This is a genomic window from bacterium (assembly GCA_035549195.1).
GTDB lineage: Bacteria > Oederibacteriota > Muellerivitia > Muellerivitales > Muellerivitaceae > DASZRK01.
In genome coordinates, this window is the sequence record DASZRK010000023.1 from 1 (window position 1) to 57,671 (window position 57,671).

The 57,671-nt window shown below is 61.2% G+C and carries 56 protein-coding genes (1 of these 56 running past the window's edge); 52 read left to right on the top strand and 4 right to left on the bottom strand.

Annotation, left to right across the window (positions count from 1 at the left end; all coding sequences use genetic code 11):
• From VHE12_06460 to VHE12_06515, 12 genes are all read left to right on the top strand, one after another.
• The coding region (locus VHE12_06460) for a hypothetical protein (protein HVZ80432.1) at positions 1-2,282 on the top strand (2,282 nt) is incomplete at its 5' end.
• 77 nt (positions 2,283-2,359) lie between these two features.
• Entirely contained in the window at positions 2,360-2,932 is a 573-nt protein-coding gene (locus VHE12_06465; protein HVZ80433.1) for a TMEM175 family protein, read from the top strand.
• A 32-nt stretch (positions 2,933-2,964) separates the two neighbouring features.
• Complete coding sequence (locus tag VHE12_06470) at positions 2,965-3,738, top strand: hypothetical protein (GenBank protein HVZ80434.1); 774 nt, start codon at positions 2,965-2,967, stop codon at positions 3,736-3,738.
• Between the two features lie 46 nt (positions 3,739-3,784).
• Positions 3,785-4,495 carry a hypothetical protein gene (locus tag VHE12_06475; GenBank protein ID HVZ80435.1) on the top strand — a complete coding sequence of 237 codons (711 nt, stop codon included), beginning with the start codon at positions 3,785-3,787 and terminating at the stop codon, positions 4,493-4,495.
• Positions 4,496-4,598: 103 nt separating this feature from the next.
• Positions 4,599-7,331: a hypothetical protein gene (locus VHE12_06480; GenBank protein ID HVZ80436.1), complete on the top strand. Its 2,733-nt coding sequence runs from the start codon at positions 4,599-4,601 to the stop codon at positions 7,329-7,331.
• 61 nt (positions 7,332-7,392) lie between these two features.
• Positions 7,393-7,860, top strand: coding sequence for a peptide-methionine (S)-S-oxide reductase MsrA (msrA, locus tag VHE12_06485; GenBank protein ID HVZ80437.1), 468 nt, complete (start codon positions 7,393-7,395; stop codon positions 7,858-7,860).
• Positions 7,861-8,002: 142 nt separating this feature from the next.
• On the top strand, positions 8,003-8,488 hold the full coding sequence (locus VHE12_06490; GenBank protein HVZ80438.1) for an SET domain-containing protein: 486 nt from the start codon (positions 8,003-8,005) through the stop codon (positions 8,486-8,488).
• A gap of 163 nt (positions 8,489-8,651) precedes the next feature.
• Entirely contained in the window at positions 8,652-10,562 is a 1,911-nt protein-coding gene (locus VHE12_06495) for a flagellar hook-basal body complex protein (protein ID HVZ80439.1), read from the top strand.
• A 99-nt stretch (positions 10,563-10,661) separates the two neighbouring features.
• Complete coding sequence (locus VHE12_06500) at positions 10,662-11,222, top strand: RNA polymerase sigma factor (GenBank protein HVZ80440.1); 561 nt, start codon at positions 10,662-10,664, stop codon at positions 11,220-11,222.
• Positions 11,219-12,082, top strand: coding sequence for a FlgD immunoglobulin-like domain containing protein (locus VHE12_06505; protein HVZ80441.1), 864 nt, complete (start codon positions 11,219-11,221; stop codon positions 12,080-12,082). The genes VHE12_06500 and VHE12_06505 overlap by 4 nt, the downstream gene beginning before the upstream one ends.
• Positions 12,083-12,117: 35 nt before the next feature.
• Positions 12,118-12,861 (top strand): T9SS type A sorting domain-containing protein, encoded by a 744-nt coding sequence (locus tag VHE12_06510; GenBank protein HVZ80442.1) that lies wholly within the window; start codon positions 12,118-12,120, stop codon positions 12,859-12,861.
• Positions 12,862-12,898: 37 nt separating this feature from the next.
• Positions 12,899-14,293 carry a PorV/PorQ family protein gene (locus VHE12_06515; protein ID HVZ80443.1) on the top strand — a complete coding sequence of 465 codons (1,395 nt, stop codon included), beginning with the start codon at positions 12,899-12,901 and terminating at the stop codon, positions 14,291-14,293.
• A 197-nt stretch (positions 14,294-14,490) separates the two neighbouring features.
• Here VHE12_06515 and VHE12_06520 read toward each other — a convergent pair whose 3' ends face one another.
• From VHE12_06520 to VHE12_06530, 3 genes are read right to left on the bottom strand one after another with little or no spacing between them, the layout of a single operon-like run.
• The gene (locus VHE12_06520) at positions 14,491-15,276 is read right to left on the bottom strand and encodes an ABC-2 family transporter protein (protein HVZ80444.1); all 786 of its coding nucleotides are present in this window, start codon (positions 15,274-15,276) and stop codon (positions 14,491-14,493) included.
• A gap of 3 nt (positions 15,277-15,279) precedes the next feature.
• Positions 15,280-16,113: an ABC-2 family transporter protein gene (locus VHE12_06525; protein HVZ80445.1), complete on the bottom strand. Its 834-nt coding sequence runs from the start codon at positions 16,111-16,113 to the stop codon at positions 15,280-15,282.
• A 1-nt stretch (position 16,114) separates the two neighbouring features.
• Positions 16,115-17,122, bottom strand: coding sequence for an ATP-binding cassette domain-containing protein (locus VHE12_06530; protein ID HVZ80446.1), 1,008 nt, complete (start codon positions 17,120-17,122; stop codon positions 16,115-16,117).
• Between the two features lie 155 nt (positions 17,123-17,277).
• Here VHE12_06530 and VHE12_06535 point away from each other — a divergent pair, with 155 nt between their 5' ends.
• The 10 genes from VHE12_06535 (at position 17,278) to VHE12_06580 (ending at position 24,224) form a co-directional block, all read left to right on the top strand.
• On the top strand, positions 17,278-17,511 hold the full coding sequence (locus VHE12_06535; protein HVZ80447.1) for a BON domain-containing protein: 234 nt from the start codon (positions 17,278-17,280) through the stop codon (positions 17,509-17,511).
• Between the two features lie 82 nt (positions 17,512-17,593).
• Entirely contained in the window at positions 17,594-18,061 is a 468-nt protein-coding gene (locus VHE12_06540; protein ID HVZ80448.1) for an FKBP-type peptidyl-prolyl cis-trans isomerase, read from the top strand.
• A gap of 111 nt (positions 18,062-18,172) precedes the next feature.
• Complete coding sequence (locus tag VHE12_06545) at positions 18,173-18,535, top strand: FKBP-type peptidyl-prolyl cis-trans isomerase (GenBank protein ID HVZ80449.1); 363 nt, start codon at positions 18,173-18,175, stop codon at positions 18,533-18,535.
• 16 nt (positions 18,536-18,551) lie between these two features.
• Complete coding sequence (locus VHE12_06550) at positions 18,552-19,646, top strand: ATP-dependent 6-phosphofructokinase (protein HVZ80450.1); 1,095 nt, start codon at positions 18,552-18,554, stop codon at positions 19,644-19,646.
• A gap of 11 nt (positions 19,647-19,657) precedes the next feature.
• Entirely contained in the window at positions 19,658-20,134 is a 477-nt protein-coding gene (locus tag VHE12_06555) for a cupin domain-containing protein (GenBank protein HVZ80451.1), read from the top strand.
• A gap of 60 nt (positions 20,135-20,194) precedes the next feature.
• Complete coding sequence (locus VHE12_06560) at positions 20,195-20,605, top strand: hypothetical protein (GenBank protein HVZ80452.1); 411 nt, start codon at positions 20,195-20,197, stop codon at positions 20,603-20,605.
• 228 nt (positions 20,606-20,833) lie between these two features.
• Positions 20,834-21,616, top strand: a complete 783-nt coding sequence (locus tag VHE12_06565) for an inositol monophosphatase family protein (protein ID HVZ80453.1) — start codon at positions 20,834-20,836, stop codon at positions 21,614-21,616.
• 19 nt (positions 21,617-21,635) lie between these two features.
• Positions 21,636-22,379 carry a glycosyltransferase family 2 protein gene (locus VHE12_06570; GenBank protein HVZ80454.1) on the top strand — a complete coding sequence of 248 codons (744 nt, stop codon included), beginning with the start codon at positions 21,636-21,638 and terminating at the stop codon, positions 22,377-22,379.
• An 84-nt stretch (positions 22,380-22,463) separates the two neighbouring features.
• Positions 22,464-23,954, top strand: a complete 1,491-nt coding sequence (gene glpK, locus VHE12_06575; protein HVZ80455.1) for a glycerol kinase GlpK — start codon at positions 22,464-22,466, stop codon at positions 23,952-23,954.
• Between the two features lie 12 nt (positions 23,955-23,966).
• Entirely contained in the window at positions 23,967-24,224 is a 258-nt protein-coding gene (locus VHE12_06580) for a hypothetical protein (GenBank protein HVZ80456.1), read from the top strand.
• A gap of 3 nt (positions 24,225-24,227) precedes the next feature.
• Here VHE12_06580 and VHE12_06585 read toward each other — a convergent pair whose 3' ends face one another.
• The gene (locus tag VHE12_06585; protein ID HVZ80457.1) at positions 24,228-24,731 is read right to left on the bottom strand and encodes a hypothetical protein; all 504 of its coding nucleotides are present in this window, start codon (positions 24,729-24,731) and stop codon (positions 24,228-24,230) included.
• Positions 24,732-25,071: 340 nt separating this feature from the next.
• Here VHE12_06585 and mraZ point away from each other — a divergent pair, with 340 nt between their 5' ends.
• The 30 genes from mraZ to VHE12_06735 form a co-directional block, all read left to right on the top strand.
• Positions 25,072-25,530 (top strand): division/cell wall cluster transcriptional repressor MraZ, encoded by a 459-nt coding sequence (gene mraZ, locus VHE12_06590; GenBank protein ID HVZ80458.1) that lies wholly within the window; start codon positions 25,072-25,074, stop codon positions 25,528-25,530.
• A 13-nt stretch (positions 25,531-25,543) separates the two neighbouring features.
• On the top strand, positions 25,544-25,897 hold the full coding sequence (locus VHE12_06595) for an STAS domain-containing protein (protein ID HVZ80459.1): 354 nt from the start codon (positions 25,544-25,546) through the stop codon (positions 25,895-25,897).
• Positions 25,898-25,913: 16 nt separating this feature from the next.
• Positions 25,914-26,249: an STAS domain-containing protein gene (locus tag VHE12_06600; protein ID HVZ80460.1), complete on the top strand. Its 336-nt coding sequence runs from the start codon at positions 25,914-25,916 to the stop codon at positions 26,247-26,249.
• Positions 26,239-27,201 (top strand): 16S rRNA (cytosine(1402)-N(4))-methyltransferase RsmH, encoded by a 963-nt coding sequence (gene rsmH, locus VHE12_06605; protein HVZ80461.1) that lies wholly within the window; start codon positions 26,239-26,241, stop codon positions 27,199-27,201. The genes VHE12_06600 and rsmH overlap by 11 nt, the downstream gene beginning before the upstream one ends.
• A gap of 6 nt (positions 27,202-27,207) precedes the next feature.
• Positions 27,208-27,639 (top strand): cell division protein FtsL, encoded by a 432-nt coding sequence (locus VHE12_06610; protein ID HVZ80462.1) that lies wholly within the window; start codon positions 27,208-27,210, stop codon positions 27,637-27,639.
• A 4-nt stretch (positions 27,640-27,643) separates the two neighbouring features.
• On the top strand, positions 27,644-29,785 hold the full coding sequence (locus VHE12_06615; GenBank protein ID HVZ80463.1) for a penicillin-binding transpeptidase domain-containing protein: 2,142 nt from the start codon (positions 27,644-27,646) through the stop codon (positions 29,783-29,785).
• Positions 29,782-31,293, top strand: a complete 1,512-nt coding sequence (locus VHE12_06620; GenBank protein ID HVZ80464.1) for a UDP-N-acetylmuramoyl-L-alanyl-D-glutamate--2,6-diaminopimelate ligase — start codon at positions 29,782-29,784, stop codon at positions 31,291-31,293. Before VHE12_06615 ends, VHE12_06620 begins: the two co-directional genes overlap by 4 nt.
• A gap of 79 nt (positions 31,294-31,372) precedes the next feature.
• Positions 31,373-32,710, top strand: a complete 1,338-nt coding sequence (murF, locus tag VHE12_06625; GenBank protein ID HVZ80465.1) for a UDP-N-acetylmuramoyl-tripeptide--D-alanyl-D-alanine ligase — start codon at positions 31,373-31,375, stop codon at positions 32,708-32,710.
• Positions 32,711-33,799: a phospho-N-acetylmuramoyl-pentapeptide-transferase gene (gene mraY, locus VHE12_06630; protein HVZ80466.1), complete on the top strand. Its 1,089-nt coding sequence runs from the start codon at positions 32,711-32,713 to the stop codon at positions 33,797-33,799.
• 112 nt (positions 33,800-33,911) lie between these two features.
• Positions 33,912-35,297, top strand: a complete 1,386-nt coding sequence (gene murD / locus VHE12_06635; protein HVZ80467.1) for a UDP-N-acetylmuramoyl-L-alanine--D-glutamate ligase — start codon at positions 33,912-33,914, stop codon at positions 35,295-35,297.
• Positions 35,298-35,559: 262 nt separating this feature from the next.
• Positions 35,560-36,714 carry a putative lipid II flippase FtsW gene (gene ftsW / locus VHE12_06640; protein ID HVZ80468.1) on the top strand — a complete coding sequence of 385 codons (1,155 nt, stop codon included), beginning with the start codon at positions 35,560-35,562 and terminating at the stop codon, positions 36,712-36,714.
• Positions 36,711-37,805, top strand: a complete 1,095-nt coding sequence (murG, locus tag VHE12_06645; protein HVZ80469.1) for an undecaprenyldiphospho-muramoylpentapeptide beta-N-acetylglucosaminyltransferase — start codon at positions 36,711-36,713, stop codon at positions 37,803-37,805. The genes ftsW and murG overlap by 4 nt, the downstream gene beginning before the upstream one ends.
• A 127-nt stretch (positions 37,806-37,932) precedes the next feature.
• Positions 37,933-39,327, top strand: a complete 1,395-nt coding sequence (gene murC / locus VHE12_06650) for a UDP-N-acetylmuramate--L-alanine ligase (GenBank protein HVZ80470.1) — start codon at positions 37,933-37,935, stop codon at positions 39,325-39,327.
• A gap of 135 nt (positions 39,328-39,462) precedes the next feature.
• A complete protein-coding gene (gene murB / locus VHE12_06655) occupies positions 39,463-40,443 on the top strand; it encodes a UDP-N-acetylmuramate dehydrogenase (GenBank protein HVZ80471.1) in 981 nt (326 codons plus the stop codon).
• An 18-nt stretch (positions 40,444-40,461) separates the two neighbouring features.
• Positions 40,462-41,394 carry a D-alanine--D-alanine ligase gene (locus tag VHE12_06660; GenBank protein ID HVZ80472.1) on the top strand — a complete coding sequence of 311 codons (933 nt, stop codon included), beginning with the start codon at positions 40,462-40,464 and terminating at the stop codon, positions 41,392-41,394.
• 4 nt (positions 41,395-41,398) lie between these two features.
• Complete coding sequence (locus tag VHE12_06665; protein ID HVZ80473.1) at positions 41,399-42,412, top strand: FtsQ-type POTRA domain-containing protein; 1,014 nt, start codon at positions 41,399-41,401, stop codon at positions 42,410-42,412.
• Positions 42,413-42,422: 10 nt separating this feature from the next.
• Complete coding sequence (locus VHE12_06670; GenBank protein ID HVZ80474.1) at positions 42,423-42,572, top strand: hypothetical protein; 150 nt, start codon at positions 42,423-42,425, stop codon at positions 42,570-42,572.
• 105 nt (positions 42,573-42,677) lie between these two features.
• On the top strand, positions 42,678-43,928 hold the full coding sequence (gene ftsA, locus VHE12_06675) for a cell division protein FtsA (GenBank protein ID HVZ80475.1): 1,251 nt from the start codon (positions 42,678-42,680) through the stop codon (positions 43,926-43,928).
• Between the two features lie 192 nt (positions 43,929-44,120).
• Positions 44,121-45,281: a cell division protein FtsZ gene (gene ftsZ / locus VHE12_06680; protein ID HVZ80476.1), complete on the top strand. Its 1,161-nt coding sequence runs from the start codon at positions 44,121-44,123 to the stop codon at positions 45,279-45,281.
• Between the two features lie 152 nt (positions 45,282-45,433).
• A complete protein-coding gene (locus VHE12_06685; GenBank protein ID HVZ80477.1) occupies positions 45,434-46,747 on the top strand; it encodes a polysaccharide deacetylase family protein in 1,314 nt (437 codons plus the stop codon).
• The gene (locus VHE12_06690) at positions 46,737-48,077 is read left to right on the top strand and encodes an N-acetylmuramoyl-L-alanine amidase (protein ID HVZ80478.1); all 1,341 of its coding nucleotides are present in this window, start codon (positions 46,737-46,739) and stop codon (positions 48,075-48,077) included. The genes VHE12_06685 and VHE12_06690 overlap by 11 nt, the downstream gene beginning before the upstream one ends.
• A complete protein-coding gene (gene pgeF, locus VHE12_06695; GenBank protein HVZ80479.1) occupies positions 48,061-48,894 on the top strand; it encodes a peptidoglycan editing factor PgeF in 834 nt (277 codons plus the stop codon). Before VHE12_06690 ends, pgeF begins: the two co-directional genes overlap by 17 nt.
• A gap of 30 nt (positions 48,895-48,924) precedes the next feature.
• Positions 48,925-49,656: a hypothetical protein gene (locus tag VHE12_06700; protein HVZ80480.1), complete on the top strand. Its 732-nt coding sequence runs from the start codon at positions 48,925-48,927 to the stop codon at positions 49,654-49,656.
• Positions 49,653-49,847 (top strand): hypothetical protein, encoded by a 195-nt coding sequence (locus tag VHE12_06705; protein ID HVZ80481.1) that lies wholly within the window; start codon positions 49,653-49,655, stop codon positions 49,845-49,847. Before VHE12_06700 ends, VHE12_06705 begins: the two co-directional genes overlap by 4 nt.
• Positions 49,848-49,854: 7 nt before the next feature.
• Positions 49,855-50,205, top strand: coding sequence for a hypothetical protein (locus tag VHE12_06710; protein HVZ80482.1), 351 nt, complete (start codon positions 49,855-49,857; stop codon positions 50,203-50,205).
• Between the two features lie 26 nt (positions 50,206-50,231).
• Complete coding sequence (locus tag VHE12_06715; GenBank protein HVZ80483.1) at positions 50,232-51,203, top strand: DNA glycosylase; 972 nt, start codon at positions 50,232-50,234, stop codon at positions 51,201-51,203.
• A gap of 48 nt (positions 51,204-51,251) precedes the next feature.
• Positions 51,252-51,545, top strand: coding sequence for an HU family DNA-binding protein (locus VHE12_06720; GenBank protein ID HVZ80484.1), 294 nt, complete (start codon positions 51,252-51,254; stop codon positions 51,543-51,545).
• A gap of 91 nt (positions 51,546-51,636) precedes the next feature.
• Positions 51,637-53,778: a hypothetical protein gene (locus tag VHE12_06725; protein ID HVZ80485.1), complete on the top strand. Its 2,142-nt coding sequence runs from the start codon at positions 51,637-51,639 to the stop codon at positions 53,776-53,778.
• Positions 53,775-56,030, top strand: coding sequence for a glycosyltransferase family 39 protein (locus VHE12_06730; GenBank protein ID HVZ80486.1), 2,256 nt, complete (start codon positions 53,775-53,777; stop codon positions 56,028-56,030). Before VHE12_06725 ends, VHE12_06730 begins: the two co-directional genes overlap by 4 nt.
• Positions 56,027-57,671: the 5' portion of a tetratricopeptide repeat protein gene (locus VHE12_06735; protein ID HVZ80487.1), read on the top strand. Its footprint extends 284 nt past the window's final position; 1,645 of the gene's 1,929 nt are visible here — the first part of the coding sequence; its start codon is at positions 56,027-56,029; the stop codon falls past the right edge of the window. The genes VHE12_06730 and VHE12_06735 overlap by 4 nt, the downstream gene beginning before the upstream one ends.

Genomic DNA, 57,671 nt, shown 5'->3' on the forward strand with positions numbered 1-57,671 from the left:
CCTTTACACCGACCCCGACCAACACTCCCACGGTGACACCGACGCCCACCAATACCGCCGTGATCACGCCTACCCCGACCCATACACCGACCGCCACCCCTACGAAAACCAACACCCCCACCTCGACGCCCACCAACACCAATACCGCCACACCAACCCTTACCCGGACGAATACCCCGACCGATACCTTCACTGCCACACCCACCTATACCTCCACCGCCACGCCCACCCGGACCTTTACACCGACCCCGACCAACACTCCCACGGTGACACCGACGCCCACCAATACCGCCGTGATCACGCCTACCCCGACCCATACACCTACCCGGACCCCCACGCCGACCGTGACCCATACCCCGACCAATACGCCCAGCCACACGGCCACCCCGACCCCGACCAATACCTGGACCCCGACGGCCACTCCGACCCGGACACCCACGAATACGCCGACCAATACTCCCACACCCACCTTTACCGTCACCTTGACCCCAACCCCGACGAATACGCCCACGGTGACACCGACCCCCACCAACACCGCCGTGATCACTCCTACGCCGACCCATACACCTACCCGGACCCCTACGCCGACCGTGACCCATACCCCTACCGCGACCTATACCTCGACCCCCACTCCCACGAACACAGCCACCCCAACCCCGACCCATACCTGGACGCCTACCGCCACCCCAACGGCCACGCCAACGGATACCCCGACCGTGACGACTACCCCGACCCATACCGCGATCATCACGCCCACTCCGACCAGCACGCCGACCCTGACCCCCACCGCGACATGGACCTATACCCCCACACCGACCAATAGCCCGACGAACAGCGCCACCCATACGCCAACGCCCACTTGGACCGATACTTTCACAATGACCTTTACCTGGTCCCCGACCTCGACCCCGACCTCCACAGATACGCCCACCCCCACTTTCACGGACACTCCCATGATCACCCCCACTTTCACAAGTACCCCGACCAACACACCCACCCCGACGGACACCCGCACCTGGACACCGACCTCCACGCCGACGGATACGGTGACGGTCACCCCGACATGGACCCCCAGCCCGACCCCGACCGATACCCATAGCCCGACGCCGACCTTCACTTTCACGCCCACCTTCACACCGACCGAAACATCCACTTGGACGGATACCCCGACCTGGACCCTGACCTTTACGCCGACCCCGTCCCCGACCGATAGTTTTACCCCGACCCCCACCTCTACACCGACCCATAGCGCCACTTCGACCGCCACCGCGACCGTCTCCAATACCCCGACGCCGACCCGGACTCCCACCTGGACCCCCACCTTCACCGTCACCTCTACGTCGACCGAAACGGCGACCTCCACGCCCATTGGGATCTACACGGTCCGGATCGGGGTCTACAACGCGGCTGGGGAATTGGTGAAGTTGATATTGGCCAAGAGCTTGCCGGACCCCATGGAGAACGTCACCTTAGGGGCCAACCACTCCATCGATAGCCTCGATGGCGCCAATCGATCGGTGACGGTCTTTTACGGGGGAGTGCCGGTGGCGGTCTGGGATGGAACGACGGCGGACGGGGGCCTGGCCTCGAACGGGGCCTATTACATCAAGGTGGACAACATCGACCCGTCGGGGGTGGACAAGAGCGTTTCCCAACTGGTGACGGTGAGCCGGTCGCTCCTCAAAACGAACATTCTTATCTATAACGAAGCGGGGGAAGTGGTACGGCACCTTTATGCCATGATCGACGACCCGGGGGATTCATCCCCAATGGGAGCCAGGCTCTCCAGCGACTTGATCCGGCCCGGAGGAGGGGGAGGGGCCCCTGCCCAGCTTTCCATCGTGTTGAGCAATGGGGTGACAGTGACCTGGGACGGACGGGGGGACGCTTCCAACTATGTGATGAACGGTCAATACATGATCGAAGTGCATTCCTTCGACGGCCAGGGCGCGGATGTGACCGTCAACCTTCAGGTCACGGTCCAGAACGGCCCGCGGGACCTGTCCGGACCCTTACAGGCTTTCCCGAACCTTCTGAACAGCTCCCAAGGTTTCATCGTTATCTTCCAGGATAGTTCCGGTCCGGGACTGACCCTTCGGGTCCGGGTCTATAGCCTGGCGGGCGAGTTGGTGAAGGCCTGGGATGGGGCGTCGGGGACTTCCCAGGCCACTTGGGATGCCCAAGGCCTGGCCAGCGGTGTTTACCTGACGTTGGTCGAATCCAAGGATGCCCAAGGCCGGTTCCTGCACCAAAGGCTCCTCAAGATCGCCGTGGTCCACTAAAGGCCAGGATGGGTCTTGGTCGAAAAGGGCGGGTCCTGGTATAAAGTTCCCGCGTTGGATCGATACCAGGAGAGAAAATGACCAAGGGGCGTTTGGAAGCCTTCAGCGACGGGGTCTTCGCCATCCTCATCACCATCATGGTGTTGGAGCTCAAGACACCCCAAGGCGCTTCCTGGGAGGCGCTCTCCAACCTTTGGCCCCTTCTTTTGACCTACCTCCTGAGCTTCGTCTTCCTGGGTGTTTATTGGAGCAATCACCACCATCTTTTCCACGCCGTCCAGAAGGTGAACGGGGCGGTCCTTTGGGCCAATCTGCACCTGCTCTTCTGGCTTTCCCTGGTCCCTTTCGTGATGGCCTGGGTGGGGAACCACGGATTGGAGACCTGGCCGGTGGCCTTCTATGGATTCGTCCAGTTCATGGCCGGGTTGGGTTATTTCATCCTGGTCCAGGCCCTCCTGCGGCATCACGGCCGGAATTCGGCCTTGTCCCGGGCCTTAGGGTCCGATCTCAAGGGGAAGTTCTCGGTGGTCGTTTATTTTGCCGCCATACCCCTGGCCTTTTATTTTCCCGTGGCCTCCTATGTCCTCTTCTTCCTCGTGCTCGCGGTCTGGCTGGTGCCGGACCGTCGTTTCGAGCGTTTGACCGCATGACCGAAACCCGGTTCTTTAGGTAAGATAGCGTCATGCCCAACACCCGCACCCACCTGGTCATCGGCACCCCTTGCTATGGGGGCCTGGTCTCCAGCGGTTTCACCACATCCCTCATGCGCCTCCAAGCGGCCTGTGCCCATCGGGGGGACATCGACCTGAGCGTGAACCTTCTCTCGGGGGATGCCCTCATTCCCCGGGCCCGGCAGAACATCGTGGCCCATTTCCTGAACAACCCGTCGGCGACCCATCTGCTTTTCGTGGACGCGGACATCACCTTCGGGCCCGAGCAGGCCCTGCGGTTATTGGACTTCGACGCGCCCTTGGCCGCCGGGGTCTATCCCACCAAACGGGTGGATTGGCCCAAGGTCATTTCCTTGGCCAAGGCGGGCATGACCCATTTGGAATCCACGGCCCTTTCCTATGTATTGGAATTGGAGGACCCATCCAAGATCGTCCCCAAGAACGGTTTCGCGAAGGTCCGCTATGCCGGGACAGGGTTCATGATGATCCAGCGGGAGACGCTCCTCAAAATGATAGAGGCCTATCCGGCCCTTCGCTATAAGCGTGAGAACCAGGCCGAGGACCCCTTGAGGGACAGCCCCTATCGGTCGGCCCTTTTCAATGGCATGATCGACGAGGCGACCGGCGTTTACCTGAGCGAGGACTATAGTTTCTGCCGCCGTTGGACGGACTTGGGCGGGGAGATCTGGGCGGACCTCCAGAGCCGTTTGGACCACGTGGGCACCATGATCTTCCGGGGGGACATGGCGAGCCAATTCATGGTCCGCTCCGAGGCCAAATCCTGACCCATTCCGGGTGTATGATGGGGCATCACCTTTTCGGGAGGCGCCCATGGGCCTGATGGACCTTTTCGGCAAGAAGAGCACCCTGCTGGACACGAACCAGAACCTGGTGAATGCACCGGGCAAATTGTCGGGGGCTCCCAGCGCGACCGCCGAGGGCGACTTCCACGCCCGCTTCGTCCCCGACGACAAGAAATATCTCCTGAACATCAACCAGACCGCCAACCCCAGCGGCCTGCTCGACCTCAAGGTCAAGCTTTTGCCCCAGGGGGTCCAACCCTTCCTGCAGGCCGTCCAGTCGATGCAGAACAAACCCATTTTCGTGAGCGGTGTCTTGGCCAACGACCAGGCCTTCGCCCACCGGGTCGTGGTGCAACCGTTGGATATGATCTATTCCCCGGAGGATCCGGAACAATATCCCGGCTGGTTCAAGGCCATCCAGGGGAACTTGAAGGATCCCAACGCGGTGGCGGTCTATAAGGTGGTGGCCGCCAGTGATGCCTCCAAATCGGCCAAGCCGCCCCGGGCGGACGAGAGCCGGACCCTGAAGGCGGTCTTCCCCTATCCACCCAAGCCGAACTTCCCGAAGATCAAACTGGATTTCGAGGTGCGGGCCAGCCTGAACGTCCAGGCCGATTTCCGCCCGGCCAATATGCCCATGAAGGAAAGGGTCGAGCTGGAAGTGACCTTGGAAACCGCCAAGGAGAACGGGCCCGGCGTTTTCGTGGGCGACCTGGTCATCTATTGGGGCAACGAATAGGCCCGACAACGGGGCGGGTGGGAAAGTGCCTGGATCCCCTTTAATCCTTTAAGTTTTCCCTTTTGAGGCCGTTAGAATAGGCAACTTTCAAAAGGGAAGACCCATGTTTCCGTTCCGACGCCCATCCACGCCCCTTCTATTGCTTCTATTCGTCTTTCCGACCCTGGCCTTGGCCCAGACCGCCACTCCGACCCGGACCCCCACCAATACCCGCACCGACACCGCCACCCGCACCCCCACCAATACCGCGACGGACACCCGCACTTCGACCGTTAGCTCTACTCCGACCAATACGCTTACCCCGAACCTGACCCTGACACCTCCTTGCGGAGGTTCCGCGGGTTCCTTCGGGGTGACGACCGCGGCCTTCCTTGGATCGGGTTCTTTTTCCATGCGTGCCAGCCTGATCTCGGTCAATAAGGCCGTCACGGTCTATAGTCTTTGGCTTTATAACGGGAACGTAAATCCCCAGGTGGTCACCGGGATCTATAACGGGACCGCGGGGAACATCGGTAGTTTGATCGTCCAGTCCGCCGCGCAAACCTTGGGCTTCGGGTGGAACGGATTCCCGATCAATCCTCCCCAGTATTTGACCCCAGGGACCTATTGGCTGGCGGACGCCTATCTTGGCGGTGCTCCGGTCGTTTATGACACGTCCACGGTCGGGGTGAGCGTAGTGGCCTATACTTCCGCAGCGATAACATTCCCGACCCTTCCGTCGGCGATGCCCCTTCCCGGTTATGACGCCAACGCCGACTCCATTTACGCCGTATACTGCCTTGCCCCCACCTCGACCCCGACGATCACGAATACGCCGACCTCCACCTTCACCCCAACGTCCTCTCCAACCCCCACCTCGACCCTGACCGCGACCAATACCGGGACCATCTTCACTTCCACCCCGACGGATACGATCACTTTTACTCCCACTCGAACATCTACCGTGACCAACAGCCCGAGCCCCACCTCGTCGCCGACCATTTCTCCGACACCAGACCTAAGCCTTACCCCTGATTGCGGTGGGGCAGCCCTGTCCTTCGGCGATTCCAATACTGTCGGAGGCCCTGTGACCGCCCTTTCGGCGGCGGCCATCCGGGCATGCCGTTACACCCTGCCTCAGGATGGCATGGTGGAGACCATGTCGGTTTATCTGCCGTCTTCCGACTCCGGAAAGTACTATTTGGAAACGGCGATCTATTCGAACACCGGGGGCAATACCATCGGGAACCTCCTATCTCAATCCACCACCTATGTTTCGGCGGCGGGATGGAACCTCTTGAAGGTCCCCGATGCCCCGGTGACCGCCGGGGACTATTGGTTGGCCTATCTCTATTCGGGTCCTGTCAGCAGTTTTGCCCTTGTCTACCAACCCACACCCACTAGCGCCAACTCATTCGTTTTCATACCGGCCGGATCTTTCCTTTTCCCGGCGACAGGATCCAGTTATCCAGCGAGCCAATACGCTACCAGTTGGCACGAACCCATCGTGGCCAATTACTGCCCCGGGACCTTTGCCACCTTCACGCCGACCGGGACCCCCACGCAAACGGGGACCCAGTCCCCGACCCTCAGTCCGACCGCCACCCACACCTACACGGAGACCGGTACCCCGACCTTGACGGCGACCCAGACCCCTTCCGGGACCCCCACCGGGACGGGTACCCCGACCCCGACTTGGACCATCACCCAAACCCCCACGGCCACGAACAGCCCCACGGATTCGCCGACGGGGACCTTTTCCTTCACTCCGTCCATGACGGGCACCGCCACCGGGACCCCGACGGCATCCCCCACCGCGACGTCCTCGACCACCCCCACCCCCAGCCAGACGCCAACGGCGTCCCCCACCCCGACTGTAACGGGAACATCCACCCCGACCCCGACCGTGACCGATACGCCCAACCTGACCTGGTCGCCCACCTCGACCCCGACGGTCACCCCGACCTGGACACCCACTGCCACGGGCACATCCACTTTGACGCCGACACCCAGCCCAACCCCGACGGATAGTCCGACCTTGACCTTGAGTTCCACAAGGACCCACACCCCGACCACTTCGATGACACCTACGGCGTCCTTCACCGGGACGTCTTCGGATACGCCGTCCTTCACGGGAACCCCCAGTTGGAGCCCGACACCCACGTGGTCCAGTACCCCCAACCCTACGGATACTTGGACACCCACCCCCGGGGCCGGGCTGGTCAAAAGCGTTTCCGAGGTGATCGCCCAGCCCAACGATACCCTTACCTATACATTGTCCGTGAACGTCGTTGGGGGTCCCGCCTTCAACCTTTCCATCACCGATGTCCTGCCGGCGGGGCTGGAACTGGCGGGGTTCGGGATCGCGCCGCCGGGCGGGGTCACATCCTGGAATCCGTCCACCCGGACGATCGGCTGGACATTCCCGGTCCTGAATCCAGGCTCCTATTTGATCACCTATCAGGCCACGGTCGACGCCGGGGACCTCCCCGGTCAGGTCCTGACCAACAACGCCCAAATGGACTACGCCGGCGCGCCGGCGCTTGTGACCAGTTCGGTCAATGTCGTTTTGGCGGCCACCCGCCCTGTTTTTTATCCCAACCCCGTCCGGGACCAGGGTCCGACCACACTTCAGGTCATCCTGGCCCAACCCCAATCGTCCCTGGAGGTGAAGGTCTTCACGACCTCTTTTAGGAAGGTCTATGGGGACAAGGTGCAGAACCTGCCGGCCGGGGTCTTCCAATACGCCTTGGATCCCACGCGGTTCGAGGGTGGGACCGCCGCCAACGGTCTTTATTATGTTCTCGTGACAACCCCTTCCAATCGATGGATGCTCAAGCTATTAATAACCCGGTAATGTCACCTTCGGCCGGCTTCCGGCGTATCCCAGGGGGAAGGACGTTCTAAAGGAGAGGATCATGGAAAAAGCCACTTTCGGAGCGGGCTGTTTTTGGGGCGTGGAGGAGACCTTCCGGCGCACGAAGGGTGTGGTGAACACCGCGGTGGGCTACGAGGGCGGCCTCACCAACAATCCCACCTATAAGGATGTCTGCACGGACCGCACGGGTCATGCCGAAGTGGTTCAGGTGGAGTTCGATCCCAAGCAGGTCTCCTATGACCAGCTCTTGGACATCTTCTGGCACAGCCACAACCCCACCACGCTGAACCGCCAGGGGCCCGACGTCGGCACCCAGTACCGGTCGGTCATTTTCTTCCACTCGCCCGAGCAGGAGAAGAAGGCCTTGGCCTCCAAGGAAAAAGCCCAGAAGAAGGATTACAAGAGCCCGATCGTTACCCAGATCGTCCCCGCGACCATCTTTTGGAAGGCCGAGGATTACCACCAGCAGTACCTGGCCAAGCGGGGCCTAGACAACTGCCACCTTTGAGGGCTGTTCCAAAAAGGGCGTAAATCCACCCAAAAAGTCCCCAAAGAACCCATGTGCCCCGAAAGGCCTTCGAGTAGAATCAGCCCATCCCGGGGACTGCATCCTGGGCAAACTGCTAAAAGGATGGTTGATTACAAAAAATATGAGGATCAAGCCTTGGGTCAGTGAGGCTGTGGAAGTCAGGAAGAGCGGGATGGAAGGCCAGGGTGTTTACGCCGTCCAAAACATCAAGGAGAACGACGTGATCGGTGTCTTTGGGGGCATCGTGATCCCTGAAGGAGAGATCGAAGTCCTGTCCAAGACTGTGCCCGCCGATAAACTCAATCTCGATCATGCCATGTACATTTACCCGGGGTTCATCATGCTGCATGATTACGAGAACGGATGCGACCCCCTTTGTTTCGTCAATCATGCCTGCGATCCTTCATCCAAGGTGGTCAACGGCATCGTCTTGGTGGCCAACCGGGACATCCCCAAGGGGGAAGAGATCAGCTGGGATTACCGGCAGACCGACAATGTTGGCAATTGGACCTACGAGTTCAAATGCCAATGCGGGAGCGCCAACTGCACCGGTGCCGTCCAAGTGGGTCCCAAATACCGAACAAAGGTCACGGCCGCTTCAAACTGATCGGTCCGTCCTGAATCCGTGATTTTCTTTGGAAAATCACGGATTTTTTTATTTCTTGATGACCCGATTTTCCAACAAAAATCCGTGATTTGTCGGAAAATTGACCCTACCTCAGAACTTTTCAACGCCCTTTCACACTTCCAATCCTCCTTTAGGGATCGCCATGGGCCTTCGGGCTATGTTCAGTTCCATCTCTGGCCTCCAATCGGACAGCATCTGGTTGGACGTCATCGGGAACAATATCGCCAACAGCAACACGGTCGGCTATAAGTCGAGCCGGTTGGAGTTTGCTGACCAATTATCCCAGAACATCCTGGGCGGCCAGGCGGGGAACCAGGGACAAGGGACGGGTGGCGTGGATCCCCAGCAGATCGGTTTGGGGACCCGCGTGGGCTCCATCCAGACCCTTTTTGCCCAAGGGTCCACCCAGATGACCGGGATCTCGACGGACATCTCCATCCAAGGGGATGGGTTCCTTTCCGCCCGGCGGGGAAATGATGTTCTTTTGACGCGGGCCGGGAACCTGACCTTCGACGGGAACGGTTACCTGGTCAATCCCAATGGGGACCGGATCCAGGGTTTCAATGCCTTGACGGTCTACAACAAGAACACCATCAATTCGGCTTTCAACGGCGGCTTTCTCCAGGTGACCAGTGCGGTCCCGACCCTCAACACGGCAGGCCTTTCACAGACCCAGGATATCCAGATCCCCCGGGATATGACGATCCCGCCGAAAGCCACCACCGAGGTGACCTTCAAAGGGAACTTGGATTCACTCCAGCAGCCCAATCTTCTCGACCTTTTCCCGGGTCTCTTCACGGGGGCTTCCCCCGGGGCGACACTTCCCGTCGGGCTGACCATCGCCTTCATCGGACCGGCCAATGCCCTCGATACCACACGAATGACGGTCCAGATCAATGCTTCGGGAGGTTTTACACTCCAACAGGCCGCCAACCTTTCGACCTTCATTCCGGGGAATTTCCCGCCTCCTGCCCCTTTGGAGAACGGCTATCTGAGCCTCACGACGGTCCAGGGTTTTGGAGGGAATTATGCCTGGGAGCAATCACCCCCGGTCCCGCCGGCCCACCAGATGTCAGAAACCGTTTATGATTCCGAGGGTAATTTGCGCCAGATCACCGTTCAGTTCTACCAAGTGAACGACCTGGGGACCAATGGCATCAATAATCCGGCCGGTCCGAATCAGGTTTGCTATGCCTGGTACGCCTTTGACACCACCGGCGGCAAGCCAGTCTCTACCGCCGGGCTTCTGGGCGGAACGGGGATCGGCGAGGGGGACCTGCAAGGGGCGGGGCCCTTCTTTTCCTATGACCGGGGCTTGGTCAACCAGGGATTTTTCGGGGACTTCCTTTGGTTCAATACGGAGGGATCGCTCGCCTCAAGCGGGGGAGTGGGTGGGTTTCCCGGTCCTCCGGGCTTAGGGGTCAATTATATGTCCATCCCCCGGGTCTATCTTCCTCCGGTCAATTTCAATCCTCCGGTTTCCCCCATCCCCACCCAGGGCGCGGAGATCACTCCTGTTTCGCTGGACTTCGGGTCTTTCGGCCTCCTGGGGGGCACCCAACAGATCCCCGTCGGGAAAAGGGATGGTATCTACAGTGATGCGGAAGGGGGTTACCAGGTCGTCAACGGCGTTAACACTTATGTCCCCAAAAATACGGTCTATGCCGCCGACCAGAACGGTTATCCTTCCGGTGTCCTTCAAGGGATCAATATCGACCAGACAGGGACCATCCAAGGTTCGTTTTCGAACGGTCGGATCCTGCCACTGGCCCAATTGGCGTTGACCCAGGTCGCCAATCCGGAAGGATTGGCCAAGGTGGGGGATAATGAATTCTCCCTTTCCCAGAATTCGGGTGCGGCCCATGTCGGATTCGGGGGACAATCGGGATTCGGAAAGGTACTTTCCGGTTCCTTGGAGGGTTCCAATGTGGACCTTTCCGTCGAGCTTTCCAACATGATCATCGCCCAACGGGGTTTTGAGACCAACGCCCGCATGATCTCGGTGGTCAACCATACTTTGGATACCCTTTCCCATTTGGGTCAGGGCGGCTAAAAGGTCCCGTCCGGGCGTTCAAAAAGCCCATTTCACCGGTATAATTCCATCTATATCGTTTGTCGTCCCTTTGAAATCCTTATCTTATTTGAGGCTTTCGTGACTTCCATTGACCGGGAACTGGTCCAACGCATCTTGAAAGGCGAACAAACCGCTTTCCAAGAACTCTATAAAACCCATCAAAAGGCCTTGATCCGGGCTTGTTGGTACTTCCTTGGCAACGACGTCGAGGTCGAGGATATGGTGCAGGAAACCTTCATCAAGGCCCTCAAAAACCTCGATAAATTCCGGTTCGAATGCTCCCTGGGGACCTGGTTGAACCATATCGCCGTCAACCTTTGCCGGGATCATCTGGAAAAGAAGAAGAAAACTATGCCGTTCTCGGTGGATTTTTTCGCTTCCCACCCGTCCAGAGAGCAGAACAAAGCCTACCCGGAGGAAGCCCTCAAGCTCTTGCGGGAGGAGATCCAACACCTGGAGGGGCGGGACAAGGAACTGATCACGTTGCGCGAGATCAAGGGGCTCTCCTACGAAGCCATCGCGAACCGGTTGAAGATGCCGGTGGGTAGCGTGACATCAGGCCTTTTCCGGGCCCGTCAAAAACTGATTGAAAAAGTGCGGGAAAAATTGCCAGCGGGCTGGGAAGAAGGGTTTTCGTGAAATTTTCACCCGAAACATTATTGAGGATCTACCTGGACGGTTCCTTTACCGAGGAGGCCCAGGCGGAGTTCGACGCCCTGATGCGCCGGGACCCGGCTTTTGCCGAACAGGTCACCCAAGCGGTCGCCGAGCGTTTGGGACCCGTTCCCGAAGCCTCCGTGGAGGCCATCGCTTCACGTTTGGACGCCCAGGTGATGGATCTTTGGGCCCGGCATAAACCTTCCCCTTGGCTCAAGAATCTTCAACTCGGCGGGAAGGCCCTGGTCGCCCTCGGTGTGGTGGCACTCGGCTATTGGGGTTTCCGCCATTGGACCTCCATGACGACGATCCAGGCCGGAACGGCCGCCGCACCCGTTCCCGGAACCTTCTTGTCCGGCCAAGCGGAGGGGGCGAAGAAAAACCCGGCCAAGGAGCTTCCGGACCATTCCACGGTCCGGCAGGTGCGGTCCGTCGCGCGCCCCCCCGAACCGGATAACGCGGCCCGAGAAGAAGGCGGGACCGCGGGGATCCAAGATCGAAGGACCCTGTCCGCAAAGGCCCCGGCAAATACCCAAGAGAGGAGTCCGATGCCGGTCGTTCCAGCGGTCTCGACCCAGTCCAAGTCCGCCAGTGCCTTGGGGGACGCCCTCCGGGTGGACATCCATTCGGATAGGCCCGGCCCGGCGACCATCACGATCTTCGACGCCCATGGGAATTTGGTCCGGCATCTTTTTGCGGGACCTGTGGAAGCGGGCGATCGTTATGTGGATTGGGACGGGAAGGACGACTTGGGTGTCCCGGTGCTTCCAGGTTCCTATCATGTGGTCCTGGGCCTGAACGGGAAGAAAATGTCAGGGGTCTTGAAGATCCTGCCCAAGTAACCGTTCGTGTCAAGAACGGGTCCGCGAAGGTCCCCATGAACCCGGGCGCTCCAAATCTCCACCGGTCCTTCGGGAGGGCCTTGTTCGTCCTTTCGGTCCTTTGTTTTTTTTACTGTGCCGGAAAGACCCAAGCCCAGGTCGCCACGAATACCCCCACCAACACCCCTTGCGGTCCCTGCACTTTTACCTCCACTCCCACGAATACCCCGACCGCCACAACGACTGTCACGCCGACCCACACGCCCACCCTTACTTTCTCCGCTACTCCGACCTTGACCGCGACCCAGACCGCCACGCCTACCTTGACGCCGACCGTGACGGAATCGATGACGTCTACCGCATCCCCCACCCCTACTTTCTCGGCTACGCCGTCCTTCACGGCCACCCCGACCTTGACTCCGACCTTGAGCCCTACGCTGACACCGACCTTCACGCCCACGATCACGGCCACTCCCACGGTCACCTTTTCTCCCAGCCCCACGGCCCCGCCCGGATGCCAAGATCTGGTCAATTACGCCTATCCCAACCCGGACCCAGGGGACAGCCTCCAATTCCTTTATGTGCTTTGCGAGACCAGCCAGGTCCAGATCCAGATCCTCAACGGAGCGGGTAACCCCGTGGCGAAATGGGAGACCCTGGGGAACCCGGGGAACAACCTCTATACGGCGGATGTGTCCTCCTTCTCCCACGGCGTTTATTATTTTTATCTGACGGCCCAGGGAGCTTCCGGATCCAAAAGGTCCTCCTTAGGCAAGTTCGGGCTGACCCGGTCTCCTTAGCCGGTGACCTGTAAGCCGGGCCTATAATGGCCTTTTGGTGAAAGTTCTACGGGGAGTGAATACCCTGATCGAAAATAGATCCTCCAAAAAGCGACCGGTCCTGTGGTGTTGGCTCGCCTGGATGCTCCTGGGCGTGCTAACGCAACGGGTTTGGGGTCTTTCCACGGACCCGGCCACAGCTTTCCCGATCCTCTCCTCGGGGATGGGCGCCCGGGCCACGGGAATGGGAGAGAACTTTACCGCCGTCGCCGACGATTTTTCCGCCCTGCAATACAACCCCGCCGGACTTGCCCGGATCGACCAAAATCAGTTGAGTGCCGTGCACAATGGTTATTTTGTGGACGGATTTTATGAGGATCTGGGCGGGACCCTCTCCCTGGAGGGGACCGGAACGATGGCTTTCGACCTGAGTTATCTGAATTACGGACCGATCCCGAAACGGGACCCTTCGGGGGCCCTGTTGGGGACCTACAACCCCTTCGACCTGGGGCTGGGAGCCGCCTTCGGATTCCCCCTCCAAAAGGACCTTTCCCTCGGTTTCGGGAGCCGTTGGATCCGCCAGGATATCGATGGGAGTGTCCACATGGGATTGATGTGGGAGGCGGGGCTCCTGGAAAGGCCTGATGACCACCTGAGCCTTGGGTTCAACCTCCGTAACGCGGGGGTGGAAACGGGGGGGTATCATTTGCCCACTGAAATGCTGCTGGGCGTGGCCTTGAAGATTCCCTTAGCTTCCCAAGGGAGCCAGGAGATCCTCATCGCCACGGATGGGGACCTGGGCTTCTTCGGCGGGAACCGCCTGGGGGCAGGGTTCGAGTACGGCATCGAGAAGCGTTATTTTCTTCGGTGCGGTTACCATGCGGATCTTTTCCAGGAATCCTCCACATCCTTGAATGGATTGAGCTTCGGGGGAGGGGTGAGGATCAGCCAGTTCCAACTGGATTATTCCTTTTCCTTCCTGGGCGATTTGGGGAACCTGCAGCGTTTTTCGGTGGGTTATTCCTTCCCGGAAAAGCCCAGGCCGAGTTCCACGCCGATGCCGACCCCTGTGCCTGCGGCGCCCCCGGCCCCGAGCACCTTTTTTGACCTGGGCGCGCCGGTCCCGGGAGCCGCTCCCCAGACCCAGGCCGCGCCCGGCGCATCGGGAGGCACCGGGGCTGCGGTCACCCTGCAGTTCGAGGTGACGACCGGGGGGGACCTTACGGCCCAACAATGTTTCGATCAGGCCGAAGTGAAGCTCCGGATGGGTCTCAAGCAGGAGGCCTTGGACCTTTACCTCAAGGCCGTGGAGAAGGACCCCCATTTCCAGAGGGCTTGGGACCGCCTGGGACGCCTTTATTTCGACAAATCCCTGGAATCCTACCGGAAACTGCTCGAATTGGACCCCCAGAACGAGCGCTTGCGGGAGTGGTTGAAGCAATATCCCCAATAAAAAATCGCAAGATCCATGGAATAAAACAGGGGGATGTCCGTCTAGTAGGCGTAAGGGTTCCAGGACCGACCGAGATGGAAGGCCTCCCCTCACGGTATCGGTGTGTCCTATTCGCAGACCTATCGATAGTCGTATCCATTGGGCAGCCCCGGGTTCCTGTTGTTAAGGACCCGGGGTTTTTTCATTTCGGGGAAAGGTCAGGAGCCGGTGCTTTCGTACTGGTTGATGCCCCATTTCCAGCAGGCCCGTGCCTCCAGGACGAACAGGACCGCCGCCAGGGGGGCGGCCAGGAAAAGCCAGGGAGCCAGTCCCTTGTCGAGCAGCAGGCCCGCGGGAAGATAATTGAATGCCCCGTAGGGTAGGAGGAACATCAGGGCATATTGCAGCCAGCCCGGGAAGATGCTCAAAGGGTAACGAGTGGCCTGGAGCAGGACATGGGGGATCATGAAGTGCATCGAGGTGGGGCCGATGAAACGGAAAGAGAGGCTCCCGAAGATGACCAGGGCCGAGGTGTACATGACCGAGCCGCAGAGGACGCAGAGGGGCAGGAGGAGCCAAGCTTCCAGGGGGGCGTGGAGGCGGACCAGGGCCAGGCCGGCCAAGCCATAGCCCATGAAAAGGTTCCCGAAGGAATGGAGTTCGGGCCGGGTGATCAACAGGAAATAAAGTGAATCGACCGGGTAGGTCATGAGACGGTCCAACTCGCCCATGACCACGTAGTAAGGAAGCATCCAAATATGGTTGAAAAGCAGCTCCGAGGTGCCCAGAGAAGCCGCCATCACCCCGAAGAGAAGGACAACCTGTTCCGGCGTCCAATCGTTCAGCCGTGGGGTCTGGCTGAAGACGATCCATAGCAGGCCCAACGCGGACAACTGCAACATGCAGGAAGTCAGTACCCCCAGCACCATGTCCACCCGGTATTCGAACTTGGCCTGCAGGGCGGTGTTGAAGGCCATCCAGTAGAGCGCCAGTTTTTCCTTCATGGACTATCCTCCTTGGACTTCCAACTGTTTGAGGGAACGGCCCATCAGGAAGCGCCCCAGAAGGAAAAGACCGGCGGTCCAGGCGACCTGTTCCCCCAGAAGAGCCCAGGCCTCCGCGCCCCGGGTGGTCCCCAGGTAAAGGGAGACGGGGGTATAGAGGGTATGGCGGAAGGGGAGCCATTGGCCGATGTTGTAAAGGAAGGCGGGGTAGAGGGTGAGGGGCGCCGAGATGCCGGAGAAGGTCTGGTGCAGGGCCCCTCGGGCTGCGAAGATCCCGTATCCGCTGTAGGTATAGAAGGCCCCCTGAACGAAGACGAAGCAGATGAGGTATTGGATCAGGAAGGCCATCAGGAAACTGGGGATGAAGAAGGCCAAGGCCTCCCCACCGGCCGGGAGGATCTCGTCCCCCAGGAAGATCCAACCACATCCGAAGACGACCATCCCCAGGACCCCGTTGAAAAGACCGTCGCTGATGGCCTGGACCCCTTGGGCCATCTGGAAGTCCACGGGCTTCAAAAGGTCGGTGGCGATCAAGCCCTGGCGGATCCGTTGTCCGATACGGAACTCCACGCTCATGCTCAGGCCATAATTGACGCAACCGGCCATCAAAAGGTAGGGGAACATCCGGGTGTGGCTGGCCGCCAAGGCCGGGTTCTGGGCGAAGACCTGCTTCCAGACCAGCATGGGAATGGCGTACATCAGCATGGCCGTCAGCAATGAGGTCACGGTGGAGGCCCGGTAGGCGAAGCTCGCCTTGAGCGACCGGACGAAGAGGGATCCGTAGCTTTCCAACATCTGCCCGGCGGTCAATGGGGGTTGGAGGGACCGGAAGTTCATTTCAGTCCTTCTGCCGGTAGATGCGGGTCACGATGGTCTCGATGTCGGTCTTTTCCAGGGTCAGGTCGGCGACCTTGGGGCCCCTCAGGAGGGCCTGGGTCAGGGCGGGGGCGGCCCCGGCCTTGCGGTATTCCACCACCAGGCGGTGGCCTTCCGCCTCCAGCACTTTCCCACCATGGCGTTTCATCTCGGCGGTGAGCTTCTTCAGGGCCGCCGGGGCGATGGGCCGGTGCAGTTCGGCCACGATACGGGATTCCCGGGCGAAACGGGTCTCGAAGGCCTTGAGGGAGCCGTCGAAGAGCAAGGTCCCCTTGTCCAGGAGCAGGAGGCGGTCGCAGGTCTCGGTGATGTCCTTCAGGTCGTGGGTGGTGATAAGAAGGGTGGTCCCGAAACGTTCCTGCATGTCCGCAATGAACTCCCGGACCTGTTCCTTGACCGACAGGTCCAGGCCGATGGTGGGTTCGTCCAGGAAGGCGACGGCGGGTGCGTGCAGGAGCGCGGCCGCCAGGTCGCAACGCATCCGCTGGCCCAGGGACAATTGGCGCACGGGCGTGCCCAGCAGGGGCTCCAGGCCCAGACGTTTGACCGCCTGGGAGTAGGTGACCTGATAGACCTCCTCGGGGATGCGATACATGGTCTTCAGGAGCCGGAAGGTCTCGCGCACCGGGATGTCCCAGAGCAGTTGGGGCCTTTGGCCGAAGACCACCCCGATATTGAGGGCCAGTTCCCGGCGCTGCTTCCAGGGCAAAAGACCCAGCACCTCCAGGGTGCCCCCGGTGGGCACGATGATGCCGGTGAGCATCTTCAAGGTGGTGGATTTGCCCGCCCCGTTCTCGCCGATCAATCCCACCCTTTCCCCGCGGCCGATGGTGAAGGAGACCCCCCGCACGGCGGGGACGTCCTCGGTCCGGCCCGAAAAGAGGGACTGGATCGAGCCCAAGAGGCCGGGCTTGTGGATGCGGCGGGTATAGCTTTTGGCGAGTTTTTCGACCTTCAGCGCGAGTTCCATGATTTGACCTTGAGTAGGGAGTCCGTTCGAAGTCGAGCATCTTAACAAGGGTCCCGGAGGGTCGAAAGGGCCCATTTTAGGGCCGGATGGCCGGTGGAAATCCTGTCCCAAGAGGCGTAACCTTTTTAAGCGGGGTCTTTTGAAAGGAGAACGTCATGGACAACCACAATCTTTCGGATCCTAAGGACGTCGAATTGGAAGCGGATATCAGCCGCGTCATCCGCAACCGGGGCATGGGCATCCATGTCACGGTCCGCAGCAGGGTCGTTTCCCTCTCGGGAGTGGTGGATGATTTCGCGACCAAGCGGGATATCGAGTCCGCGGTCCATGGGGTGGCGGGAGGCTGCACCATCCATAACAATATCCGGGTGGCCCGCATCGCCGACTGAAGGGGCTGGTCCGGCACCGGGATGAAACTCCAACTTCCATGGGTTATACTCTCGCCTTTCGCACCATCCAAGGGAGGGACCCATGCTGAAGACCTTGTTGCTTGCCGCCAGCCTTGCCATTCCTGCTGCCGCCGTCCTGGCCGATGACGCGCCCGCGTCGACCCCGGCCCCCACGACCGTCGCCAAGACGAAAACCGTCAAGTCCGCCAAGGTCGTCACCACCGCCGATGGCTTGAAATACCAGATCCTCAAGACGGGCAAGGGGAAGGCCGCCAAGGCCGGCCACCGGGTCTCCGTCCACTATACGGGTTGGCTCACGGACGGCACCAAGTTCGATAGTTCGGTGGACCGGGGCCAGCCTTTCCAGTTCAACCTCGGCGCCGGCCAGGTCATCCGGGGCTGGGATGAGGGTGTGGAGGGCATGAAGATCGGCGAGAAGCGTAAGCTGACCATCCCTTCCTCCTTGGGCTATGGAGAACGGGGAGCGGGCGGCGTCATCCCACCCAACGCGACCCTGATCTTCGATGTGGAACTCCTGGGCGTCGAGTAGGGCGGCCCCATGGAAACGCGTTTCGTTATCGGCGTCCTTGTCATCATGCTGGCCGCCGGAGCCCTTTATTGGGTTCGTTCGAAGCGGGGGGGCTTTCCTCCGTCCGGCCCCTTGGAGGTCCCGGCTTCTGCTTCCACCATCACCACCGCTTCCGGGCTCCGCTATCTGGTCCTCCAGGAAGGAACGGGAGAAGGGGTCCCGGCGGGCAAGAAGGTCACCGTCCATTACACCGGTTGGCTGACCAACGGCACCAAGTTCGACAGTTCCCTGGACCGGGGACGTCCCTTCGAATTCACCTTGGGGGTCGGCCAGGTCATCAAGGGATGGGACGAGGGCGTCCAGGGCATGAAAGTGGGCGAAAAGCGGAAGCTCCTCATCCCCTCGGCGCTGGGTTATGGTCCCCGGGGCGCGGGGGGCGTGATCCCTCCCAACGCCGACCTGGTCTTCGAGGTCACCTTGCTGGGTTATCAATAAGGAAGAACGGCATTCCATGGCCCGATCCAAGATCCGATGCATCGGCATCCTGACCGCCGGGGGCGATTGCCCGGGGTTGAACGCGGTCATCCGCGCAGTGGTCAAGAGCGCCAACTTTTCGGGCATGGACGTCGTGGGGATCCAGGATGGCTTCCGGGGCCTGGTCGAGAAGAACATGAAGGTCCTGGCCCCGGAGGACGTCTCGAACATCCTTACCTTGGGGGGGACCATCCTGGGTTCCTCCAACAAGGACAACCCCTTCCATATGCCGGTCACCGTCCGGGGCAAGGCACGCTTCCGGGATTGCGCCTCCGAGATCCCGCAGAGCCTGCGGCGCCTGGGCATCCAGGCCTTGGTGATCCTGGGCGGCAACGGTAGCATGACGGTGGCCCACCGACTGGCCCGCATGGGGGTCAAGATCGTCGGGGTTCCCAAGACCATCGACAACGACCTGGAGGGGACCGACCAGACCTTCGGCTATGACACGGCGGTATCGGTGGCGTCGGAAGCCATCGACCGCCTGCACACCGTGGCGGCTTCCCATCACCGCGTCATGGTGGTGGAGGTCATGGGCCGCAATGCCGGGTGGTTGGCCCTGGGGGCGGGAATGGCCTCGGGAGGGGATATCATCCTCCTCCCCGAATTACCCTATGACGAGTGGAAGGTCGCGGAGACCATCCATGACCGCCGTAAGCGCGGCAAAAAAAGCAGTATCGTGGTCATCGCGGAAGGGGCCCATCCCAAGGGTGGAGGAGTGGTATTGGACCGCCCGAATCCCAGGTCCAAGGGAAGGATCCGCTTGGGGGGCGTCGGCCGGGAGCTGGCGCATCACTTGGAGACCAAATCGGGCATCGAGACCCGATCGGTCGTGCTGGGCCACATTGTCCGGGGCGGCACCCCCACCGCCTTCGACCGGAAATTGGCGACCCTTTTCGGGGTCCATGCTTTGGAACTGGTGAAGGACGGCCGGTTCGGCCGGATGGTCTCCCTGAAGAACCAAGCCATGGATTCGGTGCCCTTGGAGACCGCCGCCGGCAAGACCCGGATCGTGCCCAAGGACCATGAGTGGGTCCTGGCCGCCAAGCGCATCGGTGTGGATTTCGGCGTTTGAACATCCCTTCCTTGACCGCGGAACAACTGATCCATCTGCTCGACCTAAAGCCCCATCCGGAAGGAGGCTATTTCTGCGAGACCTACCGGGGGCCGTCCCTCATCCCGGGCCATCAGCCTAGCCGCCATTATTCGACCGCCATTTATTACATGCTGGTCCCGGGGGCGGTTTCCAAAATGCATCGGTTGGGTTCGGACGAGATCTTCCACTTTTACCTGGGGGACCCGGTGACCTGGGTCCTTTTGGAGAATGGGGGGAATTGGCGGAAGGTCGTCTTAGGGTCCGACCTTGGGATGGGGCAGACGGTCCAATGGGTGGTCCCCGCAGGTACTTGGTTCGGGGGCTATTTGAAGGAAGGCGGGAGGTTCGCCTTGATGGGGACGACGGTGGCGCCAGGCTTCGATTTCGAGGACTTCCAGTTGGGGTCCCGGGACCTCTTGTTGAAGGAATTTCCGGGAGCGGAAGCGGAGATCATGCGTCTAACTTGAAACTTCCCCGTGGGTGGTGGCGTAATAAAGGGGGCTGGAATTTCATTTCGGAGGGATTCTGTGAGAAAAGCATGGGTGATGGCCTTGGGCCTGACAATTTTGGCCGCCGGGACGATGGTCCGGGCGCATGACATGGATAAGGATGGGGGGGCCAAGAAAGCCACCTTGACCGGTACTTTGGTGGATGTGGCCTGCTATCTCGGGGATAACGAGACCGGCAATGACCATATGGGAATGAAAAAGTGCGGCACTGAATGCCTCAAGAGCGGGAGCCCGGCGGGATTGCTGGTCGATAAGAAACTTTATGTCCTGGCCTTCCCAGCCTCGGCTTTCGCCGAGTACGTGGGCAAACAACTGGAGTTGACCGGCGAGGTCTATCCCGGTGACGTCCTGATCCCCAAGAAAGCCGCCGAAGTGGATAAGGATGGCAAAAAGAAGAACATTAATATCCGCGGCAAGGCGATGATGTAAAACGACCGCCCTTTGGAAGCGAAGGTGCGTGGATTCAGGGGTTGTCTCGACCCCAAGCCGAGGTCCGAGGGTGATACGGGCTACCGCTGGTTTTTGAAGGTTTTCAAATGGAACGGTTTGTCCACCCTGGAATGAAGGTTCAGGGTCGGACAATGAAAGGCCATGAGCCCCTGGGGTTCCCGGGGGCTTTTTGTTTTTAGGCCTTCTTCTTCCTTGTAGAATGGCCCCATGAAAACCACCTTTTCCGCCCAAGAACTCCGATATTTCCTGTCCGTCGCCCGGAAGGCCGCCCAAGCGGGGGGCGCGCGGGCCCTGCGTTATTTCCAAAAGAACGTTCCGGTCATCAAGAAGGTGGACCGCTCGCCCGTGACCCGGGCCGACCGGGAAGCCGAAAAGGTCATTCGGGGCATGCTGGCCAAGGCTTTCCCGGATCACCAGCTTTGCGGGGAAGAATTCGGCTGGGATAAAAGCTCCAAAAACGATTTCAAATGGTGGATCGATCCCGTGGACGGCACCCGGCAGTTCATCCGGGGCATTCCCTTTTGGAGCACCCTGTTGGGGCTCGAATATAGAGGGGAGGTGGTGGCCGGGGTCATCCACTTTCCGGCCCTGAAGAGTACCCTTTGGGCGGCGAAGGGCCAAGGTTGTTTTGCGGACGGGAAAAGGGCCCATGTGTCCAGGATCCAGGACCTAAAGAATGGCACCCTGACCTATGGGGGGCTACGGCTCACCTCCCGTTCTTACCGAAAACGTCTGACGGACCTTATCGGAAAATGCTACGACGACCGGGGTTTCGGGGATGCCTTCGGCCATGCTTTGGTCATCCAGGGGAAGGTCGAAGCTATGTTGGACCCGGTGGTGAAAGCCTACGACGTGGCTCCCATCAAGATCTGCGTGGAGGAAGCGGGCGGCCAATTCACCGACCTTAAAGGGGCCAGGACCATCCATGGGGGCAATGCCCTTTCCAGCAATGGACTGACCCATGGACAGGTACTAAAAACTATCCGTTAATTTCATTTCTAGGGGATCTATGATCTACAAAAAGAAGATCGTGGTGGTCATGCCAGCCTATAACGCCGCCAAGACCCTGAAAAAGACATATGACGAGATCGATCGGACCATTGTGGACGATATCATCCTGGTGGATGACGCGAGCCGGGACGAAACCGCCCAATTGGCCAGGAAGTTGCGGATCAGGACCATCATCCATCCCAAAAACCTTGGTTATGGAGGAAATCAAAAGACCTGTTATGCCGCCGCCCTCAAGTTGAAGGCCGATATTGTCATCATGTTGCATCCGGACTATCAATACGACCCCAAGCTCATCCCGGCCATGGCCTATATGCTGGGGTCAGGGCTTTATGACACCGTCCTGGCTTCCCGTATCCTTGGCGGACAAGCCCTTCAAGGGGGGATGCCCCTTTATAAATACATCAGCAACCGGTTCCTGACCCTCACCCAGAACCTCCTGATGGGCGCCAAGCTCTCCGAATACCACACGGGCTACCGGGCTTTCACGCGCAGGGTGCTGGAGTCCATCCCTATGGAAAGGAACTCGGATGATTTCATCTTCGACAATCAAATGCTCTCCCAGATCCATTACCAGGGTTTCCGCATCGCCGAGGTGACTTGCCCGGCCAAGTATTTCGCCGAGGCTTCTTCCATCAATTTCGTTCGCAGCTCAAAATATGGGTTGGGTTGCCTTTGGACGGCTTTGCAATTCCGCTTCAATAAAATGGGTTTGAAAACGGCCCTTTTCGATTTAAAAAAATGATGGTTTTGGGATAGGGGTCCATGGGGACGGATCCCCGCTTTACTCTTTGGCCTCTATTGTGAAAATGTTTTGGGTGGAGATTTTATGTCCAAATTGATCCTAGCCATCGATCAGGGGACCACAGGGACCCGGACCTACCTTTTCGATCCGACGGGCAAGGTCGTGGGAAGCGCCTACCAGGAGTTCACCCAGTATTTTCCAAAGCCGGGTTGGGTCGAGCATGACGCCCTGGAAATATGGGATTCGGTCGAAACCACAGGCCGGAAAGCCCTTAAAAGCGCCGGGGTGAAGCCGTCCCGGATCGCCGGGATCGGTATCACGAACCAACGGGAGACCGTGGTCCTCTGGGACCGGAAAACCGGCAAACCGATCCACAAGGCCATCGTCTGGCAATGCCGTCGTACCGCCCACCGTTGCGACCAATTGAAGGCCCAAGGGAGAGCGGGCCTTTTCCAGAAAAAGACCGGGCTGGTGTTGGACGCCTATTTCTCCGGGACCAAGGTGGAATGGCTCCTTCAGAACGTCCCGGGCGCTGCGAAACGTGCGGCCAAGGGGGAACTGGCCTTCGGGACCATCGATAGCTGGCTTTTATGGAAGCTCACGGGAGGCCATTCCCACGCGACGGACTTCACCAATGCTTCCCGCACCCTTTTATTCAACATCCGTACCAAGCAATGGGACGACCAGCTTTTAAAGCTGCTCCATGTCCCGCGGGCGATCCTCCCGAAGGTCCATCCTTCCGCCGGAAGGTTCGGCGAGACCTCCAAGAAGAGCTATCTGGGTGGAGGCATCGAGATCAGCGGGATCGCCGGTGACCAGCAAGCCGCCCTTTTTGGACAGGGCTGCCATACGCCCGGGACCCTGAAGAACACCTATGGCACCGGTTGTTTCCTCGTGCTCAACCTGGGGAAGCAATTCCTGCTCTCCAAGAACAAGCTCCTGACCACCCTCGCCTGTGACCCTCATGGACAGCCTTGTTATGCCCTGGAAGGTGCGGTCTTCATCGGAGGGGCCGCCATTCAGTGGCTGCGTGACGGGCTCCAGGTCATCAAAACCTCGCCTGAATCGGAAGTCTTGGCCCGAAAGGTCCCGGATACGGGTGGGGTCTACCTGGTCCCGGCTTTCGTCGGATTGGGCGCACCCTATTGGGATCCCCATGCCCGGGGTGCTTTGATCGGGATCACCCGGGGCACGAAGCGGGAACATGTGGTGCGGGCCGGGCTGGAATCGCTCGCCTACCAGACGAAGGACCTGGTGGACGCCATGGTGAGGGATTCGAAGATGCGCTTAAGGGAGTTGCGCGTGGATGGGGGGGCCTGCAAGAACGACCTGCTCATGCAATTCCAGGCGGACATTTTGAACGTGCGCATCGACCGTCCTAAAATGGTGGAGACCACCGCGCTGGGCGCCGCGGCCCTGGCTGGCCTGGGTGTGGACCTTTGGGGTCCGGGCGCCCGGGTCCCCCATATCCGAAAGACGGATAAACGATTCACACCGAAAATGAAGGGCTCGAAAAGGGAAAGACTTTGGGCCGGTTGGAAGGACGCGGTCGGCCGCGTCCTGACCCGAGGATGAAAAGGAAGACCTATGATCGTTTGTCCGAAATGCAATCAAACCAGCGCCAATGATAAGTTCTGCACCAACTGTTGGACCGACTTGGCGGCCAAGCCCAGGAAACGGAAGCCGGAAGGGGACCGGTTGGGTGAGAAACAGAAGAGCGTCCTTATCTTGGGCGGTCTTGCGATCTTGGCATTTTTGATGTTGAGCATGCTCCTCGAACTGATGAAGAACAACGCCAGGGAACGGTCGGAGCCTGTTCCCGTTGCGACCGTCACCGTTCCTTAAGGGTCACCCTTTGCCGGTCATTTCCTGGATCCGTTCCAGGACCTGGTTCTCCTCTTGTGTGGTCGCCTCCACCGGGATGGTCCAGGACCTTCCCTTTCTCCCGCCCCACCAATAGCGATCCTCGAGCAGGACCCGGGTCCCGATGCCGATAACCTTCACCAGGGTTTCATCCGACCCTTGGGGAATGAGATGGACCTGGATGTCCTCCGTGAGGTCCAGCGGATGCCCATAGCGGTCGGTGTAGACCTGGGTCCGGCAAATGGCTTTTCCCCCACAGCTCACATAGACATCGTTCTCGTTGATCACTTCCTTGAAGATCGTGATGGCGGACGGATGCCTCTTTCCCCTCCAATAAAGTTCATAGGGAGGAGGTGGGATGAGACCTTCAGTGAAGATACCCTCCGGGTGTTCTTCCCAAAGGGCTTCGATCGCTTTTTGGACCTCGAAAACCGATCCTTTCACGATGGCCTGAGTGGGAAGCGGGTGGTCCAAGGGATGGGTCACCAACTGAGGCTCCCGACATCCGGCCAGAAGCCCAAAACTCCCAAAAAACATTAAAAATAAGCCATTTTTAGCCTTTTTAAGTCTTGGGTGTTGATTCACTTGGATCCCCTTAAAAACCATGAAAATCGTTCCAGTTTAGCTGGCTCCCACCCCTCTAAACCAATGTAAATTCCCTAATTTTTAAGCGAAAAGTAATTGACGGTGGGGAAAACAAGTAGATAATGGGTCAAAGTGGTAAACAGTGGGATAAAGTGGTTTTTAACAGAAACCCTTATATTCCCGCATAAAAATGACATTTTGGACCCGCCCTTCAAGGCGGTTGGTTCTTTGGAAAGTGGGAAGCATGTTCCGCGGGATCTTTCACAACACCCTCGACGACAAAGGCCGCCTGAGCATCCCGGCCCGCTTCCGGGAGCAGCTTAAGAACGACCACGAATCGCCCCTGGTGCTGACCTTGGGGTTCGACCAATGCCTGTTCCTTTATCCGATGGATGTATGGAAGAAGATCGAGGAGAAGCTCTCTTCGCTGGACACCTTGAACGCGGACGTGAGGCAGTTCCAACGCACGGTGCTCAAGGCCACCGATGAGGTGGAGGTGGACCCGCAGGGGCGCATCACCATCTCGCCGGTCCTCCGCAAGGAGGCGGGGCTCGCGAAGGCCGTGGTCATCGCGGGGATGCTGAACCGCATCGAGATCTGGGACAAGGCGCGGCATGAAGGGTATCACGCCCAGACCTCCCAGTCGCTGGAGATGCTGGGGCAGAAGCTTTCGGACAAGGGAATTCAATCCTTGAACCTTTGACCGGGGTGGGGAAATGAACATCGGGATCGAGGTCCGTGAGCATTTTTCGCTGGTCCATGTCGATGGGGACCTGACGAGCGAGGATTTTGAAAGGCTGGGGACGGCCATCGATCGTTTGATCAACAAGGGTTACCGGCATGTGGTCCTGGAGATGACCGGCGTCGCCGAAATGGACGCCAAGGGGGTGGGGACCCTCGTCAATCACTGGAACCATGTGCGCTTCAAGAGGGGGGATCTCCGCATCGTCGGCCTGAACGGCCGGTTGGCGCACCTGTTCCGCGCCATGGGTGTGGATGGGTTGTTCGGCAAGGCGAGGACCTTGGCCGAACTCCTGGAACAAAAAGCTTCGACCGCCGTTTCGGCGTAGGGAAAGGGAGGGGACCGTGGCCGTTTCAACGCAGACCGACACCGTGACCGTGCTGCGCCTTTCGGGCGACCTGGGCCTTTCCGACATGGAGGACCTGGTCCGCGTCCTCAACAGCCTGGTCCTGGAGAACAAGTGCCGGGTGGTCCTCAATTTCCGGCGCGTGCGCCACGTTTCCCTGAGCGCCATCGCGCTCCTGGCGGACCGCAACCGCCGCTTCCGCGACCTGGGCGGCGACATCAAATTGACCTCCTTGATCCCCTATGTGGCCAATCTCTTCAAGTTGGTCGGGGCCTTCAGCGTCTTCGACATCGTGACGGACGAGGACGAAGCCGCGGCCCGTTTTGAAAGCTGACGTTCCCCACGTTCCTGTCCTTTTGAGGGAAGCCGTGGAGTGGTTGTCGCCCCCGCCCGACGGGGTGGTGCTGGACATGACGGTCGGGATGGGCGGCCACTCGAGCGAGCTCTTGAAGCTCCTGCCGAAGGGCCGTTTGGTCGGGTTGGACCAGGACGCCGATGCCTTACAACACGCTGGCCGAGCACTCAGGAAAGACCCTCGGGTCTCCCTGTTCAAGGCTAACTTCGCCGACGTCCTGTGGGTGCTGAAGGATCTCTCGATCAGCGAGGTCGACAGCGTGTTGATGGATATTGGCGTATCCTCCCTTCAATTGGACACCCCCGAGCGGGGTTTCTCCTTCGGACATGACGGTCCTTTGGACATGCGCATGGACCAGCACGCGGGACACACCGCGGCCTGGGTCGTCAACACCTATTCCGAACAAGAGCTGACCAAGATCATCTTTGAATTTGGCGAGGAGGCCAAAGCGAGGGCCCTGGCCCGCGCCATCGTGGCCGACCGGGTCCAAAAACCCTTCGAGACCACGGGCCAACTCGCGGCCCTGGCGCAGCGCATTGTCCCTTCCGGCAAGAAGCCCGGCGAAAAGCACCCGGCGACCCGTCTTTTCCAAGCCCTTCGCATCGAAGTGAACCGTGAACTGGAAGTCCTCCAAAAAGGTCTGAAAAGCGCCCTTTCGGCGCTCAAGCCCGGGGGCCGTCTGGCCGTCATTACCTTCCATTCCCTGGAGGACCGCATCGTCAAGCATTTCATGCAGGACGAGGCCGTCGATTGCCTCTGTCCCCGGGACCTTCCCCAATGCGCGTGCGGCCATAAGGCTTCCTTGAAGATCCTCACCCGAAAACCCGTCACGGCTTCCGAATCCGAACTGGAACAGAACCCACGGGCCCGCAGCGCCAAGTTGCGCGTGGCCGAAAAACTACCTCCTGCCGCCGTTCCCTCGAAGGCATAGGCCGGCATGGAAAGCGTCGAAACATTGAATGTCGGGATGCGGAAGGCCGGGGAGATCCTGGACGCCGGTCTCTTCTGGCGGGGCAACCTGGCCAAGGCGGTCAAACGCCGGGATTTTCGGGGGACGGTCTGGGGGATCGGGGGCTTGAGCCTTTTCCTGTTCCTCTATGTCTGGCTCCACATGCAGGTGGTGAAGCTCAGTTACGAGGTCCAGGGCCTGCGGCAGCAGAAGCAACAGCTGACGAACGAATACTACTACCTGAAGTACCGGATGCATGACGTGAACAGCCTTTCCCGCACCGAGCAGGTGGCGCGGGAAAAACTCGGGATGGTGACGCCCCGCTCCGACCAGATCGTGATCCTGGAGGAGGACGGCGAGGGGGCCCCGGGCTGGCTCGCCTTTTGGGACCGCTGGATGAAACGCTGGAACGGCAAGTGAGGCCATGGGCTCGATAAGGAACTACAACCCGGTGCAGAAAAGGATCCTCCTGGTGGAGGGGGTGGTCCTGCTATCCATCCTGGCGGTGGAGGCCCGGCTGGCCTATCTCCAGATCCTCAAACACGCCGAATTCCACCGCATGGCCTATCACCAGCAATATTCCCCCAAGGAGACCCGGGCTTCCCGCGGCATGATCGAGGACCGATCGGGCGACCTGCTGGCCATGAACATCGACCTCTTCAACGTCTGCGCCCATCCGAACCAGATCCAGGACAAATCGGGGACCGCCCGGGCCCTGGCCCAGGCCCTGGGCAGTTCCTACGCCGAGATGCTCGCCAAGGTTTCCGGCGACCGTTCCTTCGTCTGGATCGCACGCCAAGTGCCCTATGAACGTTCGGAAGCGGTGGAGAACCTGAAGCTCGAGGGGGTCGAGGCCACCCGGGAACAGCGCCGCTTCTATCCGGACCACGAGATGGCCGCCCACGCGCTGGGATTCGCGGGGCTGGACAACCAGGGGCTGGACGGCCTGGAAAAGCGCTACAACGCCTCCCTGACGGGCAAGAAGGGGCTGGTCATGACCGAACGGGACGCCCGGGGGCGGGTCGTGCTGGCCGACAACAAGATGAAGACGGCCAACGTGGACGGGCTCAACGTGGTGACCACGCTGGACAAGACCATCCAGCATATCGCCCAGGTCGAGCTCCAGAAGGCCTACGAGAAATACCGCTGCAAGGCCGCCTCCATCGCGGTGATGGACCCCAAAACGGGCGAGATCCTGGCCCTGGCCGATTTCCCCAACTACGACCCCAACCACTATAAGGACTTCTCCACCGGGGTCTGGCGCGACCGCATGGTGAACGATTCCTTCGAGCCCGGCTCCACCTTCAAACTCATCGCCGCCTCGGGGGTCCTGGAGGAGGGCGTGGTGAAGGAGGACGACAAGTTTTTCTGCGAGAACGGCGCCTACCACACCGATTACGGCCGCGTGGTCTCCGACCACGAAAAGCACGGCTGGCTCACCTTCCGGGAGATCTTCGGCTATTCCAGCAACATCGGCATGGTCAAGGTCAGCGCCAAGCTGGGCAAGGAAAAGCTCTACGAGTACGCCAAGAAGTTCGGGTTCGGGACGCCCACGGGCGTGGACCTGCCCGGCGAAGCTGCGGGCAAGCTCCGGCCGGTCTCCGAATGGAGCGGTCTTTCCATGACCACCATCCCCTATGGCTACGAGGTCTCGGCCTCGCCCATGCAGGTCCTCGACGCCTATGCGGCCATCGCCAACAAGGGGGTGATGATGCGCCCCTACCTGGTCAAGCGCCTGGAGACTCCCTCGGGCCAAGTGGTGAAGGAGTTCAAACCCCGCCGGATCCGGCGGGTGGTCTCGACCGAGACGGCGGAGCGCATGACCGCCCTGATGCGCTGGGTGGTGAAGAAAGGGACGGGGACCGCCGTGGACCTTCCCGCCTACGACATCGCGGGGAAGACCGGGACGGCCTACAAGTTCATGAACGGCCATTACTCCCGCTGGAACTATGTTTCCTCCTTCGTCGGTTTCGTCCCCGCCGAGGACCCCAAATACGTCATCTATGTCTCCCTGGACGACCCCCGGGGCATCTACTGGGGCGGCTACACCGCCGGTCCCGTGTTCAAGGAAGTGGCCAAGCGCGCCCTGGCCTATGCCTTGGTGCCGGGCAAGGACGAGGCGCCGGTGGAAGTGGATGCGCGTCAAGGCGCCTCCATCCCCGCCTTCGTGGGGCTCACCCAGGAGCAATGCAAGTGGCTCGCCGGCCGGAACGGCATCCGCGTGGTCTTCAACGGCAAGGGCAAGCGGGTGGCGGTGCAGTCGGCCACCCCGGGTTCGCCCCTGCCCTCGCAGGACCTGGCCCATTTCAAGGTCCTCTTGACCATGGGCGAGGTGGAGGAGGCCCAGGCCAAGGGACCCATGCCGGACCTGAGGGGCAAGACCAAACGGCAGGCCCTGGCGTTGCTGGCTCCTTTGGGATTGAAGATCAATTTCCGGGGCGAAGGGGTGGTCCGTTCCCAATTCCCGCCCGCCGGACGGATCGTGGAACCCAATAGTCCCTGCGACCTGGCCTGCGATATCCCCGTGGCCGACACCCGGGGCCTGGGACCGGGAGGACACTCGTGAGGTTCCACCAATTGATCAAAGGGTTGAAGGGCTCCCTGCAAGGGGCCCCGGGGGATCCGACGCTCAGGGGCGTGGCCGAGAATTCCAAACTCGTCAAGAAAGGCGATCTTTTCATCGCCGTGCCGGGCGCCAAAGCCGACGGCCGGGAATTCGCGAAGGAGGCCGTGGCCCAAGGGGCGGCCGCCCTTTTGGTGGAAAAGCGGGCGATCGACGGCCTACAAGTCCCCCAGTTCGTGGTGCCCGAAGTCCGGGCGGCTTTGGCCCGGGTGGCCCATCGCTTCTACGGTGCCCCCTCCCAAAAGGTGAAGGTCATCGGCGTGACGGGGACCAAGGGCAAGACCACCACCACCTTCCTCATCCGTTCGCTCCTGCGGTCCGCGGGACAGAAGACCGCTTTGTTCGGGACCATCGCCTATGAGGTCGGGTCCAAACGGATCGAGGCGAACAACACGACCCCTTCCGCCCTGGTCCTGGCCCAACTGCTCGCCCAGGCCCGGAAAGCCGGTTGTTCCTGGGCGGTCATGGAAGTGTCGTCCCACGCCCTGGACATGGGCCGCGTGAAGGGCATCGAGTTCCGGGGGGCGGCGTTCACCAACCTGGGCCGCGATCACCTGGATTACCACAAGGATTTCGCCCATTACTTCGCCGCCAAGAAGAGGCTTTTCACCCAGTTCCCGACCATCCGGGCCCGGGTCGCCAACGCGGACGACGCTCATGGAAAAAAACTCCTGCGCGCCCTGGGGAAGAAGGGGGTGGGTTACGGGATCGAGACCCCCTGCCGCTATCAGGCGAAGGACGTGGACCACCGTCCGGGCCATATCCGTTTTTCCGTCCAGGGCCATCCCTTCGAAGCGCCCATCTCCGGTCTCTTCAATATTTACAACGCCCTGGCCGCCGTGGCGGTCCTGAGGGAACTGGGGTTTTCCTGGACGGCCCTGCAAAGGGGCCTGGAACATGCCCCCGCGGTGCCGGGCCGCTTCGAAAAGGTGAACGCGGGGCAGGACTTCACCGTGCTGGTCGATTACGCCCACACCTCCGATGCCTTGGAACAAGCCCTGACCGCCGCCCGGGAGATCCTGGAGACGCCGGACCAAAAGCTCATCTCGGTCTTCGGTTGCGGTGGGGACCGGGACCGGACCAAGCGTCCCCTGATGGGTCGCATCTCCGCCCAACTGGCGGACCTGACCGTGGTCACCTCGGATAACCCGAGGACGGAGGATCCCAAGGCCATCCTGAAGCAGATCGTGAAGGGCATCCCCGCGGGTCTCCAACGCAATGGACACCAGCGGGTCTTCGTCCAGCAGGACCGGGGGGCGGCCATCCGTCTGGCCCTGTCCAAGGCGCGTGCCGGGGATCTGGTCCTCATCGCCGGAAAGGGCCACGAGACCTACCAGATCCTGGGGAACAAGAAGATCCATTTCGACGACCGGGAGGTCGCGAAAACGATACTGAAAAGGCTTTTACCGCGAAGAAGCGAAGTCCGCGAAGCAAGGAATAAAAATGATTGAACCTTCTTGGGTTCGGGCCGGGATCCTTTTTGTTTTTCTTCGCGATCTTCGCGTCTTCGCGGTGAAAAGGGGTTTTTAGTTGTTGCCGTGGACCTTGAGGGAAGTGGCCGCCCTGACCAACGGGCGGATGGTGGGCGATCCCGACAGGGTGGTGAAAGGCGTGGTGCATGACACCCGTAACGTGAAAAAGGGAGACCTTTTCACGGCCATCCGGGGGGCGAGGTTCGACGGGCACCGCTTCGTGAAGGAAGCGGCGGAGAAAGGGGCCGCGGCGGTCCTGGTCACGAAGAGGGTGACGACCAAGGTGCCCCAGGTCCTGGTGGCGGATACCACCCGGGCCTTGGGGGACCTGGGACGTTCCCAGCGCCTCCAATGGGGAGGTCCGCTGGTCGCGGTGACGGGAAGCGTGGGCAAGACCACCGTCAAGGATATGACGGCCTGGCTCTTGGAAGGGTCCCGGAGGGTCCTTAAGACCGAGGGGAATTTGAACAACCATTGGGGGCTGCCGCTGACCCTCCTGCGGTTGGAAAAGGGTCATCAAGCGGCGGTGGTGGAACTGGGCATCAACCATCCGGGCGAGATGGAGGGGCTTTCGGATATCGCCCGGCCCGATGTGGCGGTGGTGACGCGCATCGGGGAAGCCCATCTGGAGTTCTTCCGGGACCGCCGGCAGCTGGCCCGGGAAAAGATGATGATCGCCGCTCATTTACGTGAAGGGGGAAGGAATATCTTGAACGCCAACGATGCCTTGTTGAGGACGAACGTGGAGAACGTGGTCACCTTCGGGTTGAAACTGGGACAAGTGCGGGCCCTTAACCTGGAATCGGAAGGCTTGGGCACCCGGTTCGAGATCGCCGCCCAGGGTGAACGGGTCCCGGCCGAACTGCACATGCCCGGCCTCCACAACGTCTCCAACGCCACGGCGGCGGTCGCCGCGGGACTCGCCCTGGGCCTTCCCCTGAGGAAACTGGTCCAGAGGCTCGCCTCCTTCCGGTCCCAGGCCCCCATGCGCATGGAGATCAAGAACTTGAACGGGATCCTTTTCGTGAACGACGCTTACAACGCCTCCCCGACCTCCATGGAGGCGGCGCTCCTGACCTTCGACCGCATGCAGGGCCCCAAGCGCAAGTGGGCCGTGCTGGGGGACATGCTGGAGTTGGGCGAGTTCTCGCCCGAGACCCACTACCGGATCGTGAAGCGGGCCTTGGAGACCTCCATCGACCGGGTGGTGCTGGTGGGGCCCCGGATGGGACGGGCCTTCGAGCGCCTGGAGCATCCGCGGAAGGAAAAGGCCCAGGTCTTCGAGGACGTGAACGAGGCCCGGGCTTTCTTGCGCCGCTCCTCCCAAAAGGGCGACGCGGTGCTGCTGAAGGCTTCCCGGGGAATGAAGCTCGAACGCGTCCTGGAGGGCTTTTAATTGCTCTACCACCTCCTCTACCCGTTGTCGAACCACTTCCACGGGTTCAACGTCTTTCGCTATGTGACCTTTCGGAGCGTCTACGCCGCCTTTACGGCCTTCCTGCTCTGCCTGCTACTGGGCCGGGCCATCATCGAGCGCATCCGCTCCGCCCAGATGGGCGAGAAGATCCGGAGCGACGGCCCCTCCTCCCACTCGAAGAAGGCGGGCACCCCCTCCATGGGCGGGATCCTGATCCTGGTGACCCTGGGCCTGAGCATGCTGCTGTGGGTGCGGTGGGATTCCAAGTTCCTCTGGATCGCCTTCTTCGCCCTGGTCTGGTACGGACTGCTCGGTTTCGCCGACGACTACATGAAGCTCAAGGGCATCGGGAAGAGCCGGGGCATCCCCAGCTTCTGGAAACTGGTCCTTCAGACCCTGGGGGCCATCCTCATCGTTTATGGCTATCTGGACGCCATGCCTGACGACTTCGTCCTGAAGACATCGATCACCGTTCCATTCTTCAAGCATCCCCTGAACCTGGACACCCTTTATCCGCTCTTCGCCGTGTTGGTCATCGTCAGCGCCTCCAATTCGGTGAACCTCACCGACGGGCTGGACGGATTGGCCATCGGTTGCACGACCTTCGCGGCCATGGCCTTCGTGGTCATCACCTACGTGGTGGGCAACGTCAAGTTCAGCGAATACCTCAAGATCATCAATGTGCCCGGGGCCGGAGAACTGACGGTCCTTTGCGCGGCGCTGGTGGGGGCCGGGCTGGGTTTCCTCTGGTTCAATGCCCCGCCGGCCCAGGTCTTCATGGGCGACACCGGGTCCCTGGCCTTAGGCGGGCTTTTGGGGACGGTCGCGGTCTTGGTCAAGCAGGAATCGCTTCTCCTGATCGTGGGCGGCATCTTCGTGGCGGAAGCCCTCTCGGTCATCATCCAGGTCACCTCCTTCAAGATGAGCGGCAAGCGGGTCTTCAAGATGGCCCCCCTACACCATCACTTCGAGCTTTCGGGCGTTCCCGAGAGCAAGCTGATCGTCCGTTTCTGGATCGTGGCCATCATCCTGACGCTGGTCACCTTGTCGACGCTGAAACTCCGTTAAAGAAGAGGAATTACCGCGAAGACGCGAAGGGAAGCGAAGTGAAAAGAAGCCGAAAAGACGAACAAGAACAAAACATTCGCATCTTCGCGGTGAAAAGGACCTGAGGGTTTTTATGCACTACGTACATGGAAAACAAGTGGCGGTGATCGGCCTGGGAAGGTCCGGGTTGGCCGCCGCGCGCCTTCTCACGGTCCACGGGGGCCATGTGACGATCCTGGACGATAAGACCCCCGAGAAGCTCGCCGCCTGGATCGAGAAGGCCAAAGACCTGCCCCATACGAAACTGGTCCTAGGAGGGGTCCAACCCTCGACGGTCCTGGCCTGCGACATGGTAGTGGTCTCGCCGGGTGTCCCTTATGGCCATCCGGTGCTGGAGGCTGCCCGCTCCAAGGGATTGCCCGTGATCGGCGAAATGGAGCTGGCCTTCGGTTATTGCCAGGCCCCCATCGCCGCCCTGACCGGTACCAACGGCAAGACGACCACCACGACGCTGCTCACGGCGATGATCAACGGCGGGGGCAAGAAGGCCGTCGCGTGCGGGAACATCGGAAAGGCTTTTGCCGAGACGGTCTTTGAACTCTCGGCCGAGGATTGGGCGGTCTTGGAGGTCTCGAGCTTCCAATTGGAGACCATCGAGGAGTTCCGGCCCAATGTGGCCGCCATCCTGAACGTCACCCCCGACCACCTGGACCGCCATGACGGCATGCAGGCCTATGTGGAGACCAAGGGCCGCATTTTTGAGAACCAGAAGGGCGGCGATTCGGCCATCTTGAACGCTTCGGACAAGTACACCCCTATTCTCTCCAGCCTGGCAAAAGGCCCTCTCTATTACTTCGGCTTTCCAGGGGACCGGGGCGCCGCGAAGCCTGGCTGTTACGTGGTCGGAGACCACATCGAGCTCCTGGGCCGTCCTTTGATCCCGGCTTCCGAACTCAAGATCCCCGGGCCCCACAACCTGGAGAACGCCTGCGCGGCGGCCCTGATGGCCTCCCTCTGCGGCGTGAAGGACGACGACATCGCCCGGACCCTTTCGGAGTTCCAGGGGGTCGAGCACCGGCTGGAGAACGCCGGCGAAGTGGAGGGGGTTCGGTTCATCAACGATTCCAAGGGCACCAACGTGGACTCGGTGGAGAAGGCGCTCCAGAGCTTCCCAAAGCCCATCGTGCTGATCCTGGGCGGCCGCGACAAGGAAGGGGATTTCACCAAGCTCATCCCCCAGATCAAGGAGAAGGTCACCCGGGTGGTGGCTTTCGGCGAATGCAAGTCCAAGGTGGTCCGGCAATTGTCCCCGGCGGCCACCGTGGTGGAATCGGGGACCTTGGAAGAGACGGTCAATGGGGCTTTCGCGGCGGCGGAAAAGGGCGGGGTGGTGCTGTTCTCGCCCGGATGCGCCAGCTTCGACATGTTCCAGAACTATGAGGACCGTGGCCGGCAGTTCAAGGCCGTGGTGGAGAAGATGCGCCAAACGAAGGCGGGTAAAAGTCCTGCCGGAGTTTGAGGTCTGGTTTTGACGTTTTGGCCGTTCGATGGTCGGAGCTGAAAGCTGTCAGCGGCTAGCTGTCAGCCGATCTTAGGAAAAGGAGGGCTTTCATCCTTACGTTCGGATTCTGACAGCAACGCTTTTCAACACCTTTCCAACACCTCCAACACTCTGCTCGGAATCCGAACGAAGGGATGAACGCGGGGGCCTGATGGCCCCGGACGCCGCCGTGGCCTTGCGCCCCGGGACCTTAATGACGTGACCCGTTGGAGGGAAAAAGTTGGGCTTTAAGACGAAAGAAAAATCTTCGCCGGATTTCCTGATGTTCCTGCTCACCCTGATCCTGGTGACGGTGGGGCTCATCATGATCTATAGCGCCTCGGCCATCCTGGCCCATGACCGCTACGGCAATTCCTATTACTTCTTCGGACGCCAGCTCCTTTGGGTCCTGGTCGGGTGCGCGGGCATGTTCCTGGCCTCCCGGGTGGACCTGGAGCGTTTGCGGGCCCTGGCCATCCCGGCCCTCTTTGTTTCCATCCTTCTCATGGCCCTGGTCTGCGTTCCGGGGATCGGCAAGACCGTGGGCGGCGCCCAACGCTGGTTCCGGCTGGGCCCTTTCTCCTTCCAGCCCTCCGAAGTGCTCAAGATCGCCCTCATCTTCTACCTGGCCGATTCCCTGGACCGGCGCCGCCAGGCCCTGGCCCAACTTTCCGGGCTGGTGCCCTACCTGGTCATCCTGGGCGTCTGCATGGCCCTGCTCGAGAAACAACATGACTTCGGGACGGCGGTCCTCCTGGCCATGGCCACTTTGCTGCTCCTGTTGCTGGCCGGGGTCCAATGGACCTACTTCCTGGTGCCCTTGGCCATCCTCATCCCGGTCTTCATCTTCCTGGTGGAATCGGCCAGTTACCGGATGAAGCGCATCACGGCCTTCCTGAACCCCTGGGAGGACCCCCAAGGGACCGGCTTCCAGCTCATCCAGAGCCTCATCGCTGTGGGGAACGGGGGCCCGGTGGGGGTCGGACTTTCCAACAGCACCCAGAAGCTTTTCTACCTCCCTGCGCCCCATACGGATTTCATCTTCGCCATCATCGCCGAGGAGATGGGCTGGATCGGGGCGGGGACCTTGGTCTTCCTCTTCGCGGTCTTCATCCTGCGCGGCTTCAAGGTGTCCTCCTTCGCCAGCACCCGGGAGAACGGCCTTTTTTCTTCCCTCCTGGCGGCGGGGATCACAGGTCTCATCGGCTTTCAGGCGATCCTGAACCTGGGGGTGGTGACGGGACTTTTGCCTACCAAGGGCATTCCCCTCCCCCTCATCTCCTACGGCGGATCCTCCATGGTCTTCACGCTCACCTCCATCGGGATCCTGTTCAACATCTCGCGGGGCATGAAGCTCCCGTCGCCGCTGGGTCCTGCCCAGGCGGTGGGAGCGTGACCAAGGTGATCATCACGGGCGGGGGGACGGGCGGGCACATCTTCCCGGGCATCGCGGTGGCCCGGGAGTTGGGGAACCAAAAGGAGGCGCAGGTGCTTTTCGTAGGCAAGACCGAGGGTTTGGAATCACGCTGGGTACCGGACGCGGGCTTTGCGTTCGAGGGTGTCCGGGCCGTGCCTTTTCCGAGGACGCTGGGCGCTCGGTTGCTCACCTTTCCCTTCGACCTTTTGAGGTCCCTTTCCCAAGCAGGCAGGGTCCTGGCGGGTTTCTCGCCCCAGGTGGTGCTTTCCACCGGGGGTTACGTGTCGGTGCCGGTTTCGCTGGCGGCGGCCTTCCGGGGGATCCCGGTGGCGCTGTTCGAACCGAATGTCGTGCCGGGCCTGGCGGCCCGTTTCTCATCCGTTTTCGCAAGGAGGGTTTTCGTCGGGTTTCAAGGCACTCTACAACACTTTTCCAAAGGGAGGACCCAATGGACGGGAATACCGGTGCGGGAAGAGATCGTGACGGCCGAGAAGGAGACTTCGAGGAGGAGCTTCGGTCTGCATCCACAGACCCCGACGGTGTTGATGTTGGGCGGGAGCCAAGGGTCGCGCGCCCTGAACCAATGCATGACCGACGTGATCCGGTTCCTGGGGGAAGGGGAACAGCCGGTGCAGGTGCTGATGATGACGGGATGGGACGACTACCGCAAGACGGTGGACCAACTGGACAAGTGCCCCCTCAAGGCGGTCCTGAGGCCTTTCTTCGGCAACATCCACGAGGCTTACGGGGCCGCGGACCTGGTCGTGGCGAGGGCGGGGGCGATCACCTGCGCGGAGATCCTAAGCCGCGGATTGCCGGCGGTCCTTATTCCTTATCCGCACGCTTCCGGGCACCAGGAGAGGAATGCGAGGACCTTGGAAGCGGCTGGGTCGGCTCTCGTGATTACCGAAAAAGAGCTAAACGAAGAAAAACTGGCCCGGACAGTGATCTCCCTCCTGAACGACGGGGAGCGGCTTAAGGGGATGGGCGAGGCGGCCGGACGTCTGGCCAAACCCCAGGCGGCGGCCGAGATCGCCAAGGGGTTGTTGGAACTGGCGGAAAAGCAATGAAAGACCATTTGAACCACGGAGGACACGGAGAGCACGGAGAAAATCGAAAAGGGGAACGAATCTTCAAATGTTCAAACTCGTTGTCCTCTGTGCTCTTTGTGGTGAAAAGGATCTTGGCGTGAAAAAAATGAAATACCAACCGAACCAGGCTTTGGGCAATGTGAAGCGGGTGCATTTCATCGGCATCGGCGGTGCGGGCATGAGCGGCATCGCGGCCGTATTGCTTTCCCTCGGCTACAAGGTCTCGGGAACCGACCTGAAGCCTTCCGACGTTACCGAACGCCTGCAGGATATGGGGGCCAAGGTGCATTTCGGGCATAAGGCGGCCCATGTGCAGGGCGCCGACGTGGCGGTCTATTCGGCGGCGGTGCCGATGGACAATCCGGAGATCGTGGAGGCCCACCGGGAGGGGATCCCGGTCATTCCCCGCACCGAGATGCTGGCCGAACTCATGCGCCTGAAATACGGGATCGCCGTCTCGGGCACCCACGGCAAGACCACCACCACCTCCATGATCGGACTGGTCATGACCGAGGGAAAACTGGATCCCACGCTGGTCATCGGGGGCCAGGTGGATGCCTTCAAGTCCAACGCCAAGCTGGGGCAGGGCCCCTACCTGGTGGCCGAGGCCTGCGAGGCCTTCGGGGAGTTCTTCCTGCTGGCGCCCATGATCTCGGTGGTGACCAACATCGACGACGACCACCTGGACTACTACGGATCCATCGACAAGGTACGGGGCGCTTTCGTGGAGTTCGCCAACAAGGTGCCCTTCTATGGCTGCGTCATCCTGGGGGCCGACGACCCGCAGGTGCGCATGATCCTGCCCCAACTGAAGAGGCGGTCGGTCACCTATGGTTTCGCCAAGGATGCCCAGGTGGCGGCCCGCAAGGTGAAACTGGAAAAGTCCGGGTCCGTTTTCGAGTTGGAGCACGACGGCAAGAGACTGGGAACGGTCCGACTGCATGTGCCGGGCCGGTTCAATATCCAGAACGCCCTGGCGGCGGCGGCCGTGGGACTCGAGTTAAAGGTGCCCTTCGCCCGCATCGCGGCGGGCTTGGCCCGGTTCCATGGGGCCAAGCGGCGTTTCGAGATCAAGGGCTCCTACAAGGGCGCGGTGGTGGTGGACGATTACGCCCATCACCCCACCGCGGTGGCCGAGACCCTCAAGGCGGCCAAGCATTTCGCGGGTAACAAGAAACTGCTGGTGGTCTTCCAGCCCCATCTTTTCTCCCGTACCCAGCTCCTCCGGGACAAGTTCGGCAAGTCCTTCGCCGAGGCCGACGAGGTGGTCATCGCCGCCATCTATCCCTCCCGGGAGAAGCCCATCCCGGGGGTGACGGGCATGACATTGGTCGAGGCCTTGCGGGAGAACAAGCACCCCGACGCCCGCTCCATCGAGGACCGGACCTCCCTGGTGGACTACCTCAAGACGCACCTGACCGATAAACACGTGCTCTTGACCATGGGGGCCGGGGACATCTGGAAGGTCGGCGCCGACCTCGTCCAGAAGCATAAAGGATAGGCCATTGAACCACCGAGAGCACGGAGGGCACGGAGATGGAATTGAAAAGACAGGAACAGGAAAGGTCTTTTCGGTGACCTCTGTGTCCTCTGTGGTTCGAGGGATTCAGTCGTGCTTTTAGCCGAAAGGAATAACGTGGATTTGGCGGAACTGAAGAAGATCGTGAAGGGCAAGGTGCTCCTGGACCACTCCATCGCGCCCTACACGACCTACTACTTGGGCGGTAAGGCGGGGGCTTTCGTGGAGCCGCAAGGGGTGGAGGACCTGGCCGAACTCCTGCGGACCCTGACCCATGGAAGGGTCCCTTATTTGATGCTGGGGGGCGGCAGCAACCTTTTGTTCGCCGACGAGGGTTTCCGGGGCGTCGTGATCCGCTTGGGACGGGGGTTCCAGGGGATCCAGATCGAGGGCGACCGGGTGCGGGTCCAGGCCGGGACCCAGTTGGTGAAGGTGCTGGCCAAGACACGGGAAGCCGGATTGGGCGGGGTGGAGTTCTTCGCGGGCATCCCGGGCACCTTGGGTGGCGCGGTGGTGGGGAACGCCGGGGCGAAGAAAGCCTGGATCGGGCCCACGGTCGAGGAACTGACCATCGTCACCCCGCAGGGTGAAGTGAAGCGTTTGAAAAGGGCGGACTACCACTACGGTTACCGCAACAGTTCCTTGAAGCTGACGGGCCATGTGCTGGTAGAGGCGGTCTTGAAGCTCAAGAAGGAGCCCAAGGACGCCATCGAGAAGAAGGTGAAGGAATATTTCAAGGTCCGCCGGGGCAAGCAACCCAAGACGGAGAAGAACGCCGGGAGCGTGTTCAAGAACCCCGAGGGGGATTTCGCGGGGCGCTTGACGGAGTCGTTGGGTCTGAAGGGGTTCAAGGTGGGCGGCGCCCGGATCAGCGAGATCCACGCCAATTTCATCATCAACGACGGGACGGCGACGGCCCACGACGTGGTGGCGGTGATGCGGGAGGTCCAGGGAAGGGTCCAGAAGGAATACGGGATCCGCTTGGAGCCGGAGATCCTTCCCTTGGGCGATTGGGACCGGGAAGAGATCAAGGATGTGTTCTGGAATTGGAAGCCGAAGGGTTCGAACGACGCCTCTGACCACAAAGATGGGAAATAAAGGCGAACGGAGAAAGGGATGAAAGTCGGAGTCCTGATGGGGGGCTGGAGCCCCGAAAAGAAGGTCTCGATGATGTCGGGCAAGAACGTGGTCGAGGGACTGCGCAAGGCGGGTGTGAAGGCCGTCGGCGTGACGCTCACCAACGCCGACAAGAACGCCCAGCGCCTGGGAAAGCGCTTGAAGGCCGGGAAGTTCGACCTGGTCTTCATCGCCCTGCACGGGACCTTCGGGGAGGACGGGCAATTGCAGGCCCTGCTGGACAAATGGGGGATCCCCTACACGGGATCGGGGGCCTTGGCCTGCGGACTGGCCATGCACAAAGGCTGTTCCAAGCTGGTCTTCGAGGCCGGGAAATTGCCGACGGCCCCTTGGGTCGCCGTCCACCGCTCCACCGCGCCCAAGGCCTGGGCCCAGGGTGTGAAATTCCCCTTGCCCTGGGTGGTGAAACCGGCGGACTCGGGTTCCGCCATCGGGGTGACCCTGGTCCGGGACAAGAAGGCGTTCCCGGCGGCGGTCCGCAAGGCCTTCCGGACCAGCGAGTGGGCGGTGGTGGAGCGATACGTGGCCGGGACCGAGGTGACCGTGTCCGTGCTGGGGGAAAGGGCCCTGCCGGTCATCGAGATCCTGCCGGTGAACGAATTCTACGATTACGACTCGAAATACACACCGGGTCATTCGGCCCACATCATCCCGGCCCGTATCCCGGCGAGCGCCCGGGCCAAGGTCCAGGCCCTGTCCCTGAAGGCGGGGAAGGCCCTGGGATGCCGGGACTACTACCGGGTGGACCTGATCGTTCCGGCCAAGGGGGAACCCCAGATCCTGGAGGTGAATACGGCCCCGGGTATGACCGCCACCAGCCTGGTGCCGGACGCGGCCAAGGCCGCCGGGATCGCTTTTCCGGCCCTTTTGAAAAGGATCTGCCAGATGGCCCTGAAGAAGGGGAGGAATTAAGGGGATGCATTACCGGGGGAAGCGGGTCCCACTGAGCGAGAGGTCGCCCTTGTTCCAAAGGGCGGGGATCCCCTCCCGGCCGTCCGTTGTGAAACGAACGGAGGAGAAAAAGCATTTTTTCGCCTGGCCCCAAGCGTCCCAGGAGAAGGGGGAAAAGGAAAGGCAGGTGTCCGGATCTTTCTACCGTCCGGGGCGGTCCGCGGAAGCGACCGGCTTTTACCGGGCCCCCGTGGCCGGGACGGGTCCGGTGGAACCGGCGAAGGGGCGTGGGAGCCGGGGATCCTGGCTCCGGTTGGCCCTCCGGTTGTCGGCCTTGGGGTTGTTGATCGGGGTGTTGGTCTGGTCGAAGGAAAGGACGGTGAGCCTGCTCCAGGACATGGCGGGCTTGAAACTCGAAAAGGTGATGGTGGAAGGGAACCGGTTCCTGGCCGCCGATGAGGTCGTGAAGACCGTGGCCCTGCCCCTGGGGGAGAGCATGTTCAAACTGGACCTCAAAAGCGCCACGGAAAGGGTGCGGGCCATGGATTGGGTCCAGCGGGTCTTCATCGAGAGGCGCCTGCCCCGGTCCATCCTGGTCACGATCAAGGAACGGAGGCCCGTGGCCCTGCTGGAGAAGGGCGATCTTTACGGGGTGGACGCCCAAGGACGGGTACTTCCCCCGGCGCCGCTCTTGATGCGACAGGACCTGCCCCTGATCTCGGGGCTGGATTTCCCGGCGGAGGCGGTGGGCACCACCGAGGAGGCCGAAGCCCTGGGGCCGGCCCTGGATTTCCTGGCCTTCCTGGGCAAGAAGGACCCGGCCTTGGCCCAGGACGTATCGGAAGTGAACCTGTCGGATGCGGATTCCCTGAAGGTGACCTTCATGGACGGCCTGCAGGCCCGCTTCGACCCGCCGGTGTCGGAGACCGAGTTGGAACGGATGGCCCTGGTGGTCAGCGACCTCCAGGAGAAGGGCCGCAAGGCGGCCACGATGGACTTCCGGTACCGAGGGTTGGTGCTGGTCAAACCAAGGCTCTAAGGAGGGGAACATGAAATCCACGGTCCGAAAGGTCCGAAAGACCCACGCTCCCCCGAGGGGCGGGGAAAAGGACCGGCGGGATCTGGTCCGCGGGTTGAAGGTCTGTTTCGGTCCCTGCCGGTGCTACGCCACGGGGAAAAAACAGAAGGAGAACCAGTAATTTTAAATTTTTAATTTTGGATCGAGGCGGCCTGAAAAGGAGGGCCCGGTTCCATTAAGAATTCAAAACCAAGGTCAAAAATCGCTTTAGAGAGGGGTGGAGAAGATGGCGAAAGAGCAAAAACAGGACATCGTGGTGGGGCTGGACCTGGGAACGACCAAGGTCTGCACCATCATCGGGGAAAGGGATGATGAGGGCCAGGTCCACATCATCGGTGTGGGGACCACGCCCTCGACGGGCCTCAAGAAGGGGTCGGTGGTGAACATCGAACAGACCATCCAATCCATCAAGAAATCCGTCCAGGACGCCGAACGCATGGCGGGGGTCGAGATCGGCTCCGCCTTCGCCGGCATCGCCGGGGGCCACATCAAGGGCCTCAACAGCCGGGGGGTCATCGCGGTCTCCCGCAAGGACAAGGAGATCACCGAGGACGACCGGGAGAGGGTCATCGAGGCCGCCCAGGCCATCGCCATCCCGCTGGACCGGGAGATCATCCACGTGATCCCGCAGGAATACATCGTGGACGACCAGGACGGCATCAAGAACCCGGTGGGCATGTCGGGGGTGCGCCTGGAAGCCGAGGTCCACGTGGTGACGGGGGCCGTCACCAGCGTGCAGAACATCGTGCGCAGCGTCGAGCGGGCGGGCCTGCAGGTGTCCGACATCATCCTGCAGCCATTGGCCTCGGCCGAGGCCATCCTCTCCCAGGACGAGAAGGAACTGGGGGTGGTGCTGGTGGATATCGGCGGGGGGACCACGGACATCGCGGTCTTCATCAACGGCTCCCTCTGGCACACGGGCATCATCACCCTGGGGGGCGCCCTGGTCACCAGCGACGTGGCCGTGGGGCTCCGGACCCCCAACACGGAGGCGGAGGCCATCAAGATCCAATTCGGCTGCGCCTACACCGCCATGGTGAAGGAAGAGGAGGAGATCACGGTCCCGGGCGTGGGCGGGCGGCCGGACCGGCGCATGCCGCGCCGGGTCCTCTCCGAGATCATCGAAGCCCGCATGGAGGAGATCTTCGAACTGGTGGCCGCCGAGCTCAAGAAGTTCGGTTTCGAGGACCGGATCCCGGCGGGGGCGGTCATCACCGGGGGCGCGGCCCTGATGGAAGGGACCGCCGAACTGGCCGAGAAGATCCTCCAATTGCCGGTCCGGATCGGTTCGCCGAAACGGGTCGGCGGCCTGACGGACGTTGTGTCCAACCCCAGCTATTCCACCGCAGTGGGGCTGGTGCTCATGGGCATGCAGTCCCAGGCTCCTTCTGCCAAGAAGGTCTCCTTCGGCAGCGGGGCTGATGCGATGAACGGGATCCTGGACCGGATGAAGAAATGGTTCGGCGACTCGATCTGATATTCGGGAAGCTCACCACGTTGTGGTCCGGGGATCCGATCTTAGGGATCGCCGGGAAGGTCAAGGAGGTGCAGGTCGGGTGAAGGTCGAAGGGAAGTGAAGGTCGTAAGCCGTAAAAGCAGGGGGGCTGTTAGCGGATGGCCCAACCATCGGCTCTCGGCTAACAGTAAAAAATAAAAAGAGGGGGAAGTCATGATCGAGTTCGCGGAAGAGGATGTGACGCAGTACCTGGCCCATTTGAAGGTCATCGGGGTGGGCGGCGGCGGATGCAACGCCGTCAACAAGATGATCGAGGCCGGTATCGAAGGCGTGGAGTGTATCGCGGCCAACACCGACTACAAGTCGCTGCGCCGCAGCAAGGCCTTGAAGAAGATCCAGCTGGGCAAGGCCCTGACCAAGGGCTTGGGTTCGGGCGGGAATCCCACGATGGGCAAGGAAGCGGCCCTGGAGTCCGCCGAGGAGATCCAGAAGAACCTGGAGGGGGCCGACATGGTGGTGGTCACCGCCGGGATGGGCGGGGGTACGGGCACGGGCGCGGCCCCGGTGGTCGCCGAGATCGCCAAGAAACTGGGCATCCTCACCGTCGGGGTGGTGAGCCGCCCCTTCGAGCATGAGGGACCGGTGCGCAAGGCCCAGGCCGAGGACGGCCTCAGGTCCATGCTGCCCCATGTGGACGCCATCGTGGTGATCCCCAATGAGCGCATCAACGTGGTCTGCGAGCAGGACGTGGAGCTGACCACGGCCTTCGCGCGGGTCGATGACGTGCTGGTGCAGGCCATCCAGGGGATCTCGGGCATCATCCACTCGGAAGGCATCATCAACCGCGATTTCGCGGACGTGAAGCGCATCCTGACCGCCAAGGGCAAGGTCTTGATGGGCATGGGCGCGGCCGCGGGCGAGGAGAGGGCCATGAAGGCGGTGCAGAAGGCCGTCCACAGCCCCTTGCTCGAGGACGTGGACATCGCCGGGGCCAGCGCGGTGCTGGTCCTGATCACGGCGGGCGCCAATTTCACCCTCAACGAGTTCAACCAGATCAACGGGTTCCTGCAGAAGGCCGCCCGTCCGGGCGCCGAGATCATCCCGGGCATCGTGCGGGACGAGAACCTGAAGGATGGGATGCGGGTCACCATCATCGCGACCGGGTTCGAACAGGCCCGCAGCGAGGAGGCGGCCACCATCATCGACCTGAAGAACTTCGTGACGCCGAACTTCAAGACCGACAAGGCGGCTTCCAACGCGCCCCAGGCGTCGGAAGAGGCGGAGGGCGACCTGACGCTCAAGCTCTCCGACGGCCAATACGACATCCCGGCCTACTTGCGGCGCCGGCTGGCCAGCAAGTCGTTCCATAACTGAGGACTTCCAACAAAATGCCTTGGAACAGGGATAAGGAAGGGTGGATGGGATGGAAAACTTGAAGGATCCAAAGGGTTTTCTCCGGGTCCATCGGTGTCCATCCCTGTTCTTCAGGTCTTGTTGGGGATCGTAAGGAATAAAGAAAGGAAGTCATGCGGAACGTCCATCGGACAATAGGATCGGGGTGGTTGGTCGGCGTCCTGGGGTGCCTTTTCTTGCCCCTGGGCGCCTTCGCCTCCCCCGCGTCCTCCCCGGTGGCGCCTACGGCCTCGCCCGCGGCGTCCGCCGACCAGGAATTCTTCGTGCTCTGTTACCACCGGTTCCTGAACAAGCCCATTCCTGTCCAACAGGAGGACCCATCCCGTTCCCCCACGGGAGAGGACCCGGGCCAAAAAGGACCGAAACAGACCGAGTACGAGACCTCGATGGACGATTTCAAATGGCAGATGCAGTACCTGAAGGAGAACGGGTTCACCCCCATCTCCCAGGAACAGCTCATGGGCTACTGGTTTCAAGGGAGACCCCTCCCCTTGAAACCGGTGCTCCTGACCTTCGACGATGGTTTCGAGAGCATCTACCGGGACGCTTTCCCGGTGGTCCAGAAGATGGGGTTCCCTTCCATCCTTTTCCTTTACACGGATTTCGTAAGGAACCGGGAAGTCGCGGACCGCAACCGTGAGAAGAAGATCGCGGCGAAGTCCGAGGATCCCGAACACCCAAAAAAGGTCCTGTCCGAAATTTCGCCCCAAATGCGGTTCGACGCCCTTTCGGACGCCCAGATGGCCGAAATGCAGAAGGCGGGCATGGTGATCGAATCCCACACCACCCACCACCTCAACATGGGGTTGGTCCGGGAGAAGAAAGGGGAGGCGGCCTTCGCCAAGATCCTCTGGAACGAACTGACCGAGCCCTTGACCTATATCTCGACGAGGTTCGGCCGAAAGCCCCAATGGCTCGCCTATCCTTTCGGGGTCTATGACCCGGTCATCCTGGAGGCCACGAAGAAGGCGGGTTACCAACTGGCCTTCACCGTCAATCCCGGTCCCAATGACCGTACGATCCCGCCCCTCCTGCTGAAGCGCAACCTGGTCCTATGGCCCTTCGGGCGGGAGGCCTTCCAGCGGATCTTCCGGGACAAGGTGCTCCACTGCGAGGACCTGGCCCCCGGGGACGGGGCTTCGATCGATGCGGTCCGGCCGGTGATCTCGGCCAAGATCACCGATGACGTGGACCCCAAGTCGGTCCGGCTCCAGATCGGCGCCCATGTCATGAAACTGCGTTATGACCCTGGGACGGGCGCCTATTCCCATGCCATCAAGGCCGACCTGACGCAGGGTGGACATATCTTCTGTCTTTCCGCCGTCGACCGGCAGGGCCAGCACCGGGTCCTCAATTGGTATTTCCGGATCAAACACAAGAAATTGGCCCATCACCCGGGAAGGAAGGGGGCCGCGGATGTCCTTTAGATCCTTGCCCATCCTGGCCCTTGCCCTTTTGACCCTGGCTTGGCCCTCTCCCGCCCTGGAAGAGGGCGGGAAGGTGGCGCTCCGCTATACCTATAAGACCGACGTCCTTTCCGTCCCTGTGGTCGAGGGGGCGAAGGGACAGGTTTATCTGCCCTTGATGGACCTGAGCCGTTTTTTCGGCATCCAGGTGGATTTCGAACCCCAGATCCGGCGGGTCACCCTTTCGAAGGGGAAGAACAAGGTGAAAGTGGTACTGTCCCAGCCTGTTTACCTCTCCCTGGCGCCCGAGGTGTCCTATCCCATCGATCCCCTGGAGGTCCTTTCGGGGCAATTGAGCATCCCGGCCACCAGTGCCGAGGACCTGTTGGGGACCCTCCTGGGGATCCCCGTCCATTACCTGCCGGACCAAGGACTCCTCATCGCGGGCGGCGTGACGGACAAGGAACTCCAGCAGGAGATCCTGGCCGACCCAGGCCCATCGACATCCTCATCCCCCCAACCCGCCTCCAGCGCCGCCGCTGGGCCCACTCCGGTGGAAAGCCCCGCGGCGGCCCCTTCCTCCCAGGAAGCCGTCGCTGTTCTGGAGGAACCGACCCGCTCGCCGACGGTCGAACCCCTTCCCCTCCAACCTCCCCGGGACCAAGTGGAGCATGTGCGGCGCATCATCATCGACCCGGGCCACGGCGGCTATGACGCCGGCGCTCCCGGTTACGACCGCCGTTTCCATGAGAAGAGCGCCACGCTGGACATCGCCCAGCAGGTCGCGAAATTCCTGCGGGAGGAACAAGGCCTGGAGGTCCTGATGACCCGAAAGGAGGACCGTTACATCACCCTGAAATACAGGACGGATTTCGCCAAGAGCCACAACGGGGATCTTTTCGTTTCCATCCATTGCAATTCCAATCCCCGTAAGGGCGCCCATGGGACCGAGATCTATAAGTATGGATTGAGGGCGACCAGTCATGCCGCGGCCGCCGCGGCCGCCCGTGAAAACTTCGGGGGCGGCGACCTGGATTTCATCAAACAGGACCTGACCGCGGTGCGCTACAAGAGCCGCAGCCAATGCCTGGCCGAACATGTGGAGATGGAGATCAAGGAAAAACTGGGCCAGCCTTTCCGCAACATCCAGGAGGCGCCCTTTTACGTGCTGGCCCACGCCGAAATGCCGGCCATCCTGATCGAGACGGCCTTCATCAGCAACAAGGACGAGGAGAACAAGCTCCGGGACCCCTATTGGCGCGAGAAGATGGCGAAGGCCATCACGGCCGGGATCCTGGAATACAAGGACATCGTGGAGGGGAATCTTGACGACCGTGAAGCTCGGCGCTGAAGCCGTCCGCCTAAGCGAAGGAGGACTGGACTATCTCCAATTCCCCCGTTTCGCCGATCCCAAGTTGGTGCCCCATGCGGTCACGACCCGTGTCGGAGGGGTCAGCCGCGGGGACTACCGTGGACTGAACCTGAGCTTCAAGGTGGGCGACGAGAAGGTGCGGGTGGAAGAGAACCGTTCCCTCCTGGGACGGACCCTGGGGATGGACCTGGCCCATGCCGCCTGGGTGGAACAGGTCCACGGGGACGAGGTGGCGGTCCTGACCGCCGCGAACATCCCCGTCCGGGGAGGCTCCCTCGGGAAGGCGGACGCGCTCATCACCCAGCAAAAAGGGATCCCCATCCTCATCCAGGTCGCCGATTGCCTGCCGGTCCTTTTTTATGATCCGGTCCACCAGGCCATCGGCCTGGCCCATGCCGGATGGCGGGGGACCGTCAGCCACATCGCGGTCAAAGCCTTGCTGGCCATGGGCGAGCATTTCGGGACCAAACCGGAGGATGTCCGGGCGGTGTTGGGTCCTTGCATCGGGGCTTGTTGCTATGAGGTGGGGGAGGATGTCCGCCAGGAATTTATCCGGGTGTTTCCCTGGGGGGCCGAGGTCTTCAGCCCCTACCAAAAGGGGCAGTGGAAACTGGACCTGGCCCAGGCCAATGGGCGGCAATTGGTGGAAATGGGCATGAAACAAGAAAATTTGATCGCGTCAGGGCTTTGTACGGTGGGCCATTCGGGGCTGTTCTTTTCCCATCGGGCGGAAGCGGGGCCGGAGCGGAACACCGGTCGATTCGGTGTTTTGTTAATGTTAAACGGAAGACCATGATAGAATGAGCCGCATTCAGGGGGTCGTGCCATGAAGAAAGTCGAACTTGCCGTTCTGTTGTTCCTACTCCTATCCGGGAAACCGCTCCTCGCCCAGGATCAAGCCGCGCAGCCGGCCGTACCGGTCCCCGCGGGCATTCCTGCGGTCCCGCAAGTCCCCACGGAAAGCGATTTTTATTCCCAAGCCTTGCAGGCCTATCTGGCGGGCAATTACGACCAGGCGATCCTGCTGGATTCCCGGGCCCTCCAAGCCGATCCCAAGGACGCCAAGGCCCAGGCCCTCCTGAGCATCCTGGTCAATGAAAAGGACAAGGCCAACCAGAGCGTCATCTGGATCGGCAAGGAGAACAGCGGGGAGGTGGCGCTTGCGCCGGCCCCCGTCACTGTGATCCAGGAAAAGATCGTCCAACGGCCCGCGGCGCCCAGGCCCGCGGCGAAGACCCAAGGGCTGGCCGAGCTCGAAGCCCGGGTCAATGCGGTGGCCTTCCTCCTGGAAAGGGACCAGAACAGCCAATACCGCGAATTGACCGGTGCCCAGGTCGCGGTCCAAAAGCGGCTGGATGAGATCAACCTCAACCTCCATGACCTCCACCAGGGGGCCACGATCGGCAACATCCTTTTCCTGGTGGCCTTGCTGGTGGCCCTGGCGGCCCTTTGGAAGAGCTGGCGCAACGGCGAGGATATGCGCCGGCAACTGGGACACCTGGAATATGGCAAGGACCGGGACGAGAGCGGCCGCGTCGTTCAAATGAGGAAGATGTGACGTCCTTGATCGGGTGGTTGAAGGACATCCTCAGAAAGCTCTATCTCCTGGACCGTCCCGTGGTCCAAAGGTCCAAGAAGGACCGTCGGCATAACGACCGGCGTTGGCAGGGGGCGGAGGGCGACAAGCCGAAAGCGGCCGCCGATCCACGGCGGCGCAAGGAACGCCGCAAGACCCGCCGCCGGGGCTGAGGATCCCGTGGGCCCTACCGAACGACCTTCCTTGGACCCGAAGCGGCCCTGGATCCTGACCCTCCTTTGCGTCCTCGCCTTCCTGGGTTGCTTCCTCAAGATCTACTACGTCTTTTCCAGCGAGATCCGGGCGGTGGCCCGCTGGTATCCCGTTTATGTTTCGATGAGCACCCTTCTCTTGATGGCCTCCCTTTTCGGACTGATGCAGATGAGGAGGTGGGGTTTCCATCTTTTCATCCTCTTCTTCCTGGTCCATCAGGTGGTCCAGATCGCGGTGGGGAAATGGGACATCGCGTCCAGCCTTCTTTTCTCCGCCCTTCTGCTGGTAGGATCCCTCCGCTATAAGACGTTGGTTTGAACCCCGCCTTTCCCTTGAGGTGACCCGTGGTCCAAGGCCGGCTCCATCCTCCTGAACCCTTTTCCCTGGGACTCACCCTTCTTTGCGGCCAGTGTTTCCGTTGGAAGGACCCGGATCCGCAAGGTGGGTTCGAAGGGGTCGCCGGCGGCGCTTTTTGGAAGTTGCGCCAGGAAAACAAGGAGCTTCATTGGGAATGTTCCTTGCGCCAGGTCCGGGGGAAGGAACCGGGGGCCTGGCTGGCGCGCTATCTTGGCCTGGAGGACGACCTGGCCCCCGCCGCCGCCCTTTTCCGGGACCATCCGGTGCTCCGCGAACCTTGGGCGGGGTTGCGGGGACTGAGGCTGATGCGTCAGGAGCCGTGGGAGTGCGCCGTCTCCTATATGTTCGCCCAAGGGCTCTCGGTGCAGGTCATCCAAAAGGCCATCGAAAGGTTCTGCGGCCGTTTCGGGGAACCCTTGGAAGGCGTCCCCGAAGGACGGGACTTCCCATCACCCGGTACCCTGGCGGCCCTGACGCCCGATCAGCTTCGGGCCTACACGAACAATTACCGGGCCCGGGCCCAAAGGATCATCCTTCTCGCCCGCGTGGTGATGGCCCAGGTCCTTTCCTTGGAGCATCTGTCCCAAGTTCCTTGCGACGACGCTCGGGAGACCCTCTCCCGGTTGGAGGGCATCGGTCCTAAGATCGCCGATTGCATCCTTTTGTTCTCCCTGGGCCAGGAGGACGCTTTTCCGGTGGACCGTTGGGTGCTGCGGGCCATGAAGCGCTATTTCCCCTCGGTCCGGTTAGGGGGGCGGTTGGAGGCACCCACCCCCACCCAATACACACGGATCGTTCGAAAGGCACGGAAGGTCTTCGGTCCCTATTCGGGATTGGCCAGTGAGTATCTCTTCCTCTATTTAAGGTTGAAGGAAGACCCCCCCCTTGCCCGGAAATTGGCCCCTTTTTTGCCTTTGGGGGGTGAAAATACAGTCAAAAATACCCTTGAAAACCCATAAAATTCTTGCTCGGGGCCCTGGAATTGGCTATAAATAAAGCGGATTTCAATATCCAGGAGGTGGACGTTGACCAAAAGTGAATTGCTGGGGACTTTGGCCGAGCAGACCGGCTTGAAAAAGAAGGATGTTGATAACGTTATGCAAGCTTTAAGGAGCACGATTTACAAGACCTTAAAGAAGGAATACAAGATCAAGCTGGATGGCCTGGGCGTGTTCCAGTTGAAGGACCGCAAAGCCCGCATGGCCCGGAATCCCCGGACCGGCGAAATGGTCAATGTTCCGGCCAAGAAGGTCGTTAAGTTCCGCGTTTTGAAGGACCTGAAAGAAGCCGTTCTTTCCTAATAAGTCCTCGGATCCGCTTAAAGCACCCCGCTCTTCGGTGGGGTGCTTTTTTTATTTCAGGATAAAATAACGACCAAAAACGGGGGTTTTTTTGCCCAGGCCCAAGGAAAATGTTTCCCACGTTCCGGGGAAATGGTGGCTGCTCCCGGTCTTTTTCCTATGGACGGTTTGGGTTTTTGCCCATTTTTTTCCTGCGCTTTATCGTGACCCGCTATCCTTCACCTCCCCCTTTGACCCGGCCCCCAACAGCACGGCCTCGCCGGACATTCTTCACCGTTGCCTGGACTGGCTGGCTTTCCTCCCGCCCCTTTCGTCCGCGGCCCTTTGCGTCGGCTTCTTCTGGGTGTTCGGCCGGAAGGCACTCCCTCTTTTTGGTTTGGAACCAAAAGGTCCGGTCCGTTTCCTTTTGGAAACCACCTTGGGGATGGCGCTGGCCGATTGGTTGTGGTTGGGCCTGGGATTAACGGGGCTCTGGTCCGGGGTGCTCGGCATCCTTGTCTTGCTGGCCGGGACCTGGCTCCTTCTGCGGCCGATCTTGGCGCTTCCAAGGGCCCGGCTGGAATTCCCGAAGCTCAAGGGTTGGGATCGGCCGATGGCGGCCCTTCTTTGCGTTTACGCGGTCCTGTTGGTCCTGCAGGACCTCCTTCCGGAGACCTTTTATGATTCCCTGAACTACTTCCTGGGCATCCCCGCCTATTGGTGGAGCCGGCACGGGATGGTGGACCAACCTTTCCACGCCCTTTCGGGTTATCCCTTCGGCGGTTCCTTGATCTACCTGAACGCCTTCCTACTGGCCGGAGGCCAGGGAGCCAAGGTCCTGGCCGGGGCCTTCTTGATGGCCACCGCGCTCCTCGCCTGGGCCTGGACGGAAGAAAAGGGTTATCCCCGCTGGACCATGGCCGTGGCGGTCCTGACCTTCCCACTCCTTTATTTGAACGCCTGGGCCACCCGGGTGGATTCCCTGGTGACCCTCGTGCTCCTGCTTTTCTTCTATTGCGTCCAAAAGGTCTTGGAAGGGAAGCGGGACTCCGCCTGGATGGCGCTTGGGGGACTGCTGGCAAGCCTCGCCCTTTCGATCAAGCCCACCGCCTTGGTCCCGGTACTGGGCGGTGTGGCGGGTCTTCTCCTGGCCGGAAAGGGTGCAAGGTTCCTGGGCCGGGCCCTGGGGGGGTGGGGCCTCTCCTTCCTCTTGGGGATGGGACCCTGGCTTCTCAGGGACCTGGTCCATACGGGCGATCCTTTTTTTCCTTACGTCCAGGCGCTTTCGGGGATCCGGGCGCTTCCCGTGGCGGGTTACCTGAGGATGGTCCATGAGAACCAACAGTTCCTTCCGATGGACCATGGCCTTGGGTCTTGGGTCACCCTGCCTTGGCGGTTGACCATGCCGGGCGCGGGCGATGGGCAGTTCTTGGGGCCGATCCCCCTGGCGGTCCTTCCTTTGCTGGTCTGGTTGGCCTTGCGCCGGGGTCCCGTGCGTCCCATGGCCTGGATCTTTTGGCTGACGGCGGTCGCGGGACTGGGCCTATCCCATATGCTTCGCTTCTCCCTGCCGGTCCTTACCTTCGGGTTGTTGCTGACCGGTGTCCTTTTTTCGTCGCTCAAACCAAGCCCTTGGAGGGCGGTTTGGCCCGGGGTCGTGCTCCTGAACGCGGTCCTTTGCTTTCCCCAATTGCTTTCGCTTTCGGCCCAATGGTCGGCGGGCGGGCCCTTCTGGACCGGAGCGGAGGACGCGGATCAATATCTTTCCCGGAGGCTTGGGCCGGCCGATATGGAAATGACCCGGATCGTGGACCGGAACCTTCCAAGGGATTCCCGGTTGCTTTTGGTCGGGGATTCACGCGCCCTTTATTACGACCGCCAGGTCCTGGCCCAATCGGCTTTCGACGAGCCCTTTTTCGCTACGGCCGTCCGGAAAGGAAAGGATGAAGAGGGCGTCTTGAGGGAATTGAGGAGATCGGGCATCGACTATGTGGTGGTGGACCGGGGCCTGGGAAGCCTTTATTCCCGTGAATACCACCAGTACGACGCACTGACACCGGTCGATCAACAAAGCCTGAAAAGGTTCTCCCAAAGGGGGTTGGAGTTTTTGGCCGCCCGGGGTTCCCTGGGACTTTTCCGGGTCCGCGACCGGTTGATCCCTCCGGACCCAAGGACCCCGGATCCCTTCTCCTTTTTGTCCGACCCGGCGGCGGACCGCCCGCGATCCCGTTCGGGGAAAGGGCGAGGCTCATGAGCAACTTCAAGGCTTCCTCTCCCCGGTCCGGTTGGGTGCCGGCCTTGGGAGCGCTCTGGGCGCTGGCCGTGGGATATGGCTATCTTCAAAAGGTGGGGACGGCCTTCGGTTATTACGGCGCACCTTTTTCCCTTCTCGCCCCTTCCGGGGCGACGGTCTTCCATCCGCAGGTCTGGATCGTGACCTTGGAGGCGGTGGGGACGGCGATGCTTGTCCTGGCCGTTACCCTGCGTTGGGGGGCAAGGTTGGGGCGCTTCCTGGGCCTGGGAGAGCGGGATGCGGGTGTGCTGTTCGGGGCCCATTTCGCCCTGGGTATGATCTTTCTGGACCTGCTCTGGTTCTCCTTGGGCGTCGCGCACCTTTGGTGGAGGCACCTTTTATTCCCCTTGGGAGGTCTCTTGGCCCTTGAGGCGGTCCTGACCACCCCTTGGGGTGGGTGCTTCCAGGCCATCCGAGATTCCTGGAGATCGCGCCCTCGGGGGGACCTGGGGATCCTCTTGTTGATCCTGGCCGGCCTCCTGTTCTGGGGCTTCACTCTCCTGAAAGGCCTCCTGCCCGAGGTCTTCTATGATTCCATGGTCTATCACCTGGCGGTGCCGTCCGCTTGGGTCCAGGGCCATGGGATCGGGGACCTGCCGGGGAATTTCTTTTCCAATTATCCCTTTGGCGGGGAATTGTTCTTCTTCAATGGCCTCTACTTTCAAGGCACGGAGGCGGCGATCCTGCTCCATGTTTTCGGCTTTCTCGCCACCGCCCTGACCGCTGCGGGATGGGTCCGGGAAGCGAAGGGCCCGGAAGCGGGCGGTTTGACCCTGGGATTGGTCCTGACCTTGCCCCTTTTCGTCATGAATGCCGGGACCACCCAAGTGGAGGCCCTCTTGGCCCTGCCCCTCACCCTATGCGCCTATTGCGTGTTCGGCGGCCTGAGGGAGGAACGGTCGGGCCGTTTCCTCGCGTGCCTTTTCGGCGGGGGAGCTTTGGCGGTCAAATACACCTCGGCCTTGGCCCTGGCGGCCCTGGGAACGGGAGCGATCCTGGAGGGTTCCTGGCGGCGTTGGTGGGATCGTGGAAAAGGGTGGGCGGAATTCCTCGGGGCCGGGCTGGTCACCTGGGCGCCTTGGGTCCTGAAGAACGCGGTCTTCACGAAGGAGCCCTTTTTTCCCTATGGGGCGTCCCTGTTCGGGGGTCGGGCCCTTTCCGCGACCGCCTACCACTCCCTATGGATGGAACAACAAGGGCGCATCGCCCACGGTTGGGAGAGCCTGATGGTGCCTTGGAAGGCCGTGGTCTCCAATCCGGACGCCTTCAACTTCGTGGGACCCATCGCCCTGGCTTTCCTTCCGGCGGTGCTGCTCACCGTCGGCCGGGGACCCGCCCGGGTCTTCGGACGGGTGGTCGTTCCGGTCTTTTTCGTCCTGGGTTTCCTGACGACCCATATCCTCCGTTTCCTGAGCCCGGGATTCGTATGGATCTATGTCCTTTTCGGCCTGGCCTGGGAAGGGGAAGCCCACCCCGGATGGCGCAAGGCCCTGGCTTGGGCCGGGGCCCTTTCCGCGGTCCTTTGTTTCGGGTTCCTGGCGGCCATCAGCGGACGTTATGAAGGGGGCGCCGGGGTCTGGACGGGATTTCAAAGCCGGGCGGACTACCTGATGGCCCCCAACAAGATCACTTCCTATTATTCCCTGGCGCAATGGGTCAACGCGAATACGCCGGACGATTCCCACCTGCTGATCGTGGGGGATGCCCGGGGGCTTTATTACGACCGGCCTTTCCTGTCCAATAGCGTCTTTGACGGCCAGGAGCTGGCCCTTCTGGCCCGATCGAAGAAGGACGCTGCGGGGATACGCAAAGGCCTTTTGGAGAAGGGGATCGATGATCTGGTGGTCAACGGTCCCGAGGGGATCCGGGTGGCCGCCGATTACGGGCATTACGACCTGACCTCGGAGGAATGGGAAAGGTTGGACGACTTCATCCAGCGATACACCGAACCCGTCCATCTCGAGGGATTGCAAGGAGTTTACCGGCTCCTTCCGGACCCCAAGGACGGCCCCCGGCCCCAAGCCCTGGACCTGTTGTTGTTCTTCTCCGGGCCCGCTTCCCGGTTCGTCAAGGAAGTGGACCGGAAGCAATGGCTGTCGGCCCGGGAGGACCTGGATCAGGCGGTTCGGCTTTATCCCTTCTCCGGGTTTTGGAAGGAACAAAAGCGGAGGCTCGACGAGGCTTTCCGCAACGCGAATGGGGTGGCCCGATGAACCGGCGGCTGGTGATGCTATTGACGGGTTCCCTTCTTTTTTGGGTCCCCTTGGCTTTTTTCTCTCCGAGCGTCGATGCCTTCCTCCTGCCCAAGGACCTGCTGGGGTTGGTGGTCGGGTCCGTCCTGGCCGTTCTTTGCGCTTTCCAATGGCCCGGGGCCTTCCGGCAGGCCTGGGTCCGGGTCCTCCTTCTTTTCATGGCGTGGATGGTGGTGGATGGGGCGGCCGTCGGATATTCATCCCTCGCTGTTGGGCGAGAGGCCGTTCATTTCATCCTTTGGCTCGGGGCCGCCGCGGGTTGCCTTCTGCTGGGAGAGGGGGAAGGGACCCTGGAAAAAATGACCGCCTTCGCCCTGGCCGCCGGTTCCTTCATGGCCTTGCACGGGCTTCTGCAGGCCTTGGGGCTGCACGAGGCCGCTTGGACCACCCGTTTCGAGGGACGGGCCTTCTCGACCCTGGGCAATCCCGATTACCTGGGCGGCTACTTCGCCGCCCTCCTTCCTTTGGCCTGGGTGATGACCCTTCGGGCCAAGTCCCATGCCGGCTGGTGGACCTTCCGGGTGGCGACCATGTTGTTGTTCGTCGGGCTCTTGGTCACCCGGGTCCGGGGATCCTTCCTGGCCCTGGGGGTGGCCGGTCTTTTCCTGCTCGCCGCCTTGGTGTCCCCTTGGGGCCGGGGCCTTTGGCGGGCCAACAAGGGTTTTGTCCTGGCGACCTTGGCCGTCGCCCTGGTGGGCGCGGGAGCTTTTTGGTTCCGCCATGGGGGGCTTTCAGCCTTCAGCCTGGAGCAGGCCTCCTTCCAACAACGCCTGGACACCTATCGGATCGCCTGGACCATGGTGAAGGACCATCCCTGGTGCGGGGTGGGGCTGGGTCATTTCGCCCTGGATTTTCCCCTTTACCAGGCCAAGCCCTGGCCCCAGGGTGGGCATCCTTATATCTACTCCAGCCACGTCCACAACGAGTTCCTTCGCTTTTGGGCCGAGGGGGGGACCATCGGCCTGGTCCTTTTCGTTCTTGTCCTTCTTTATTACGTCCGGGGGATGGTCCGAACGGTGAACGATCCCGGGACCGCGGAGAGCGAACGGACCTTGCTGGTGGGCATGGGGGCCGGGATGGCGGGACTTTTAGGCCAATCCCTCACCAACTTTCCATTACAGGTGGCCCCCACGGCCATCCTGTTCGGGTTCTTCCTGGCGGGGCCCTTCGTCCTGAGGCGCAAGGCGCCGGAAGGAACGGGGGATCCGAAAGGCGGAGCGGCCCCGGTCGTGGTCCTCGCGCTTTTTTTCATCCTGGGAGCCTGGGCGTCCCGCGAAATGGCGGCCTCCATCGCCCTCCGGGACACCCTTGGGGAAGCGGGCCTGGGACACGGGGACCTAGCGATCCGCTATGGCCAAAGGACGGTGTCCCTTTCCTCCGCCGATCCCAAGGCTTGGAGCGCCCTGGGCCGGGCCTATCGCTCGGCAGGCCAAGGGGACGGGGCCCTGGTCGCTTTTCAAAAGGCCGTGGCCCTCGATCCGAACGACGTGGAGGACCGGGCCCTGATGGCCCAGCTCCTTCTTGACTCGGGACATCCGGGGGACGCAGTGAAGTTCGGCCGGGAAGCGCTGGCCATCGCGCCCAATGACCTGGGCGCCCTTT

Coding starts and splice junctions, on each gene's coding strand:
- VHE12_06465 (HVZ80433.1), top strand. CDS start 2,360: ATGACCAAGGGGCGTTTGGAAGCCTTCAGCGACGGGGTCTTCGCCATC.
- VHE12_06470 (HVZ80434.1), top strand. CDS start 2,965: ATGCCCAACACCCGCACCCACCTGGTCATCGGCACCCCTTGCTATGGG.
- VHE12_06475 (HVZ80435.1), top strand. CDS start 3,785: ATGGGCCTGATGGACCTTTTCGGCAAGAAGAGCACCCTGCTGGACACG.
- VHE12_06480 (HVZ80436.1), top strand. CDS start 4,599: ATGTTTCCGTTCCGACGCCCATCCACGCCCCTTCTATTGCTTCTATTC.
- msrA (HVZ80437.1), top strand. CDS start 7,393: ATGGAAAAAGCCACTTTCGGAGCGGGCTGTTTTTGGGGCGTGGAGGAG.
- VHE12_06490 (HVZ80438.1), top strand. CDS start 8,003: ATGAGGATCAAGCCTTGGGTCAGTGAGGCTGTGGAAGTCAGGAAGAGC.
- VHE12_06495 (HVZ80439.1), top strand. CDS start 8,652: ATGGGCCTTCGGGCTATGTTCAGTTCCATCTCTGGCCTCCAATCGGAC.
- VHE12_06510 (HVZ80442.1), top strand. CDS start 12,118: ATGAACCCGGGCGCTCCAAATCTCCACCGGTCCTTCGGGAGGGCCTTG.
- VHE12_06520 (HVZ80444.1), bottom strand. CDS start 15,276: ATGAAGGAAAAACTGGCGCTCTACTGGATGGCCTTCAACACCGCCCTG.
- VHE12_06525 (HVZ80445.1), bottom strand. CDS start 16,113: ATGAACTTCCGGTCCCTCCAACCCCCATTGACCGCCGGGCAGATGTTG.
- VHE12_06530 (HVZ80446.1), bottom strand. CDS start 17,122: ATGGAACTCGCGCTGAAGGTCGAAAAACTCGCCAAAAGCTATACCCGC.
- VHE12_06535 (HVZ80447.1), top strand. CDS start 17,278: ATGGACAACCACAATCTTTCGGATCCTAAGGACGTCGAATTGGAAGCG.
- VHE12_06540 (HVZ80448.1), top strand. CDS start 17,594: ATGCTGAAGACCTTGTTGCTTGCCGCCAGCCTTGCCATTCCTGCTGCC.
- VHE12_06550 (HVZ80450.1), top strand. CDS start 18,552: ATGGCCCGATCCAAGATCCGATGCATCGGCATCCTGACCGCCGGGGGC.
- VHE12_06565 (HVZ80453.1), top strand. CDS start 20,834: ATGAAAACCACCTTTTCCGCCCAAGAACTCCGATATTTCCTGTCCGTC.
- VHE12_06570 (HVZ80454.1), top strand. CDS start 21,636: ATGATCTACAAAAAGAAGATCGTGGTGGTCATGCCAGCCTATAACGCC.
- glpK (HVZ80455.1), top strand. CDS start 22,464: ATGTCCAAATTGATCCTAGCCATCGATCAGGGGACCACAGGGACCCGG.
- VHE12_06580 (HVZ80456.1), top strand. CDS start 23,967: ATGATCGTTTGTCCGAAATGCAATCAAACCAGCGCCAATGATAAGTTC.
- mraZ (HVZ80458.1), top strand. CDS start 25,072: ATGTTCCGCGGGATCTTTCACAACACCCTCGACGACAAAGGCCGCCTG.
- VHE12_06595 (HVZ80459.1), top strand. CDS start 25,544: ATGAACATCGGGATCGAGGTCCGTGAGCATTTTTCGCTGGTCCATGTC.
- VHE12_06610 (HVZ80462.1), top strand. CDS start 27,208: ATGGAAAGCGTCGAAACATTGAATGTCGGGATGCGGAAGGCCGGGGAG.
- VHE12_06615 (HVZ80463.1), top strand. CDS start 27,644: ATGGGCTCGATAAGGAACTACAACCCGGTGCAGAAAAGGATCCTCCTG.
- murD (HVZ80467.1), top strand. CDS start 33,912: ATGCACTACGTACATGGAAAACAAGTGGCGGTGATCGGCCTGGGAAGG.
- murC (HVZ80470.1), top strand. CDS start 37,933: ATGAAATACCAACCGAACCAGGCTTTGGGCAATGTGAAGCGGGTGCAT.
- VHE12_06660 (HVZ80472.1), top strand. CDS start 40,462: ATGAAAGTCGGAGTCCTGATGGGGGGCTGGAGCCCCGAAAAGAAGGTC.
- VHE12_06665 (HVZ80473.1), top strand. CDS start 41,399: ATGCATTACCGGGGGAAGCGGGTCCCACTGAGCGAGAGGTCGCCCTTG.
- VHE12_06670 (HVZ80474.1), top strand. CDS start 42,423: ATGAAATCCACGGTCCGAAAGGTCCGAAAGACCCACGCTCCCCCGAGG.
- ftsA (HVZ80475.1), top strand. CDS start 42,678: ATGGCGAAAGAGCAAAAACAGGACATCGTGGTGGGGCTGGACCTGGGA.
- ftsZ (HVZ80476.1), top strand. CDS start 44,121: ATGATCGAGTTCGCGGAAGAGGATGTGACGCAGTACCTGGCCCATTTG.
- VHE12_06685 (HVZ80477.1), top strand. CDS start 45,434: ATGCGGAACGTCCATCGGACAATAGGATCGGGGTGGTTGGTCGGCGTC.
- VHE12_06690 (HVZ80478.1), top strand. CDS start 46,737: ATGTCCTTTAGATCCTTGCCCATCCTGGCCCTTGCCCTTTTGACCCTG.
- VHE12_06700 (HVZ80480.1), top strand. CDS start 48,925: ATGAAGAAAGTCGAACTTGCCGTTCTGTTGTTCCTACTCCTATCCGGG.
- VHE12_06730 (HVZ80486.1), top strand. CDS start 53,775: ATGAGCAACTTCAAGGCTTCCTCTCCCCGGTCCGGTTGGGTGCCGGCC.